Source organism: Wenjunlia tyrosinilytica (assembly GCF_014646055.1).
GTDB classification, from domain to species: Bacteria; Actinomycetota; Actinomycetes; order Streptomycetales; family Streptomycetaceae; genus Wenjunlia; species Wenjunlia tyrosinilytica.
Window position 1 is genome coordinate 57,672 of sequence record NZ_BMMS01000026.1, and the last position, 57,428, is coordinate 115,099.

General features: G+C 71.4%; 47 protein-coding genes. 29 read left to right on the forward strand and 18 right to left on the reverse strand.

Features of this window, described 5'->3' with window-relative positions:
- Window positions 1-538 precede the first annotated feature (538 nt).
- Window positions 539-1,000 carry an Lrp/AsnC family transcriptional regulator gene (locus IEY86_RS26295; RefSeq protein WP_229698770.1) on the forward strand — a complete coding sequence of 154 codons (462 nt, stop codon included), beginning with the start codon at window positions 539-541 and terminating at the stop codon, window positions 998-1,000.
- A 232-nt stretch (window positions 1,001-1,232) separates the two neighbouring features.
- Window positions 1,233-4,172, forward strand: a complete 2,940-nt coding sequence (locus tag IEY86_RS26300; RefSeq protein ID WP_189134340.1) for a helix-turn-helix transcriptional regulator — start codon at window positions 1,233-1,235, stop codon at window positions 4,170-4,172.
- A gap of 233 nt (window positions 4,173-4,405) precedes the next feature.
- Here IEY86_RS26300 and IEY86_RS26305 read toward each other — a convergent pair whose 3' ends face one another.
- Window positions 4,406-4,780 (reverse strand): TraR/DksA family transcriptional regulator, encoded by a 375-nt coding sequence (locus tag IEY86_RS26305; RefSeq protein ID WP_189134341.1) that lies wholly within the window; start codon window positions 4,778-4,780, stop codon window positions 4,406-4,408.
- On the opposite strand from IEY86_RS26305, the gene IEY86_RS26310 reads away from it, so the two are divergent.
- Window positions 4,779-4,970, forward strand: a complete 192-nt coding sequence (locus IEY86_RS26310; protein ID WP_189134342.1) for a hypothetical protein — start codon at window positions 4,779-4,781, stop codon at window positions 4,968-4,970. The two genes, IEY86_RS26305 and IEY86_RS26310, sit on opposite strands and share 2 nt — an antisense overlap.
- Window positions 4,971-5,112: 142 nt before the next feature.
- Here the strand turns inward: IEY86_RS26310 and IEY86_RS26315 are convergent, their stop codons facing one another.
- The 3 genes from IEY86_RS26315 to IEY86_RS26325 all read right to left on the reverse strand — a co-directional run bounded on the left by IEY86_RS26315 (window position 5,113) and on the right by IEY86_RS26325 (window position 7,771).
- Window positions 5,113-5,751 (reverse strand): choice-of-anchor C family protein, encoded by a 639-nt coding sequence (locus tag IEY86_RS26315; protein ID WP_189134343.1) that lies wholly within the window; start codon window positions 5,749-5,751, stop codon window positions 5,113-5,115.
- Window positions 5,752-6,300: 549 nt separating this feature from the next.
- Entirely contained in the window at window positions 6,301-6,981 is a 681-nt protein-coding gene (locus IEY86_RS26320) for a hypothetical protein (RefSeq protein ID WP_189134344.1), read from the reverse strand.
- Between the two features lie 70 nt (window positions 6,982-7,051).
- Window positions 7,052-7,771, reverse strand: a complete 720-nt coding sequence (locus tag IEY86_RS26325) for a GntR family transcriptional regulator (RefSeq protein ID WP_189134345.1) — start codon at window positions 7,769-7,771, stop codon at window positions 7,052-7,054.
- Window positions 7,772-7,943: 172 nt separating this feature from the next.
- Here IEY86_RS26325 and IEY86_RS26330 point away from each other — a divergent pair, with 172 nt between their 5' ends.
- The 4 genes from IEY86_RS26330 to IEY86_RS26345 are packed head-to-tail and all read left to right on the forward strand — an operon-like array spanning window position 7,944 to window position 11,113.
- On the forward strand, window positions 7,944-8,738 hold the full coding sequence (locus IEY86_RS26330) for a putative hydro-lyase (RefSeq protein WP_189134346.1): 795 nt from the start codon (window positions 7,944-7,946) through the stop codon (window positions 8,736-8,738).
- 52 nt (window positions 8,739-8,790) lie between these two features.
- Complete coding sequence (locus IEY86_RS26335) at window positions 8,791-9,555, forward strand: LamB/YcsF family protein (RefSeq protein WP_189134347.1); 765 nt, start codon at window positions 8,791-8,793, stop codon at window positions 9,553-9,555.
- Entirely contained in the window at window positions 9,552-10,235 is a 684-nt protein-coding gene (locus tag IEY86_RS26340; RefSeq protein ID WP_189134348.1) for a 5-oxoprolinase subunit B family protein, read from the forward strand. Before IEY86_RS26335 ends, IEY86_RS26340 begins: the two co-directional genes overlap by 4 nt.
- Entirely contained in the window at window positions 10,232-11,113 is an 882-nt protein-coding gene (locus IEY86_RS26345) for a 5-oxoprolinase subunit C family protein (protein ID WP_189134349.1), read from the forward strand. Before IEY86_RS26340 ends, IEY86_RS26345 begins: the two co-directional genes overlap by 4 nt.
- Before the next feature lie 155 nt (window positions 11,114-11,268).
- On the opposite strand, the gene IEY86_RS26350 is transcribed toward IEY86_RS26345, so the two are convergent.
- Window positions 11,269-12,543 (reverse strand): MFS transporter, encoded by a 1,275-nt coding sequence (locus IEY86_RS26350; protein ID WP_189134350.1) that lies wholly within the window; start codon window positions 12,541-12,543, stop codon window positions 11,269-11,271.
- A 426-nt stretch (window positions 12,544-12,969) separates the two neighbouring features.
- Window positions 12,970-14,085, reverse strand: a complete 1,116-nt coding sequence (locus IEY86_RS26355; RefSeq protein WP_189134351.1) for an isoafricanol synthase — start codon at window positions 14,083-14,085, stop codon at window positions 12,970-12,972.
- A 314-nt stretch (window positions 14,086-14,399) separates the two neighbouring features.
- Here IEY86_RS26355 and IEY86_RS26360 point away from each other — a divergent pair, with 314 nt between their 5' ends.
- The 5 genes from IEY86_RS26360 (at window position 14,400) to IEY86_RS26380 (ending at window position 22,932) form a co-directional block, all read left to right on the forward strand.
- Window positions 14,400-17,366, forward strand: coding sequence for an ATP-binding protein (locus IEY86_RS26360; RefSeq protein ID WP_189134352.1), 2,967 nt, complete (start codon window positions 14,400-14,402; stop codon window positions 17,364-17,366).
- A gap of 433 nt (window positions 17,367-17,799) precedes the next feature.
- On the forward strand, window positions 17,800-18,642 hold the full coding sequence (locus IEY86_RS26365; protein WP_189134353.1) for a nitrilase-related carbon-nitrogen hydrolase: 843 nt from the start codon (window positions 17,800-17,802) through the stop codon (window positions 18,640-18,642).
- A 108-nt stretch (window positions 18,643-18,750) separates the two neighbouring features.
- Window positions 18,751-20,151, forward strand: coding sequence for a dihydropyrimidinase (hydA, locus tag IEY86_RS26370; protein WP_189134354.1), 1,401 nt, complete (start codon window positions 18,751-18,753; stop codon window positions 20,149-20,151).
- A 22-nt stretch (window positions 20,152-20,173) separates the two neighbouring features.
- Window positions 20,174-21,190, forward strand: a complete 1,017-nt coding sequence (locus tag IEY86_RS26375; protein WP_189134355.1) for a TIGR03842 family LLM class F420-dependent oxidoreductase — start codon at window positions 20,174-20,176, stop codon at window positions 21,188-21,190.
- Between the two features lie 170 nt (window positions 21,191-21,360).
- Window positions 21,361-22,932 carry an NCS1 family nucleobase:cation symporter-1 gene (locus IEY86_RS26380; RefSeq protein WP_189134356.1) on the forward strand — a complete coding sequence of 524 codons (1,572 nt, stop codon included), beginning with the start codon at window positions 21,361-21,363 and terminating at the stop codon, window positions 22,930-22,932.
- 51 nt (window positions 22,933-22,983) lie between these two features.
- On the opposite strand, the gene IEY86_RS26385 is transcribed toward IEY86_RS26380, so the two are convergent.
- Window positions 22,984-24,678 carry a PucR family transcriptional regulator gene (locus IEY86_RS26385; protein ID WP_229698771.1) on the reverse strand — a complete coding sequence of 565 codons (1,695 nt, stop codon included), beginning with the start codon at window positions 24,676-24,678 and terminating at the stop codon, window positions 22,984-22,986.
- Window positions 24,679-24,896: 218 nt separating this feature from the next.
- On the opposite strand from IEY86_RS26385, the gene IEY86_RS26390 reads away from it, so the two are divergent.
- The 5 genes from IEY86_RS26390 (at window position 24,897) to IEY86_RS26410 (ending at window position 32,157) form a co-directional block, all read left to right on the forward strand.
- Window positions 24,897-27,356: a SpoIIE family protein phosphatase gene (locus tag IEY86_RS26390; protein ID WP_189134357.1), complete on the forward strand. Its 2,460-nt coding sequence runs from the start codon at window positions 24,897-24,899 to the stop codon at window positions 27,354-27,356.
- A 271-nt stretch (window positions 27,357-27,627) separates the two neighbouring features.
- Entirely contained in the window at window positions 27,628-28,281 is a 654-nt protein-coding gene (locus tag IEY86_RS26395; RefSeq protein ID WP_189134358.1) for an ArsR/SmtB family transcription factor, read from the forward strand.
- A 127-nt stretch (window positions 28,282-28,408) separates the two neighbouring features.
- A complete protein-coding gene (locus tag IEY86_RS26400) occupies window positions 28,409-29,137 on the forward strand; it encodes an SRPBCC family protein (protein ID WP_189134359.1) in 729 nt (242 codons plus the stop codon).
- Window positions 29,138-29,325: 188 nt separating this feature from the next.
- Window positions 29,326-30,063 carry a dienelactone hydrolase family protein gene (locus IEY86_RS26405; protein WP_189134360.1) on the forward strand — a complete coding sequence of 246 codons (738 nt, stop codon included), beginning with the start codon at window positions 29,326-29,328 and terminating at the stop codon, window positions 30,061-30,063.
- A gap of 216 nt (window positions 30,064-30,279) precedes the next feature.
- Entirely contained in the window at window positions 30,280-32,157 is a 1,878-nt protein-coding gene (locus tag IEY86_RS26410; protein WP_229698772.1) for a copper resistance CopC/CopD family protein, read from the forward strand.
- Between the two features lie 60 nt (window positions 32,158-32,217).
- On the opposite strand, the gene IEY86_RS26415 is transcribed toward IEY86_RS26410, so the two are convergent.
- The 4 genes from IEY86_RS26415 to IEY86_RS26430 form a co-directional block, all read right to left on the reverse strand.
- Window positions 32,218-33,444: a branched-chain amino acid ABC transporter substrate-binding protein gene (locus IEY86_RS26415; protein WP_189134362.1), complete on the reverse strand. Its 1,227-nt coding sequence runs from the start codon at window positions 33,442-33,444 to the stop codon at window positions 32,218-32,220.
- A gap of 392 nt (window positions 33,445-33,836) precedes the next feature.
- Entirely contained in the window at window positions 33,837-35,093 is a 1,257-nt protein-coding gene (locus IEY86_RS26420) for a sugar ABC transporter permease (RefSeq protein WP_189134363.1), read from the reverse strand.
- Window positions 35,094-35,098: 5 nt separating this feature from the next.
- Entirely contained in the window at window positions 35,099-35,920 is an 822-nt protein-coding gene (locus tag IEY86_RS26425; protein ID WP_189134364.1) for an ATP-binding cassette domain-containing protein, read from the reverse strand.
- A gap of 76 nt (window positions 35,921-35,996) precedes the next feature.
- Entirely contained in the window at window positions 35,997-37,073 is a 1,077-nt protein-coding gene (locus IEY86_RS26430) for an ABC transporter substrate-binding protein (RefSeq protein ID WP_189134365.1), read from the reverse strand.
- A 341-nt stretch (window positions 37,074-37,414) separates the two neighbouring features.
- Here IEY86_RS26430 and IEY86_RS26435 point away from each other — a divergent pair, with 341 nt between their 5' ends.
- From IEY86_RS26435 to IEY86_RS26445, 3 genes are all read left to right on the forward strand, one after another.
- Window positions 37,415-38,281, forward strand: coding sequence for a DeoR/GlpR family DNA-binding transcription regulator (locus tag IEY86_RS26435; protein ID WP_189134366.1), 867 nt, complete (start codon window positions 37,415-37,417; stop codon window positions 38,279-38,281).
- A gap of 180 nt (window positions 38,282-38,461) precedes the next feature.
- Window positions 38,462-39,031, forward strand: a complete 570-nt coding sequence (locus tag IEY86_RS26440) for a MarR family winged helix-turn-helix transcriptional regulator (RefSeq protein WP_189134367.1) — start codon at window positions 38,462-38,464, stop codon at window positions 39,029-39,031.
- A 638-nt stretch (window positions 39,032-39,669) separates the two neighbouring features.
- A complete protein-coding gene (locus IEY86_RS26445; protein ID WP_189134368.1) occupies window positions 39,670-41,034 on the forward strand; it encodes a pyridoxal phosphate-dependent decarboxylase family protein in 1,365 nt (454 codons plus the stop codon).
- Window positions 41,035-41,117: 83 nt separating this feature from the next.
- On the opposite strand, the gene IEY86_RS26450 is transcribed toward IEY86_RS26445, so the two are convergent.
- The 4 genes from IEY86_RS26450 to cobF all read right to left on the reverse strand — a co-directional run bounded on the left by IEY86_RS26450 (window position 41,118) and on the right by cobF (window position 44,498).
- Window positions 41,118-42,125: an ABC-2 membrane transporter-related protein gene (locus tag IEY86_RS26450; RefSeq protein ID WP_189134369.1), complete on the reverse strand. Its 1,008-nt coding sequence runs from the start codon at window positions 42,123-42,125 to the stop codon at window positions 41,118-41,120.
- The gene (locus IEY86_RS26455; protein WP_189134397.1) at window positions 42,122-43,060 is read right to left on the reverse strand and encodes an ABC transporter ATP-binding protein; all 939 of its coding nucleotides are present in this window, start codon (window positions 43,058-43,060) and stop codon (window positions 42,122-42,124) included. The genes IEY86_RS26450 and IEY86_RS26455 overlap by 4 nt, the downstream gene beginning before the upstream one ends.
- A 4-nt stretch (window positions 43,061-43,064) precedes the next feature.
- Window positions 43,065-43,508 (reverse strand): GntR family transcriptional regulator, encoded by a 444-nt coding sequence (locus tag IEY86_RS26460; protein WP_189134370.1) that lies wholly within the window; start codon window positions 43,506-43,508, stop codon window positions 43,065-43,067.
- A gap of 150 nt (window positions 43,509-43,658) precedes the next feature.
- A complete protein-coding gene (gene cobF / locus IEY86_RS26465; RefSeq protein ID WP_189134371.1) occupies window positions 43,659-44,498 on the reverse strand; it encodes a precorrin-6A synthase (deacetylating) in 840 nt (279 codons plus the stop codon).
- 239 nt (window positions 44,499-44,737) lie between these two features.
- On the opposite strand from cobF, the gene IEY86_RS26470 reads away from it, so the two are divergent.
- From IEY86_RS26470 to IEY86_RS26485, 4 genes are read left to right on the forward strand one after another with little or no spacing between them, the layout of a single operon-like run.
- Window positions 44,738-46,627 (forward strand): methylmalonyl-CoA mutase subunit beta, encoded by a 1,890-nt coding sequence (locus IEY86_RS26470; RefSeq protein WP_189134372.1) that lies wholly within the window; start codon window positions 44,738-44,740, stop codon window positions 46,625-46,627.
- Window positions 46,627-48,858, forward strand: coding sequence for a methylmalonyl-CoA mutase (gene scpA, locus IEY86_RS26475; protein WP_189134373.1), 2,232 nt, complete (start codon window positions 46,627-46,629; stop codon window positions 48,856-48,858). The genes IEY86_RS26470 and scpA overlap by 1 nt, the downstream gene beginning before the upstream one ends.
- A 4-nt stretch (window positions 48,859-48,862) precedes the next feature.
- On the forward strand, window positions 48,863-49,900 hold the full coding sequence (meaB, locus tag IEY86_RS26480; protein ID WP_189134374.1) for a methylmalonyl Co-A mutase-associated GTPase MeaB: 1,038 nt from the start codon (window positions 48,863-48,865) through the stop codon (window positions 49,898-49,900).
- Between the two features lie 13 nt (window positions 49,901-49,913).
- Window positions 49,914-50,873, forward strand: a complete 960-nt coding sequence (locus tag IEY86_RS26485) for an RluA family pseudouridine synthase (RefSeq protein WP_189134375.1) — start codon at window positions 49,914-49,916, stop codon at window positions 50,871-50,873.
- Here IEY86_RS26485 and IEY86_RS26490 read toward each other — a convergent pair.
- The 3 genes from IEY86_RS26490 to IEY86_RS26500 are packed head-to-tail and all read right to left on the reverse strand — an operon-like array spanning window position 50,868 to window position 53,643.
- Window positions 50,868-51,866, reverse strand: a complete 999-nt coding sequence (locus IEY86_RS26490) for a hypothetical protein (RefSeq protein WP_189134376.1) — start codon at window positions 51,864-51,866, stop codon at window positions 50,868-50,870. The genes IEY86_RS26485 and IEY86_RS26490 overlap by 6 nt on opposite strands.
- Window positions 51,863-52,486 (reverse strand): hypothetical protein, encoded by a 624-nt coding sequence (locus tag IEY86_RS26495; RefSeq protein ID WP_189134377.1) that lies wholly within the window; start codon window positions 52,484-52,486, stop codon window positions 51,863-51,865. The genes IEY86_RS26490 and IEY86_RS26495 overlap by 4 nt, the downstream gene beginning before the upstream one ends.
- Before the next feature lie 2 nt (window positions 52,487-52,488).
- Entirely contained in the window at window positions 52,489-53,643 is a 1,155-nt protein-coding gene (locus tag IEY86_RS26500; protein WP_229698773.1) for a peptidoglycan DD-metalloendopeptidase family protein, read from the reverse strand.
- A 205-nt stretch (window positions 53,644-53,848) separates the two neighbouring features.
- On the opposite strand from IEY86_RS26500, the gene IEY86_RS26505 reads away from it, so the two are divergent.
- Genes IEY86_RS26505 through IEY86_RS26525 form a run of 5 tightly spaced genes read left to right on the forward strand, consistent with a single transcriptional unit; the run spans window position 53,849 to window position 57,102 of the window.
- Window positions 53,849-54,502 (forward strand): DUF6668 family protein, encoded by a 654-nt coding sequence (locus tag IEY86_RS26505; protein WP_189134378.1) that lies wholly within the window; start codon window positions 53,849-53,851, stop codon window positions 54,500-54,502.
- On the forward strand, window positions 54,502-54,783 hold the full coding sequence (locus IEY86_RS26510) for a hypothetical protein (RefSeq protein WP_189134379.1): 282 nt from the start codon (window positions 54,502-54,504) through the stop codon (window positions 54,781-54,783). The genes IEY86_RS26505 and IEY86_RS26510 overlap by 1 nt, the downstream gene beginning before the upstream one ends.
- 40 nt (window positions 54,784-54,823) lie before the next feature.
- Window positions 54,824-55,090 (forward strand): hypothetical protein, encoded by a 267-nt coding sequence (locus IEY86_RS26515; protein ID WP_229698774.1) that lies wholly within the window; start codon window positions 54,824-54,826, stop codon window positions 55,088-55,090.
- A 31-nt stretch (window positions 55,091-55,121) separates the two neighbouring features.
- A complete protein-coding gene (locus IEY86_RS26520; RefSeq protein WP_189134381.1) occupies window positions 55,122-55,919 on the forward strand; it encodes a DUF8175 domain-containg protein in 798 nt (265 codons plus the stop codon).
- A gap of 1 nt (window position 55,920) precedes the next feature.
- On the forward strand, window positions 55,921-57,102 hold the full coding sequence (locus IEY86_RS26525; protein WP_189134382.1) for a TrbL/VirB6 family protein: 1,182 nt from the start codon (window positions 55,921-55,923) through the stop codon (window positions 57,100-57,102).
- Window positions 57,103-57,428: the final 326 nt, after the last annotated feature.

Below are 57,428 nucleotides of genomic sequence, written 5' to 3' on the forward strand. Positions count from 1 at the left end.
TCTCGTCGGACGGCATGGGAACTGCTCCTGTACGTCGTGTCGTTCGGTCTGGCGACCTGTGAAGGAGTCGCCCGCCGCCGCGGCGGGGACCGTGCGGCTCGGGCGTTCGGTACCAACTCCGTTCTGAGCAAGGGCATTTGAGTGTCCGAACTCGAACCACCCTGCAACACAACACCGGCGTAGGCATCGGTAGAACTACGTAATCGCTCGAGGCCGGAACTTGCCGCGCTCGACCGGACGGGTCCGTTCCGCCTGGTCATGGGCGTGACACCCGCGGATTCGAGGGACTTCCCCAGCGCAAGGCCCCTTGACAGGGCCGCAGGGCGGTGTCCTCCGAAGAAGCCGCGGTCGGCGCTCGTCGGCGCCCGTACGGCGAGTGGTCCGGTGCTCGGCGGAGCGCCGCCCGCGGTGCGCCCCGCCGCCGTAGTCGGGGCACCGCGGTCCGTCTATCCTCTGGGGGCCCTGACTCGCACATCCGAAGGAGCAGCCGAGTTGACCTGTAGCCTTTGCCGATTTCCCTCGGTCGTACGCTGATCGCGTGACGGACCTCATCGAATTGGACGCATCCGACAGGATCCTGATCCGCCGGCTTCAGGACGATGGCCGGGCCTCCTACACCGACCTCGGCCGTGAGGTGGGCATGTCGGCTCCGGCCGTCCGCGCCCGCGTCCGGCGGCTGGTGGACAGCGGAGTGCTGCAGATCGCGGCGGTGACCAACCCGCTCGCGCTCGGCCTGCCCGTCATGGCGCTGATCGGCATCAAGGTCGACCGGCACCCCAGAGAGATCACCGAGGCGCTCGGTGACATCGACAATGTGATCTACCTCGTCGCGACAGCAGGCTCGTTCGACCTGTTCGCCGAAGTGGTGTGCCGGTCGATGGACGAACTGTCGACCGTCATCAACGACGGTATCCGTGCCATCCCCGGCGTGAGGGAGGCCGAGTCGTTCCCGTACTTCGGCATCCATGTCCACCGCTTCGACTGGGATGTCCCGGACTGAAGCGTTTCCCGGCCGCGGCGCGCCGCCGTCCCAGCACAGCACAATCTGAAGCCCGGAAGGGATCTCTCTTCAAGTTCTGAAGTAGAGTCCCCCATCCCCCTTCAGTGTCGTACCATTCGAACCGTTGGCCGCCAACAGCCGCCAACGGAGGCGAACGTCTGCCACAGGGGTGCGCGTCCAACGGTCCCCCCAGGGGCAGAAAGCCTGGGGGATGCGACCGGGGGGAGCGCATATGTTCGCCGTGCCGAAGCGGGAGGCGCACGGCCTCTTGGCGGGGAGGGACACGGAGACGGCCCGGCTCGCCCGGCTCGTGGAGTCCCTCGGGCGCGGTCGGGGGGCTGTGCTGGAGATCGCCGGGGACCCGGGTGCCGGCAAGTCACGGCTGCTGTCCCTTCTGGCGCAGCTGGCCGAGCGGCGTGGTGCCCAGGTGGTCAGAGCGTGCGGCACACGCTGGGGCGTCGCCCCGTACCAGGCCCTGCGGCAGGCCTGGGGCGACCGGCCCGACATCTGCCCCCTTCCGGCCGACCCCGCCGACGACGACTCGCTCGAGCGCACGGTCCGCTCCCTGCTCGCGCAATGGGCGTCGCGGGACGGCGGAGGTGTGCTGCTCCTGGACGACTTCCATCTGTTCGACCGGGAGTCGGCGGCCCTCGCCGCCCAGCTCATCCGCACCCCCTTGGCGGGTCCCCTCGTCCTCGCCGTGGCACACCGCCCCCGGCAGACTCCCGCACCCTTGCGGGACGCGCTGGAGTGCGGCGCCAGGACCGGTTCCGTCATCCGTTTCGACCTCGAGCCGCTGGACCGCCGCGCCGTGGCCGCGCTGCTCGACGGCTGGCGCACGGATGCGGGCGTGCCCGCGTCGCCGGGCGCTTTCGCCGGTGGTGCCACGGCTTCGCGTACCGGCGCGGCGTGGCACCACGATCCCGCCCGGTACGCCGAGTCGCTGCACGACGCCTGCGCGGGCAACCCGCGGGATCTGCGGATCCTCGTGGCCGCGGGGTGGCGGCCGGACGGGTGGCCGCAGGTCCCCGGGGCCGACCGGGACGGACTGCTCGGCGAGGCGGCGGCGCTGACCGCGGAGCTGGACGCGCTCTTCCCGGACGCGGCGGCGGCTGCCGCGGCGGCGGCGGTTCTGGGGGACCGCTTCCGGCCCGAGGACGTCGCCAAGGTCTCCGGACTCGGGCCGAGGCGCACTTTGGACGCACTCGCCGAACTCGGCCGCGCCGACCTCGTACGACCGCTCGCCCACGGCGGGCAGTTCACATTCCGCTGCCGTGTGCTGCGGCATGTCGTCCATGAGCACGCGGAGCCGTCCTTCAGACTGGCCGCCCACCGCCGGGCGATGGAACTGCTGGCCGGGCGCGGTGCGTCCGCCGCCGCGCGGGCCCGGCACGCCGAGCACGTCCTGGGCATGGATGCCGCCTCGGCCCTCCAGGTGCTGGCCGAGGGCGCCATGGAGGTCATCGCCGAGGAACCCGGAACCGCGGCCCGTTGGCTGAACCTGGCGCTGCAGTGCCTGCCGGGGGCGGAGGGAGCGGAGGGAGCGGATACGGGGCGGCCGACCCGCGCCGCCTTGAGCATCGCCTGCTGCCGCGCCCTGACGGCCGCCGGGCGGCTCGAGGAGGCCCGCCGTCTCGCCCATGAACTGCTGGGCGCCGCCTCGGACTTGCCGCTGAACCTGCGGATGGGGGCGTACGCGGCCTGCGCCGATGTCGAGCGGCTGCTGGGCCGCTACGACGAGGCGCAAGCGGTGGCGCTCGCGGCTCTCGACCAGATGCCCAGGCCACTGCCCGCGCACGCGGCCGAACCGGCCTTCCGCTACGGGCTGGTGCACTTGCTGAGCGGCACCTACCAGCAGGCAAGGGCGCTGGTGCGCGAGGCGGCCTCGGCGTCGGCCGACGAGGCCGCCCACAGGCAGATCCGCGTCCTCGCGGCCTGCGGCGAGGCGGACCTCGGATTCGCGGACACGGCGGCCTGCGAACTCACCGAGTGCTCCCGTCTGATCGACGCCCTGCCGGACGCCGTGCTCGCGGGCTCCCCGGAACTGCTCGCGATGATCGGTCGCTCCGAGCTCTACATGGAGCGCTTCCCCGACGCGTGGCGCCACCTCAACCGGGGACTGGCGGTCAATGCCGAGCGCGCCGGGCAGGTCGTCGCCGCGCACCATCAGATGTTGCTCTCCGCCCTCGACCAGTGGACCGGACGGCTCGATCGGGCGGAGCACTGGGCACGGGAGTCGGAGCGGTATGCCCGCAGGGCCGGCCGGGACGACATGGCTGGGCACGCCATGACGATGCGCGCGGGCGCCCTGATGTGGGCCCGGGGGCGACGCGATGCCGCCGAGATCGTCGCGCTCGCCGAGCACGGCGCCGCCCGTGGCACCGGGCCCTGCCCGGACCGCCGCACCGGCCTGGCGACCGGCATGCTCGCCCAGATACGGCTCATGAACGGGGATGCTCCCGGCTGCACTCGGGCCCTGCTCCAGGGCGGGGGCGGCGAAGGACTGCCGCTGTTCGAACCGCCGCTGCGGCCCTGGCTGCTGGCCATGCTGGCGGTTGCGGCGCTGGACTGCGGAGATGTCGGCGCCGCTCACCGCTGGGCCATGGACGCGGACCTGGCGGCGGAGCAACTCGGCCTGCCCGTCCAGCAGGCCTACGCCCACAGGGCACGGGCCTCGCTCCACGCGGCGGACGGCGAACACGACGCCGCGGCCAAGCTGTTCGCGGAGTCGGCGGAAGTCCTCCGGCACGCCGGGATGCCGGTGCAGCACGCCTGGACCCTGGTGACCGGGGCCCGTTCGGCCAGTGAGGCGCTCGGCCCGTCGACCGCGTTGGACTGGCTGAACTCGGCGGTCGCGCTGTCCCGCGGCTGCGGGGCGTTGCGGGTGCGCGACGACGCGGCGCGGATCCAGAAGGACTTGGCCGCCAGGGGAGCGGTCCGGGCTGCGGGGGCGGCCGCGGGGCAGGAGGTGATGGTCCTGCTCACCGAACGGGAGCGCGAGATCGCCAAACTCGCGGCCGCGGGCAAGCGTTCACGGGAGATCGCCGTCCAGCTCTTCCTGAGCCCCAGGACGGTGGAGGCCCACCTGTCGCGGATCTACCGCAAACTCGACATCTCCTCCCGCGCCGCGCTGGCCAGCTGCTTCCTGCGCGCCGCCCCGAACGATCTGTGAGAGCCGGGCGAGCGGTGCGCCGCGCCGACGCGGACGGCGTCGCGGAGATCGTGGAGCGCGGTGACCAGGGGAATTGCACGCGCGCACGAACGCGGCAGCCGCTGAGGGGATTGTGGTGGCTCCGGCGAGGATGCCGATGATCCCGCCGATGGTCGCCAGAGCTGCGAGCATGCCGCCGAACCGCGCGGAGACGGCCAAGAGGAACCGACCGCTGCGGGGGACCGCCGCGGCGATCAGCGGATGCGGGCTTCTGCGCAGCGTACGCACGTGCGGGCGGCGGGGCGGACCTCCAGGCGTTCCGTCGGGATCGGTTCGCCGCACACCTCGCACCGTCCGTACTCGCCGTTCTCCAGCCGCTCCAGTGCCTGATCCAGATCGGCGAGGTGCTCGCGCGCCCGCGCCAGCAGGGAGGCGACATGGGCCCGCTCGAAGGCGGTGCTCGATCCCTCCGGATCGTGCTCGTCGTCGATCGCCACCAGGGCATTCGCCTCGACGATCGCCGTGAAGTCGCGACTCAGCGCGCCGATCTGCGCACTCGTGCTCGCGCGCTCGGCCTCCAGCCGCTCGCGGACGGCGCAGAAGTCCGCATCACGCGACGCATCGCTCATGACGTCGACAACACCGGCATCCACGGTCGGCATTCCAGGATTCCCGGCATCGCGCACCCGCGGCCGCCGCGGCGGTCACCCGTCCAGCCCCGGGGACCGGTCGGCACTGGCCGCGTCGGCAGCCGGTGCGGCGATCAGCGGCGCGACGCGCGCCGTGGTGGTGTGGCTGATCGACCAGTTGTCCGAGTGACCCCGGCGGTGGCAGCGGACGGCGGTTGCCCAGCCGCACGCGCGGGCTGGAGCGGACCGGTCGGCGCAATGCCGATCGGTCCGCCGTTCTGAGCCGCTGAACCGCGCTCGTCAGGGCGCCGCGGTGGCGCCCGCCGCTGCCGTCAGCAGGAGGGGCACGGTGGGCACGGCTGGACCAGGACATCGTCGATCACGGGTCCCCGAGCGCTGTTCGCGGTGGTGCTGGCGAACGTCAGGGTCGTGGTGGGGTTCCTGGCGACGAACGTCAGCTGCCGTGTCACGTATCCCATGTTCGTCGACGACTTGCCGGTGATGTCGAAGGAGAAGTCCTGGAAGTCCTGTCCGTCGACGAGCACCTTGCCGGTCTTGACCACCGGAGGCGTGCCCGGGTTGCCGGCCAGCGAGTACGTGACCGTGTACTTGGTGCCCGGGGTCGTGGTGAAGGTCTGTGCGACCGCCCCGGGGCTCGTGCCGTTGAGGTCGACGGACTGGTCGCCCTCCGCCGCCTGCCAGTACCCGGCGCCGATCAGGTCGACCGAGCCGGTGGTGACCCGCCATGGGCCGATGGACTGCGCCGCCGCGTACGTCTGGAAGCTGCCCGCCGGCGCTAAGGGGGTTTCGAAGCTGCCGTCGTCGAAGCGACTGGCAGCGGCGGCCGCCACCGAGAGGCGGTTCGCCTTGCCATTGCTGTGAGCCGTGGCGGCCACCGCGGTTCCGGTGCCGGCGTACAAGGCGGCCGCGGTGACAGCGGCGGCAGCGGCGATGGTGCGCGAAGCGAGCATGGAAGCCTCCTGGAGAAGAAATGCGCGAGAGGCGCAATCAGCTGTGACGCATTGAATTTCCCGCTTTCCGGCGCGGACGCCAAGACCGGGGCGAGGGCGCACAGTGGCGCGGCCTCATATTCTTCTGTTCCGCACGCCGCTTGTCGGCCGGTCTGCTTCCGCATTACCCATTCGAGTGATCGGCGGCTATTGGCCGACGCCTTTGCTCGCGGCGGCGCCAGTATTGCGTCGCAGTGGTCCAGAGCCCCGCCGCCTCGATCGGCGGAAGAAAATCGGTTCGTTCCCGACGAACATCCGACCCTGCTGGCGCCCGGAGCTCAGCCGACTGCCGCCGGGTGCGTCCGAATACGCTTGCACCGCGTTCAGGGGTTGCTCCATGGCCTGACTCCAGGCCGTTTCGTCCGGGAATCGCGCCGCCCTGTTGTGATTTCCTCCCGAAAGGCCTGGGCCGTGCGCACCGACCCGCACCGTCGTCCCACCGACGTCGCCCACGCGGTGCCGCCCCGGTGGAAAGCGACAACGGGCCCGCCCGCACCGCGGGCGGGATCCCTACCCTCGGCCCACCGCCGCCAGGCGCTCCGGGCGCGGCACATCGGGCCGCAGCACCGGCCGCCCCTCCCGCAGCGCCTCGCCGACCTTGCGAACGTCGATGCCTCCGTCCGCATCGAGGAGTTCCGCAAGCACGACGCCGGCCGACTCCTCCTCGGTGAAGTCGACGGGACATGTACTGCGGTGAGGGTTGGCGATCAGCACGGCCTCCGGCCGACGGGTCAGATCCAAGCCGAAGTACAGGGTGGCGACGACGACGCGAGCACGAGTGCGGCCCCTCACCGCCAGGTATCCGCCCCCCTCGCCGCAGCTGCCCTGGATGCCTCCGGCCACGGTCACATCGCCGCGCACCACGACATTGGGGCAGCCGGACAGCAGCACATTGCGCGCTCGCGCGTCCCCGGTGACCAACAGGAAGTTGCCACTGCCCTCGTCCCACCAGGTCATGTCACCGTCGACGGTGAGATCCCCGTCGACGATCACGTTGTAGGGCACCCGGTCGACATCGGACTCCGGCGCCAGGTCCCCCTCGATGCGCAGCCCGCTCTCGTAGAGGCGTATCTCCTGCTCGTCGGCGAAGTCCTGGTACGGATACCCGACGCCGTCGGAGACAGCGAACCTCTCCTCGGCCTCTTCCGCCGTGATGATCCGAAAGCCCGTCGGCGAGGTCACTGTGTTCATGACCGGACTGTAGGAGCCCCCACCGACAACCGTCGGCCTTCCCGGGCCGCCCTGCCTTGCGCCCGCGGTCTCAGCGGTTCGCTTCCAAGGGCTTGCCCTTGGCGATGCGGTCGGCGTAGGTCTGGACGAGCTGGGTTTCAGCGTCGTCCAGGTAGGCCGACAGGAGGAGTTCCGCCTTGACCGGGTTGGCCGCTTCCAGGGCGGCGAGGATTTCGCGGTTGCGGGCCAGATAGGGCTCGTGGAAGCTGCGGGGGTTGTCCATCACATGGAAGACCAGGCGGAGTTCGGCCAGGACTCCGCGCATCAACTCGTCCGTGCGGGGGCTGTTGGCGAGTGCGGTGACGGCGTGGTGGAAGTGGATGTTGGCGGTGCCCAGCTCCAGCCACGCGCCCTGCTCGGCGGCCCGTTCGCCCTCGGCCACCGCCGCCGCGGCCGTCTCCAGGGGGTACGGAGGTACGCCCAGGTTGCGTACCGCGGCGCACTCGATGAGCCTGCGCACGCGGTAGATGTCGACGACGTCCTCCACCGCGAGGACGCGGACGAAGACTCCCCGGTTGAGCTCATGGGTGAGCAACCGCTCATGGGTGAGCAGGCGGAAGGCCTCGCGAAGGGTGTTGCGGGAGATCCCCAGGGCGCTGCCGATGCTGTCCTCGGACAGCTTGCTCCCGGGGGGCAGGTGGCCCTCGGCGATGCGGGTCCGCAGGATGTCGGCGACCCGCTCCGCGGTGCTGGTGCGTCCCAGCAGTGCCCGGTCGCTCGCCAGTACGGCAGGGTCGACCTCGGCAGCCATGGTTCCCGTCCCTCGTTCCGGGCGGCCCGGTGGCCGCCTTGCCGCGCATTCCATTCCTTGCTGCCCCATTCAATCGAAAAACGGAGAGCGAAACAACACGGGGCTTGTCGGATCGTTGAACAATCCCCTATCTTTGGTCGCATAAGCCATCCCTGAGCCCGAGAGGACCGCGATGACGACATTCGCCGAGCCCGAGCTCCTGGTCCCAGGACAGGCGCGAGCCGGGTTCCGTGACGGTATCCGCTCGCCCACCGCCGGGTGGTGTGCCGGGTACACCCAGGCCAACCTCATCTCGGTACCCGAGGACTGGGCCGACGACGTCCTGCTGTTCTGCCGGCGCAACCCCAAGCCGTGTCCCGTGCTCGACGTGACCGAGCGCGGCTCGTCGTCCACATCGCTCGCTCCCGGCGCCGACCTGCGCACCGATGTGCCGCTGTACCGGGTGTGGGATTCGGGCGAGCTCGTCGACGAGCCGTCCGACGTCACGGCGGCCTGGCGCGACGACCTCGTCACCTTCGTCATCGGATGCAGCTTCACCTTCGAGACCGCGCTGGCCGAGGCGGGAGTTCCGCTGCGCCATGTCGCTCAGGGGCGCAACGTCGCGATGTACCGGACGAGCGTCGAGTGCCGCCCGGCCGGAAGGCTCCATGGGCCGATGGTCGTCTCCATGCGCCAGATCCCCGCGGGCCTGGTGGAGACGGCCACCCGCGTGAGCGCGCTCATGCCCGCCGTGCACGGCGCACCGGTGCACACGGGCGACCCCGCCGCCCTCGGTATCACCGACCTGGCGCGCCCCGACTTCGGCGATCCCGTGGACGCCGAGCCCGGGGACGTCCCGGTGTTCTGGGGCTGCGGAGTGACCCCCCAGGCGGCCCTGATGGCCTCGCGCCCGCCCTTCGCGATCACGCACGCGCCCGGGTACATGCTCATCACCGACGCTCGCGACGCGGACTACCGCATTGCGTGACCTCACCTCGCTCGGACCGGGAACCGCAGGCATTCGAGGAGACAGGGCGGCGATGGTACGGACAGTGATCGACCTCAACGCGGACCTCGGTGAGGGCTTCGGCCGCTGGACCCTCACCGACGACGCCGCGATGCTCTCGCTGGTCACCAGCGCCAACGTCGCCTGCGGCTTCCACGCCGGCGACCCCAGCACCCTGCGCCGCATCTGCGAGACCGCGGTGGACAGGGGTGTGCGCATCGGCGCGCATGTCTCCTACCGGGACCTGGCGGGCTTCGGCCGCCGCGCCATGGAGGTGCCCGGGGACGAACTGGCCGATGAGATCAGCTACCAGATCGGTGCCCTCCAGGTGTTCGCGCGCGCGGCCGGGTCAACGGTCGCCTATGTCAAGCCGCACGGGGCGCTGTACAACCGGGTGGTCTGCGACGAGGCCCAGGCTTTCGCCGTGGCCGCGGGCATTCGCCTGGCCCACCGGGAACTCCCGGTGCTCGGCCTGCCCGGCTCGGCCCTGCACACGGCGGCGCGCCGCGCGGGGCTCCCGGTCGTCAACGAGGCCTTCGTCGACCGCGCCTATACCGCCGCGGGGACACTCGTCCCACGTGGAGACCCGGGCGCCGTGGTCACCGACGCCGAGCGGATCGCCAGGACGGCCGTCTCCCTCGCCCGCGACGGAAGGACCACCGCGCTCGACGGCACGCCGGTACGGGTACGGGCCCGATCGCTGTGCCTGCACGGGGACACCCCCGGCGCGGTCGAGCTCGCCGGGCGTGTGCGGCGGGCACTGGAGGTGGCCGAGGTCACGGTGGAGGCATTCGTATGAAGGTGATGCCCGTCGGGGAGGACTCGCTGCTCGTGGGCCTCGACACCGCGCTGGAGGCACAGGCCCTGCACGCCGAGCTGCTGCGCCGGCTGGCCGCGGGCACCCTGCCGCCGGTGCGCGAGATCGTTCCGGCGGCGCAGACGGTCCTGCTGTACGGGGTGAGCGGTCCCGAAGCCCTCGCCGCCGAACTGCGGCGCTGGACCGTTCCGGAACCGGGGCCCTACAGCGGCCCGCTCGTCGAGATCCCCGTGCGCTACGACGGCGAAGACCTCCGGGAGGTGGCCGCGCTGTGGGGCGTCGGCCCGGCCGAGGTGGCGAGGGTGCACAGCGGTGCGGAGCACCGTGTGGCGTTCTGCGGTTTCGCTCCGGGCTTCGGCTACCTGACCGGAATGGGCGAGCGATACCACGTGCCACGCCGGGCCACTCCCCGCACACGCGTCCCCGCCGGATCCGTGGCGCTGGCGGGCCCCTACACGGGCATCTACCCTCGTTCCTCCCCGGGCGGCTGGCAGCTGATCGGGACCACCCGTGCGCGGTTGTGGGACATGGACCGGGAACCGGCTGCCCTGCTGGCTCCGGGCACCAGGGTGCGGTTCGTACCGGAGGAGACCGAGGACGGGTGCGGCGGCGGGGCGCGGACCGCCCCGGCGAGCGCCCCGAGTGTTCAGGGGGACGCGTGAGCGGGGCCAAGCTGGAGATCGTGCGCGCCGGTGCGCTCACGACGATCCAGGACCTGGGGCGCTTCGGCCACGCCGCCCTCGGGGTGCCGCGATCCGGTGCGCTGGACCAGCCCGCGCACCGGCTCGCCAACCGGTTGGTGGGCAATCCGGACAGCGCGGCGACACTCGAGACCACGGTCAACGGGGTGTCCGTGAGCGCCACCCGGACCGTCACCGTCGCCGTGACCGGCGCTCCGGCTCCGGTGCGCGTCGACGGCCGGCCGGTGGCTTGGGCAGGCGCCGTCCGCCTGCCGTCCGGCGCGGTGCTGGAGGTCGGCGGCGCGACCGCTGGCCTGCGCAGCTATGTGGCCGTCAGCGGTGGTGTGGCCGTCGCCCCCGTCCTCGGCAGCCGTTCCACGGACCTGCTCTCCGGCCTCGGCCCGCGTCCTCTCGCGAACGGGGACACCCTGCCGGTGGGCGAGGCACCCCAAGTCCTTCCGGCCGCAGCGGACATCGCGCTGTGGGAGGCACCGCCGAAGGAACTGGTGCTGCCGGTCCTGCTGGGTCCTCGTGACGACTGGTTCACCGCTGATGGGCTGCGGACCCTCGCCGCGGGGCGATTCTCGGTCTCTCCCAACAGCAACCGGATCGCCCTGCGGACCGAGGGGCCTTCCCTGGAGCGGGCGGTCCTGAGTGAACTGCCCAGCGAGGGAATGGTGCTGGGAGCGATCCAAGTGCCGCCCGACGGAAAGCCCGTGGTCTTTCTCGCCGACTGCCCGACAACCGGCGGCTACCCGGTGGCCGGTGTCGTGCCGCAGGCTCATCTGGCCGCGGCCGCGCAGGCGGTACCGGGTACCCCGGTGCGCTTTGTACCCGTCCGCCGCAGGCGGGCCCGGTAGCTGGCGGCGGCCCGCGGCGCCGGGCCGCCGCCAGCTGTCACCCGCGGCGGTTACCTCTCACCCGCGGCGGCCGCGGCGGCTCGTCGGCCACCGCGACCGCCGTGGGCCACGTCGTTGGCCGGTTGCCGCGACGGCCGGTTCGACGGTTCGACGGCTCAGACGATTTCCGTGCCGCGTGTCTCGGGCAGGCCGAGCAGGGCGACCAGGGCGATCGCGTAGCCGACGGCGCCGTAGACCAGCGCGCCGCCCACGCCTGACTGCCCCGCCTGGAAGCCCACCGCGGTCGGGAAGAACGCGCCCACCGCGCGGCCGACGTTGTAGGTGAAGCTCTGGCCGGTGCCGCGCACGCCGCTGGGGTACAGCTCGGCGAGGAAGGAGCCGAAGCCGGAGAAGATCGCGGAGGCGGAGAACCCCAGGGGGAAGCCGAGTACCAGCAGGAGGCTGTTGTTTCCCTCGGGGATGTTGATGTACGCCATCAAGAGCCCGGCGCTCAGCACGGCGAACACGGCGAACGACTTCTTGCGCCCGAGGAAGTCGGCGAGGTAGCCGCCCGTCAGGTAGCCGCAGAAGGCACCGGTGATGAGCAGGAACAGATAGCCGCCGGTACCGACGACGGTCAGCCCGCGCTCGGTCTTGAGGTAGGTGGGCAGCCAGGTGGCGATCGTGTAGTAGCCGCCCTGCACCCCGGTGGCCAGCAAGGACGCGAAGAGGGTCTTGCGGGCCAGGTCCCCCGTGAACACCGACGACAGGGGAACCCGTGCCTCCTTGCGCGAGAGCCGCTCGGCGACGGCGGGAGCGTCCTCGACATTGCGGCGCACGTACACGAGCAGGAGCGCGGGCAGGGCACCGGTCCAGAACATCACTCGCCAGGCGAGGCCGGGGTCGACGTTGTCCATCACCAGGGTGGACACGACGACGGCCAGGCCCCAGCCGACGGCCCAGGAGCTCTGGATGAAGGCGAGGACGCGGCCGCGGTAGCGGGTCCGGGCGTACTCGGCCACGAGGACGGCTCCGGCCGCCCACTCGCCGCCGAACCCCAGTCCCTGGAAGGCCCGGCATGTCAGCAGCATCGGATAGCTCGTGGCGAAGCCGCACAGGACGGTGAACACGGCATACGTGGCCACCGTGATCATCAGTGTTCTCACCCGGCCGACCCTGTCGATCAGGACACCGGCGAGGATCCCGCCGAAAGCCGACACCACGAGGGTGACGGTGGTCAGCAGCCCCGTCTCCGCCTTGCTGAGGCCGAAGTAGGCCGCGATGGCGACCATGCTCAGCGGGAGCACCTGGAAGTCGTAGGAGTCGAGAGCGAATCCGCCGAACGCCCCCTTGAAGGCGCGGCGGCCCTGGGGGGTGAACGACCGGTACCACGCGAGGGGGCCGGTCGCCTCGTCGCCGAGGGCGGGGGGTCGGGTGGGGGTGGATGTCACGGTGCACCTCACTGCGGGGAGGAGAGACGGACGTCGATGACGTCCTCAGTGCCGCCGCCTGCGGACTCGCCGTCGTGTCCCTGGCTCGCGTCGCTCCATGAGACACCTCCGGTCTGCCGCACACGAGAGACCTGTCGTGGCACGACAATCTAGGGATTGTTCTACGATCCATCAAGGGGTGTCGCGGAATTCACCCGTCCGAGCTCCGCCTTTCAGTCGGGAATCACCTCTGCGCACAGGGCGCGAGTCCTCCCTGTCGCGGCCGAGTCCCCTCGTGCGGCTGGTCGGCAGGGCACTCCCCGCCTGCTCTGCGGCGCCCGGTCCGGGTCGAGGTCACGGCCGCAGTGCATTTCGGATAGTGAAGGATCGTTCAACGATGCTAGAGGCTGCGGCAGCCCGCCAGGGCGCGCCCACCGCGGCACCCCGCTACGGGGTGGAGGCGTTTCGCGCACCGCCTTCGGCCGGGGAGCCGGTCGCCGCGGTGAGATGTGCCCAGGGGCGCTGCCGTCCGCCGCTGACGGCGGCGGTCCCGGTCTCGTCGTAGCGGGAGGTCGCGAGCGACCAGGCGAGGTTGCCCGCCATCAGATGGCCCATGCCCTCCACGTAGTGCTCGATGTGCCCGCGCACCTGCGGAAGCACGCGCCGTCCGCTCAGCATCCGGGGGAGGGCGGCGGCGAGTTCGGTGAATCGGACGGTCCGCGCGTTGGCGAGGTCGGCGATGTGCTCGACGGACTCCTCCAGAGTGCAGCCCTTCTCTTCGCGCAGCACGACGACGCTGTTGTTCACATCCCCGGACGCCAGTTCCTTGACGAGCGAGACGATGTCGTTCACGAAGATCACCACTTCTCCGGTGATCTCCCGCAACTCCCGGAGCGGGAAGGAGTCGTGCAGTTCGTCCGGCAGGGTGTAGCCGCCGCACCGCTCGGTGAAGTCGAGGCAGGGCTGCACTCCTATGGAGTTCCGCCGGACCTCGAGGAACTGCTCCAGGGACGGCAGGCGGTCCGCGTTGCGGTGATGCGCTTCCCCCTGGTGGGCGGCCATGTAGGCATGCCAGTGCGTACGGAACCGGCGGCGCCAGCCGTCCGGAGCGCCGACCGTGGCCCGGCGCCAGATGTCCCGGAACCCTTGAACGAGCGGCGGGCCGTACCGGTCGGGTGCCTGGGGAGCGTCGTCGGCCGTCATGGTCCGCACCAGGGTGTCCACCACGCGCTCGATCGCCTGGGGCTGCATCCCCAGCCGGCCGTCGAACTGGTCGTCGAAGATGAAGAACCACGCGTTGAAGTCGGACGCGAGCTCCAGGTCGCTGCCCGTGGCGTCGGGGTAGAAATACGCCATCAGCCGCTCGAGCCGCAGCGCGTCGTACTCCGCCGTCTCGGCTTCCCCCCTCAGTAGGCCTGTCTCCTGCAGCCACTGAAGGGTGTGCCGGCGCGCGCGCTCCGCATGGGGGCTGAACCGGGCGGGGAACGGAATCCGGACGGCTGCGGTGCGCCGGGTGGGATCCAGCGGGACCGGTTGAGGACCGGAAGCCATCGCGTTCGCCATGTGGAACCCCCTGGGCGTCGTCGCGCGTCCCCCGGCAGGGCGGAGCGGGTGTGGCGCGTTCTCGATGGCCCACGAGGCTAGGCGCCGCATCGCGCGAACGACTGTGCCAGGCGGGTGTTTTATGGCGTGAAGAACCGGCGTGCACTACCGCGTGCGCGCCCCCTGGGGAGGGCGCGGGGGAGAGGGCCGCCGCGGTCGCCGGTACTACCAGAACCACGCGCTTTCACGGGCAACACCTCCGCAAAGGACTACGGACCGTCGCCGCAGGCGTACGCTTCGCGTACTCGGATCGACGCACAGCCGAAGGGGCGGATGTGGCCTACACGGGAGACCGGCAGGGGCGGCCGCGCCGACCGCTGTTGGAACGAGACGCGGAACTCGCCGCACTGGACGCGATGCTGACGGAGCTGAGCGCCTCGTCCACGGGCTCGGCGACCCCCTGCGCGGGCGGCTTGGTGGCCTTCGCCGGGCCGGCCGGACTCGGCAAGACGACCCTCCTCACCGAGGTTCGCAGAAGGGCCGTGGCGCGCGGCTGCACGGTGCTTTTCGCTCGGGGCGGAGAGCAGGAGCAGGGCGTGGCGTTCCATGTCGTACGCCAGCTCGTCCAGCCCGTACTGGCGTCGGGTACCGAGGAGGGTCACCGCAAGATACTGGGCAGTTGGTACGACATCGTCGCCCCCGCGGTGGGCCTGGTGGCGGGCGGCAGCGAGGCCTCCCCCGATCCCCAGGGTGTGCGGGACGGCCTGGACTGGATCGCCACCCGCTTCGCCGTGCAGCAGGCGCCGCTGGTGGTGATGCTGGACGACGCCCACTGGGCTGACGCCGAGTCGCTGGCGTGGCTCACCGGCTTCGCGCCGCGGGTGACCGAACTGCCCATATTGCTGGTCGTGGCCTACCGCTCCGACGAACTGCCCCCCGACGCGCTACCGTTCGCCAAGCTCGCCGAACGCCATGGATCGCGTCCGTTCAACCTCGTGCCGCTCACTCCGAGCGCGGTCACCCGCATCGTCAGGGACGCCCTCGGTGAGGAGGCCGACGAGGCCTTCTGCCGTGAGACCTGGGCGGTCACCGGAGGCAATCCCTTCGAAATCGTCGAACTCGCCGCCAAGATCGCGGACCATGGGCTGAAGCCGCAGGCCGTGCACATTCCCGAACTGCGGGACCTCGCCTCCGCGGTCAAGGGCGGCGGGCTCGTCGAGCGGCTGGAGCGGCTCGGCACCTCCGCGGTCCGGTTCGCCTGGAGCGCCGCCGTGCTGGGCGCCGAGGCCTCCCGCAGCCTGGCCGCGAGCGTGGGCGGACTGGGCGAGGCCGAGTCCGCCGACGCCGTGGCCCGGCTGCGCGAGGCCCGCATACTCGCCGACGCCGCGCCGGAGGCTCCCGAGGACGACCGTCTGGAGTTCTTCCATCCGCTGGTCGCCACCGCCGTCTACCGGGCGATTCCCGCGGCGTTCCGCGTCGCCATGCACGGCCAGGCCGCGGCGGTCGTCTCGAACGCGGGCCTGGGGGCCACCACCGCTGCCCGGCACCTGCTGGAGATGCATCCCGAGAGCGACCCCTGGGCCGTGCGGCAGCTGCGCGAAGCCGCCCGCGAATACCTCAGGGCAGGTGCCCCCGAGGCCGCCCGCCGCTGCCTCGCCCGGGCGCTGCGCGAGCCACCCGCCCTGGAGGAGCGGGCCGACGTCCTGTTCGAACTCGGCTGCTCCGCCCTGCTGACCGAACCGGCGACCACGGTCAATCACCTGCGGGCGGCACTGGAGGAGCCGGTCCTCGACCCGGCCCTGCGCGAGGCGATCGTCTACCGGCTGGCACAGGCTCTCGGCCACTCGGACCGGATGGCGGAGGCCGCCGCGACGGTTGCCGAAGCCGCCCGCGGGGCCACGGACACCAGGACCCGGCTGCGCATGCAGGCGGAGCAGTTCATGTGGAACGCCTTCCGCGCCGACGAACAGGACTCGCCCGCCCGCTCACGGCGGCTGGCCCGGCTCGCCGATCACCTCACCGGCCGGGGCACCGCGGAGCGGTACATCCTGGGGCTGCGCGCCTGGGACGCGATGGTGCGCGGTGAGCCGGCGGCCACCGCGCTCCACTACGCGGAGGAAGCACTCGGCGAGGGCCTGACGTGGACCGACGAGCGGTGGGGATTCGAGGTCCCGGTCCTGGTGGCGCTCACCTTCATGTACTGCGACCAGCCCGGACGGGCGGAGGGGCTGTTCAACAGGGGAATCGCGGAGTGCGAGGGCAAGGGCTGGCGAGGGGCCCATCTCTCGTTCGGCTACACGCTCCTGGGCTATATCCGCTGTCGCCGAGGACGCCTCGGCGAGGCCGAGGCCCTGGTCCGCGGCGGACTGCGGATCGCGGACAGGGTGGGGCACCAGGTGCCCGCCCAGTACTTCGCCATCGGCATCCTCATCGAGATCCTGCTCGCCCGCGGCCGCACCGACGACGCCCAGGCGCTGGCCACCACCTACAGCTATGGCCAGGTCGTGCCCAGCGCCGTGGTGTACCCGGACTCGCAGACCGTCCACAGTGAGCTCCTGCTGGCCCTCGGCAAGCGGCAGGAGGCCGAACAGCAGCTCGTCCGGGTCGGTGAGCGGCTCGAACCTCGCGGTATGCGCAACCCCGCCTGGTGCCCCTGGCAGCTCCACCTCGCCCGCTCGCTGGAGGAGTCCGACCCGGAACGGGCCCTGGAGCTCGCCCGAGAAGGCGTGGACAGGGCCCGCCGGTTCGGTACCCGGTCCGCGATCGGACAGGCGTTGTGTGCCATGGCGTCGGTGACCCGCGGCGGGCAGCGGCTCACCCTGCTGGCCGAGGCCGTCGAGCACCTCGAGCGCTCCCCTGCCGGGTACGACCTGGCGTGTGCGCTGGTCGACCACGGTGTGGCTCTGCGTCGTGCGGGGCTGCCGCAGGACGCCGCCGAGCAGCTTCACCGCGGGCTGGAAGGCGCCGCGCAGTGCGGGGCCGATGCCCTCGCGGCGAGGGCCCGTGAGGAGTTGGACGCGGCGGGCCTGTGGCCGGTCCAACTGCGCACCGCGACGACGGAGTCGCTGACGGCGCGGGAGCGGACCGTTGCCGAATGGGCGGCTCATGGCTGGTCGAACGCCCGCATCGCCGAAGCGCTGGGTGCGCCGGACCCGGCGGTGACCCGGCTGCTGTCGGACATCTACCGCAAGGTCGGCTCCGATCACGAGGGACTGCCGCGGCTGCTGGGGATCCAGGAGGGTGCGACGCGACGTCGCACGACTGAGTCGTGCGCGCGCCCAGCCCCGATGTCGCACGACTGAGTCGTGCGCGACGCGCCCAGCCCCGGCACCGCATGACTGAGTCGTGCGCGGAGCCCCTTTGCCCCAGCGGCGTCATGGCCGACGCGGTCGCCGGCCGCGTGCCCGCCGCCTCGCGGGGGAGCGCCGCGCGTGCCGTGCGGTGCCGTGCGGTGCTGTAGCCGTGCGGTGCCGTGGGACAGCCGTGAGGCCGGCCGCGCCGGGATACATCCGCTCAACGGGACGGCCCGAGAAGAAACCGCGAATTCACCGCCCGCATCACCGCTCCTGACAATCGGCGGAACACCGTCCTCGCAGGTGACGCGGCGGAACGTGCCGGGCCCCATCGCGTTACAGCGTGGCACTACACCTCGTGCCGCCGAACTCCTAACGTCATCGGTCAGCAGGCAGAGTTCATCCCTGGGCCTGCCCTTGCCGTGAATCGGGAGGAAGACCGATGAGCCGAGTGGTGCGCGCAGCGCTCGTCCAGACCAAGTGGACGGGCGACAAGGAGTCGATGATCAAGCTGCACGAGAGCTACGCCCGAGAGGCGGCCGCTCGGGGCGCGAAGATCATCGGTTTCCAGGAGGTCTTCAACGCCCCGTACTTCTGCCAGGTGCAGGAGGCCGAGCACTACCAGTGGGCGGAGCCGGTGCCGGACGGCCCGACGGTCGTGCGGATGCGGGAGCTCGCCAAGGAACTCGGCATGGTGATCGTGGTGCCGGTGTACGAGATCGAGAAGGCGGGCTTCTACTACAACACCGCCGCGGTGATCGACGCGGACGGCTCTTTCCTCGGCAAGTACCGCAAGCACCACATCCCGCAGGTCAAGGGGTTCTGGGAGAAGTACTACTTCAAGCCGGGCAACCTGGGCTGGCCGGTGTTCGACACCGCGGTCGGCAAGGTCGGGGTCTACATCTGCTACGACCGCCACTTCCCCGAGGGCTGGCGGGCGCTGGGGCTGGCCGGCGCGGAGATCGTCTACAACCCCTCGGCGACGAGCCGGGGCCTGTCGGCGTACCTGTGGCAGCTCGAGCAGCCCGCGGCGGCGGTGGCGAACGAGTACTTCGTGGCCGCGATCAACCGCGTGGGCGTGGAGGAGTACGGGGACAACGACTTCTACGGCACCTCCTACTTCGTCGACCCGCGCGGCCAGTTCGTGGGGGATGTCGCCTCCGACACGGAGGAGGAACTGGTCGTCCGCGACCTCGACTTCGCGAAGATCGAGGAGGTCCGGCAGCAGTGGGCGTTCTACCGGGACCGGCGCCCGGACGCCTACGGCCCGCTCACCGAGGCCTGACAGGAACACCGCGGCCCGACAGGAACAAGGCCCGACAGGAACAAGGCCCGACAGGAAAAAGTCCCAGCAGCCCGGCAGGAAGAGCAATCCGAGAAAGAGGTCTTCCCAGTGAGCCGTACCCTGATCCGCGGCGGCCTGGTGATCACCGCCGCTGACGAGGTCCACGCGGATGTTCTGATCGACGGCGAGCAGGTCGTCGCCCTCGCGGCCGCGGGCAGCGCCGTCGCCGAGGGCTGGACGGCGGACACGGTCATCGACGCCGGGGGGAAGTACGTCATCCCGGGCGGGGTCGACGCCCACACGCACATGGAGCTGCCTTTCGGCGGCACCTTCGCCTCCGACACCTTCGAGACCGGCACCCGGGCCGCCGCGTGGGGAGGTACGACAACGGTCGTCGACTTCGCTGTCCAGTCCATGGGAGGCGCACTGCGCGAGGGACTGGACGCCTGGCACGCGAAGGCGGCGGGCAACTGCGCGATCGACTACGCCTTCCACATGATCCTCGCCGACGTCAATGAGAACAGCCTCAAGGAGATGGACCTCCTCGTTGACGAGGGGGTGACCTCGTTCAAGCTGTTCATGGCGTATCCCGGGGTCTTCTACAGCGACGACGGCAAGATCCTGCGCGCCATGCAGCGCGGGGCCGACAACGGCGGCCTGGTGATGATGCACGCCGAGAACGGCATCGCCATCGACGTCCTCGTCGGGCAGGCGCTGGCCGCGGGGAAGACCGATCCGCGCTATCACGGGGAAGTACGGCGGGAACTGCTCGAGGCCGAGGCCACCCACCGCGCCATCCAGCTCGCCCGGGTCGCGGGTTCCCCGCTCTACGTCGTCCATGTCTCGGCCCAGCAGGCGGTCGCCGAACTCGCCGCCGCCCGCGACATGGGGCTGAATGTCTTCGGCGAGACCTGCCCGCAGTACCTGTTCCTGTCCACCGACAACCTCGCCGAGCCCGACTTCGAAGGCGCCAAATACGTCTGCTCCACCCCGCTGCGCCCCAAGGAGCACCAGGCCGAGCTGTGGAAGGGGCTGCGCACCAACGACCTCCAGGTGGTCTCCACCGACCACTGCCCCTTCTGCTTCTCCGGCCAGAAGGAACTCGGCCGCGGCGACTTCTCCAAGATCCCCAATGGCCTTCCCGGCGTCGAGAACCGTATGGACCTGCTCCACCAGGCGGTCGTCGACGGCCATATCTCCCGCCGCCGCTGGATAGAGATCGCCGCCGCCTCACCGGCGCGGATGTTCGGGCTCTACCCGCGCAAGGGCACCATCGCTCCGGGCTCGGACGCCGACATCGTCATCTACGACCCCGACGCGGAACAGACGATCTCGGCCTCGACCCACCACATGAACGTCGACTACTCGGCGTACGAGGGAAGGCAGGTGCGGGGCAAGGCACGGACGGTGCTGTCGCGGGGCACCGTGGTCGTCGACGACGACCGCTACCTGGGAAGGGCCGGACACGGCCGCTACCAGACCCGCCAGACCTGCCAGTACCTCGTCTAGACCTCTCCCAGGGAGCAGCGCTATGGACTTCGGACTAGTCCTGCAGACGGACCCGCCCGCCTCGCGTGTGGTGGAACTGATGAAGCGTGCCGAGGACCGGGGCTTCACCTATGGGTGGACCTTCGACTCGGCCGTGCTGTGGCAGGAGCCGTTTGTCATCTACAGCCAGATCCTGGCGCGGACCGAGCGGTTGATCGTCGGTCCGATGGTGACCAATCCGGGCACGCGGACCTGGGAGGTCACCGCATCCACCTTCGCGACGCTGAACGACATGTTCGGCAACCGCACGGTGTGCGGCATCGGGCGCGGTGACTCCGCGATGCGCGTGGCCGGCCGCAAGCCCAACACCCTGGCGCGGATCCAGCAGGCGATGGAGGTCATCCGCGACCTGGCCGAGGGCCGCGAGGCCGACCTCGGCGAGAGCAGGATCCGCATCCCTTGGATCAAGGACGGGAGCCTGCCGGTCTGGATGGCCGCCTACGGCCCCAAGGCGCTGGCGATGACCGGCGCGAAGGCCGACGGCTTCATTCTTCAGCTCGCCGACCTGTATCTGACCGAATGGATGGTCAAAACCGTCAAGGACGCCGCCGTCGAGGCGGGCCGCGACCCGTCCGAGGTCACCATCTGCGTCGCCGCTCCCGCCTATGTCACCGAGGACGACTCCCCGGAAGCGCTGGCGCACGCGAGGGAGCAGTGCCGCTGGTTCGGCGGAATGGTCGGCAACCACGTGGCCGACCTCGTCTCCAAGTACGGCGAGAGCTCCGACGCCGTCCCGGAGGAGCTCACCGACTACATCAAGGCCAGGCAGGGCTACGACTACGCCCACCACGGCCGCTCCGGCAATCCCGACACCGCCTTCGTTCCCGACGAGATCGTGGACCGCTTCTGCCTGATCGGCCCGGCGCAGGCCCACATCGAGAAGCTGTCCAGGCTGCGCGACCTCGGCGTCGACCAGTTCGCGCTCTACGACATGCACGACGCCAAGGAGTCGACCATCGACGCCTACGGCAGCACCGTCATCCCCGCCGTCAACGCCTGACATCCGCACGCCCCCTCCCGCAACTCCCCAGCACCCGGCGCCCCAGCACCCGGCGCCCCAGCACCCGGCGCCGGACACCTGAACGCACCACCCACCCGCGATTGCCCCATCCCCATTCCGCACGGCCAGCAACGACCCACGTCCCCGCCTCGAACGAAGGGGCTGCCGCCATGACAGCAACCGTGCCACCGCCCGTCCAGAGAACCGACTCGGACGGCCGCGTCGAACTCCCCGCCGACGCGGCCGCCCCCACCGGCCCCTACGCCAACGAGGACCTTCTCCCGGTCCCCGTCGCCAACCGCCGCTGGACCACGTACAACTTCGCCGCCCTCTGGGTCGGCATGGCCCACAACATCGCCTCCTGGACGCTGGCCTCCAGCCTCGTCGCCCTCGGCATGGACTGGAAACAGGCCGTCTTCACCATTGCCCTGGCCAACGTCGTCGTCCTGGTTCCCATGCTGCTGACCGGCCACGCCGGACCGAAGTACGGCATCCCCTTCCCGGTCTTCGCCCGCGCCTCCTTCGGCATCCGCGGCGCCAACCTCCCCGCCCTGGTCCGCGCGGCCGTCGCCTGCGCGTGGTTCGGCATCCAGACCTGGATCGGCGGCTCCGGCATCTTCCTCCTCGCCGGAAAGCTGTTCGGCGACTGGTGGTCGGGCGCCGGGCAGTTCGGCGGCTACCCCTGGACGCAGTGGCTGTCGTTCGCCCTCTTCTGGGTGCTCCAGATCGCGATCATCGTGCGCGGCATGGAGACGCTGCGCCGCTTCGAGAACTGGGCCGCGCCGTTCGTCATCGTCGGCGCCATCGCCCTGCTGATCTGGATGAGCAGCAAGGCCGGAGGGTTCGGCACGCTGCTGGACCAGCCGTCCCAGCTCGGCTGGGGAGCCGACTTCTGGAAGGTGTTCTTCCCCTCCCTGATGGGCATGATCGGCTTCTGGTCCACCCTGTCGCTGAACATCCCCGACTTCACCCGCTACGGCGCCAACCAGCGGGCGCAGTTCTGGGGTCAGTCGCTCGGCCTGCCGACCACCATGACCGCCTTCGCCCTGCTGTCGGTCCTGGTCACCTCCGGCTCCCAGGCCGTCTACGGCAAGGCCATCTGGGACCCGGTGGCGCTCGCCGCCAAGCTGGACAACTGGGCCGGTGTGCTCTTCGCCCTGGTGACCGTCCTGGTGGCCACCCTGTCGGTGAACATCGCGGCCAATGTCGTCTCACCGGCGTTCGACCTGTCCAATATGGCTCCGCGCAGGATCACCTTCCGCACCGGCGCGCTGATCACCGCGGGCATCGGCGTCGTGATCTTCCCGTGGAAGCTGCTGGCCAGCCCCGAGGCGTACATCTTCACCTGGCTGGGCACCGTCGGCGGCCTGCTCGGCACGGTCGCGGGCATCCTCATCGCCGACTACTGGGTCATCCGGCGCACGCACCTCGACCTGGCCGACCTCTACAGGGCGGGCGGCCGCTACTGGTACGACGGCGGCTGGAACTGGCGCGCCCTCGCGGCCTTCGCGGTCGGCGGCATCCTCGCCGTCGGCGGCTCGCACTCGGCGCCCGGCACGGGCCCGTTCCCCCAGGACGGCCTGATCCCCTTCCTCAAGCCCCTCGCGGACTACGGCTGGGCCATCGGCCTCGGGGCCGCGCTCGTCCTCTACGTGGCGCTGACCCGCTTCGTTCCGGACACCCGCGCCGACTCGGTCCCGGAGCCGGCCGCCCCGGCCCTCGCCGGTGACGCGACGGCCTGAGCCCTGACCGCATCCCCGCAGCGCGGTCCGCGGGCACCCGGCCGACCGGCCTCACCGGTCGTGTCCGGGGCCCGCGGCTCGCTGCGCCTCATGGGCCAGCAGGGCGACATAGAGCGACGTCAGCTGTTCCCAGTCGTCCAGATCGATGCCCAGCAGGGACTCGATGCTCTGCAGCCGCCGGTAGAACGCGGGCCGGCTGACATGGTGGACATGGGCCGCCAGTGACTTGTTGCGGCCGGTCTCGAGATAGGTCCGCAGGACACCCAGCAGCGACCGGTTCTGCAGCAGCGGACCCAGCTCCCGTTCGATGAACGCCTGGAGCTCGGGCTCGTCGCGCAGCAGGCGCAGCAGCCCGCGCAGCCGTACATCGCGCAGCCGCGCCACCGGGGCCGCCGGAGGGCTGGCCACCGCGGCGTCGGCGACATGCACCGCCTCGACGAAGGAACGCCGTACCTCGTCCAGCACCGAGCAGCCGAAGCCCGCGCCGACCACCGCCGTGCGGCCGCGGGCCGCGAGTTCTTCGTGCACCTGCTCCGCGACCCGCTCCACGGCGGCGTCGGCGTCCTGGTCGTGCGGGATGCTCAGCAGCACCGCCGTCCCGTTCGCCCCGATCCGCGCCACCAGACCCACCACCGTGGGGTGGTCCGCCAGCACACGGGTGATCAGCTCCGGCATGTCGTCCCGAGCGGGTCCTGCGGCGGGGGCCGCCGTGCCGCGACGGGCACCCTCTCCGGGGTCGCTGTCGAGCGGCCTGACCACCAGGGGGACGAAGGTGCGCCGGTTCACCGGCAGCCCCGCGGCCCGCACCCGGGTGAGCAACTGCTCCGGACGGGCCGAGTCGGACGCCAGGTCGAGCAGGAGCGACTCCGCCGCCTGGTCCTCCCAGCCGCGGTCACGGTCGCCGAGCAGGCGGTGCATGGCCAGGGCCTCGGCCGCGCGCGCCCCCAGCACCAGGCCGAACTCCTCCGAGCCGTGGTAGCCGAAGAGCACCAGGCGGCCCCACTGCCGGCCGCGCGCCTCCAGCGCCGCCACCACCCAGCCGTCCGGTCCCACGGTGACCTGCCCGTTCCCCGCCGGCTCCGCCGCCTGCCGGGAGACCCGGTCCCAGTCGCGCAGCAGCTCGCTCAGCGACTCCTTGTCACCGGCCGAGGCGAGCACGCGCTGCGCCAGATTGACCACGACCGCCGGGCAGCCGCTGTACGAGGCGATCTCGTCGAGCAGCTGCTGGAGCGTGGCCCCGGAGAGGTTCAGCGCGGTCAGCGAGGACCGGATCCGCTCGGAGAGGTTCAGCGCGGCGAACCGTCCATGGACGAGCCGGGAGTGCACTTCCTCCGTGAGACGGGCGAACGGCGCCGGACGGTGCAGGACGATCATCGGCACCCCGCACCGCTCGGCGGCCCGGCGCATCGGCTCCGGGGTGGTCCGAAAGGCCCGGCCGAGGCCCAGCACCATCGCCGCCACGTCGGCCCGCTGCATCGACTCGACGTATTCGATCTGGGCCCGCTCGTCGCCGGCCAGCAGGATCCCGGTGGTGAGCACGATCTCCCCACCGGTCAGCATCACCCCGACATCGGCGGCCTCGGCCACATGGAGCCACCGCACCGGCCGGTCCAGGCCGGCCGCTCCGGCCACGACCTCGGCCCCCCACGGGGCCACCACGTCCAGGTCCAGCACCTCGCGCACGGTGAGCCGCCCTGCCGCAGCCTTCGGCCGGATGGCCGGTGTCCGGTCGCTCACAACGGTCACGCCTGTCGCTCGTACGCCTCAAGGGGTGGAGTCTATGCCTCGGAGGGCGCAACCCACGGGGCCCCGGCGGTTTCCGTGATCAAGGCGGAATGCGCTTCGGTCCGACGCGGCCCTCCGACGGGTCCGCCACGGTCCGTGTGAACAGTATGCTAATTTCACATTTTAGGCCCAAATTGTAGGGACTCCAGCACTGCCAGGTGAGACGCAGGAGTGACCGGATGCGCGACCTCAGCTTCCAGGGCGACTTCGGCGAGCTTCCCGAGCCCGGGGGCCAGGCCGAAGCACTCCTGGACGCGCGCGGTGTGGTCATCGGCTGGAGCCCCGGGGCCGCGCGCATGCTGGGCTGTCCCGCGCAGGAGATCCTCGGTCGGTCGGCCGCCGGCCTTCTCGACCGTCCCGAGGACGCCGAGGAGCTGGCGCGCCGGTGCGACACCCAGGGCTCCGTCAGGCTCGGACCGGTGGCACTGCGGTACCGCGGGGAGCCGGTCGAGGTCGAGGTGTGGGCGCGCCCGCTGGTGTCGGAGTCGGGGGAGCGCCAATGGATGCTCCAGGCCGCGGACATGCACGTGATACGGACCTATGAGTTCGGGCGCGCACTCCTGCAAGGACTCTTCACCGATTCCCCGTTCCGGATCGACGTCTTCGACACCCGGCTGCGTTTCATCGCGCGCAACGGCTCCTGGCGGGACGGGGAGGCCTTCCGCGCGGCCGTCTTCTCCGGGCGCACGATGCGCGAGGTCGCTCCGCCGGGTCTGCTGGACATGGACGCCTTCGAGGCCCGGCAGCGGCAGGTCCTCGAAAGCGGCGAGGCCCTGATCGACACGGAGGTCGTCACCCCTGGCCTGCCCGGTGGGCCGCCGCGCGAGTACGTGTGGTCCGAGTCCATCCTTCCGCTCAGGGACCGCTCCGGAAGGGTGATCGCGCTGGCCCACGCGGTGGCCGATGTGACCCAACGGGCGCGGTTGCGGGAACGGCTGGCGCTCGTCAACGACGCCAGCACACGGATCGGCAGCACGCTCGACCTGTCGCGGACCGCCTGGGAGCTCGCCGACGTCGTCGTGCCGCACTTCGCCGACTTCGCGTACGTGAACCTGCTGGACTCCGTCTTCAGCGGCCAGGAGCCGGTGAGCGGCCAGCGGCCCGAGGCCATGGTGATGCGCCGCGCCGCCCACCGCAGCGTGCGCGAGGGCGAGAGTGAGTACGTGGACGCGAGCGAACTCGGAGCGGTGGCGCTGGGGGAGGTCGACGCCTTCGCGACGCTGCCGGGCTCGCCGTTCACCGAGGCGCTGGCGCACGGCGAGCCGGTGCTGATGAGCGGGGACGAACTGCGGACCGCGCTCGCCGTGATCGACCCGGCGCGGGAAGCGCTGGGCCGCGATCTCGCGGTCCACTCCTGGCTGCTGGTGCCGATGTTCGCCCGCGGCACCGCGCTGGGCACGGCGGTGTTCATCCGCTTCCGCAACCCCCGGCGGTTCGAGGTCGACGATGTGCTGCTGGCCCAGGAGTTCGTGGCCCGCGCGGCGGTGTGCGTCGACAACGCGAGCCGGTACAGCCGGGAGCGCACCACGGCGCTGGCCCTGCAACGCAGCCTCCTGCCCCAGCGGCTGCCCTCGCCCTCGGCGGTGGACGCCGCGTGGCGGTACCTGCCGGCGAGCGGGCACTCGGGCCTGGGCGGGGACTGGTTCGATGTGATCCCCCTGTCGGGCGCGCGCGTGGCGCTGGTGGTGGGCGACGTGGTGGGCCACGACCTGCAGTCCGCGGTGACGATGGGCCGCCTGCGGACCGCCGTGCGCACCCTGGCCGACCTCGACCTGCCGCCCGACGAACTGCTGACCCATCTGGACGACCAGATGAACCGCTTCCTCGACGAGCGCGGCGACGAAGGGCTCGAGGCCGGTGAGGCCGCCGGGGCGACCTGCATCTACGCCGTCTACGACCCGGTCTCGCGCACATGCGTCATGGCACGGGCGGGCCACCCGCCGCCCGCAGTGCTGTCGGCGGACGGCAAGGTCGACTTCGTCGACCTGCCCGGCGGCCCTCCGCTGGGACTGGGCGGAGTTGTCTTCGAATCGGGCCGGATCGAACTCGCGGACGGCGACACCTTGGTGCTGTACACCGACGGGCTGGTCGAGTCGCGCGAGCAGGGCATCGACGCGGGACTCGAGCGGCTGCGGGAGACGCTCTCCCGGACGCCCGCGAGCGCCGGTCCGGACGGAGTGTGCGAGGCCGTGGTCCGGGAGCTGGCGCGCGGGCACCAGCAGGACGACATGGCGCTGCTGGTGGCGCGGACCCAGGGACTCCCGTCGCAGAGCCATGTCACCTGGGACATCGAGGTGGACGTGGAAGTGGTCTCCCGGGCCAGGGCCCTGACGACGGAGCAGATGGAGCGCTGGGGGCTGGGGGAGGAGGCGTTCATCATGGAGCTGGTCGTCAGTGAGCTGGTGACCAACGCCATCCGCTACGGCGGGGCGCCGATCACCCTGCGGCTGATCCGTGACCGGACCCTCATCTGCGAGGTCTCCGACGGCAGCAGCACCTCGCCGCATGTACGCAGGGCGCAGGAGACCGACGAGGGCGGGCGCGGCCTCTACCTCGTCACCCAGATGACGCAGAGCTGGGGCACCCGGTACGACGCGCGGGGCAAGACGATCTGGGCCGAGCGGGCCCTGGGCGGCTGACTGGCCGAACGGATGAGCGGCCGGAGCGACTGAACGCGCGCCGTCGTATCCGTTGTATCCGTCGTGTCCTCCGGGTCCCTCGTGTCCTTCGGATCCCTCGTATCCGCAGCCTCGGCGCGCTCGATGAGCGCCATGAGCCCCCGCTGAGCCCCTGATCTGCGCCCGGGCCGACACCGAAGCCCCTGTACGTCCCGTCCCGCGCGACGCGTCACTGCCGACCGACAATCAAATGAGTCTGGACAAAAAAAGTTTTCGGTGAGAGTGTGGAGCCATGTTGGACGTGACCGTGATCGAGGACTCGGCGGCGGCAGCCGTCTCACTGGACCCCGTGCGGGCCCGGCTGCTCGCCGAGCTCGCCGCGGGCCCCGCCTCGGCGACCATGCTCGCCGGCCGTGTCGGGCTGCCCCGGCAGAAGGTGAACTACCACCTCAAGGCGCTGGAGCGGCACGGCCTGGTAGAGCTGGCCGACGAGCGCAGGAAAGGCAATGTCACCGAGCGGATGATGCGGGCCACCGCGGCCTCGTACGTCATCTCCCCGCTCGCCCTGGCCGCCGTGCAGCCCGACCCGGACCGCTTCCGCGACCAGCTCTCCGCGCGCTGGCTGCTCGCGGTCGCCGCTCGGCTGGTGCGCGATGTCGGCACCCTGATCACCGGAGCGGCCAGGGCCCGCAAGCGGCTCGCGACCTACGCGCTCGACGGCGAGGTGCGCTTCGCCTCCGCCGCCGACCGGGCCGCGTTCGTCGAGGAGCTGACCCAGGGCGTCGGCGCGCTGATCGCCCGCTACCACGACGAGCACGCCGAGGGCGGCCGGGACCACCGGATCGTCGTGGCACTGCACCCCACCGTCAAGGCGGACAGCGCCGAGAAGGCCGGTGGCGCCCCAGCCGCGGACGGTGCGCTGGAAGCACCCGAGCCGCCCACCTGAAACCCCGCCCACCCGAAACCCCGGCGCCTGACGAGCCGCCCACCTGAACCGCCGACCGCCCGAAACCCGGTCACTTGAACCGCCGGCCGCCTGAAGTCCGGCCACCCGAACAACTTGAGGAGTCATCATGTCGAAGGAATTCGAGATCGTCCGTGAATTCGAGGTCGACGCGAGCCCTGAGCAGGTCTGGGACGCGATCACCACCGGCACGGGCGGCTGGCTGTGGCCCATGGAGTACGAGCCGAAGGAGGGCGGCGCCGCGCCCTTCGGCGGCACCGTCACCGTCTGGGACCCCCCGCACCGGATGACCGCCCGCGTCGAGGACGCGGAAGGCATCTCCCAGCAGACCCTCAACCAGCTCGAGCACGTCATCGAGGCCCGCGAGGGCGGTGGCTCCTGGGTGCGCTACGTGCACAGCGGCATCCTCGTCGACGACTGGGACAACCAGTACGACGGTGCCGACAAGCACACCGACTTCTACCTCCACACCCTGGGCCAGTACCTGCGGTACTTCTCGGGGCGGCCCGTCGCCTTCGCGACCCTGGACGGTCCCGACGCCTCCAACGCTCCGGGCGCGCTCGAGACGGTGAGCCGAGGGCTCGGCCTGCCGGACGACGCCGCGCAGGGGGCCACGGTGCGGGTGCGGGTGCCCGGCGGCGAGACGGTCGACGCCGTCGTCGACTACCGCAACGCGTACTTCATCGGGCTGCGCACGGACGACGCCATGTACCGCCTGTTCGGCAGGAACCACTTCGGTGCCCCGGTCGGCGTCAGCGTGCACGACTTCGCCCCCGGCGCCGACGGCAAGCGGATCGAGGACTCCTGGCGGAGCTGGATCAACGGCGTGTTCGCGTAGAGCCGGTGCTCCAGCCGGTGCTCCAGCCGGTCGGAAGCCGCATTCCTGACCGGCGTGGCATCCTCGTCCCTGCGACCACCACTTCATGCACCACTTCTTCATGCACCACTTCATGGCACATCGGCTTCACGGCACATCGGCCCCGCGGCGCCGCGAGGCCGATGTGCCGTCGGACGAGGGGAAAGCCCATGCAGCGTGTCGACCTCTCCGCACTGAGCACGGCTCGGGGCGGCTCGTCCCGGCTCCATGGCTACCTCGCCCGGCCCGACGGCAGCGGCCCCTGGCCGGGGGTGGTCGTCCTGCACGAGTCGTTCGGCGTGGACGAGGTCATGGAGCGCATGTGCTGGCGCCTGGCGAGGGCCGGGTACCTCACCCTGCTGCCGAACCTGTTCAGCGACGGAGGGGCCCTTCGCTGCCTGCTCGCCACCACGAGGGCCGCGCTCTCGGGGCGCGGCCGTGCCTACGCTGACATCGAGTCCGCCCGTCAGTGGCTGATCCGTCACGACGACTGCACCGGCAAGGTCGGAGCCGTCGGCTTCTGCATGGGCGGCGCGTTCGCCATCGTCGTGGCCGCGCGTGGATTCGACGCGGTCTCCACCAACTACGGGGTGCCTCCGAAGGATCTGGACGCCGCCCTGTCCGGCGCGTGCCCGGTCGTGGGCAGTTACGGCGGCCGTGACCCCGTCCTGCGGGGCGCCGCCGCCAAGGTGGACGCCGCCCTGGAGCGGGTCGGCGTTCCACGCGACGTCAAGGAGTACCCGCGGGCCGGGCACTCGTTCCTCAACGACGCTCCGGTCGGCCCCCTGGTCCTGCGTCCCCTGATGAAGGTGATGGGCATCGGCCCGCACCCGGAGTCGGCGGCGGACGCCTGGCAGCGCATCGAGGCCTTCCTCGGCGGCCACCTCGGCGACGACGCGCAGAGCTGACCACCGGCCTTCCAGGCGCCGCGTCACCTCTTCGCCCGCCGGTGATTCGCACGGCCGTGAATGATGCGGGCTCGCGAGACGTACTCCCGACCGTGAGCGATGGCGCCGTGTACGGCAGGGTGTGCCCGGGGAAACGGCGGGGGGAGCCGACTGTCGGCTTCGCCGTGCCCGCAACCATCGCGGCCGCGGCGATCGAACGGCCTGGGGAGGCACCGCATGTCCACCGCTACGCCACGACGTGGCCGCCGTCGGCGCACGCTGCTGAGCCTGATGGTTCTCCTCGTCTGCGCGGTGGGGCTCGTCCTCGGCGGAGCGGGCTCGGCGCTCGCGCATGCCCGGTTGAAGAGCGTCACCCCCGGGCAGGACACGGTGCTCAAGGCCGTTCCCAAGGAGGTGGCGCTCACCTTCACCGAGGCGGTGACCGTCTCGGACCGGGCGATCCGCGTCTTCGCGCCGGACGGCAGGCGGGTGGACACGGGCAAGGTCGGACGTGTCGGAGGGGACGGCGCCACCGTCCGGGTGAGCCTGCCGGCCGGCCTGCCCGACGGGACGTTCACGGTGTCGTGGAAGGCGGTGTCCGCCGACAGCCACCCGGTCTCCGGAGCGTTCGTCTTCTCCATCGGCAAGCCCTCCGGTTCCAAGGCCGTGCTGCCCAACGAGTCTCCGGGGGGCGGGGCGGCAGGCATGCTGTTCGGTGCTGCCCGCTTTGCCGCCTACACCGGCTACGCGCTCGTGATCGGCGCCGCGGCCTTCGTCCTGGTGTGCAGGCCGCGAGGCGTCGGCCTTCGCCCGCTCGGGCGGCTGCTGGCCGTCAGCTGGTCCGCGCTCCTGCTGTCCGCCCTCGCGCAACTGGTCCTTCGAGCGCCGTACGAATCGGGGGAGGGGCTGGGCCAGGCCGTGGAGCTTGCGGCGCTCCGGCACACTCTCGCCACCGATCCGGGGGTGGCGTTGTGGGTCCGCCTGGTGCTCGTCGCCGTGACGGCCGCGCTGTGGGGACCACTGACTCAGCCGGCCGGTGAACCCCTGAGCCCCAAGCGGCGCATCGGCCTGATCGCGGCAGCCTCGTCGCTCGCGATCGTGCTGGCGGGCACCTGGGCCCTGGCCGAGCACCCCTCGGCCGGGCCGCAGGTGATCGTGGCGGTGCCCATGGCGGTGGTCCACCTGGTGGCGATGGCGGTGTGGCTCGGCGGTCTGGCGGCGCTGCTCGTCACCCTGTTCCGTGAGCCCGAGGGGGAGGGCGTCGAGGCCGCGGTGGTCCGCTTCTCCCGGCTGGCGTTCTGCGCGGTGACGGTGCTCGTGGCCACCGGTGTCTACCAGTCCTGGCGGGAGGTCGGCTCGTGGGACGCCCTGGTCTCCACGCCGTACGGCAGGCTCCTGCTCGTCAAGGTGGGCGGTGTGGTGGGCATGCTCGTCGCGGCCTGGTTCTCCCGCCGCTGGGTGACGCGGCTGCGTGGTGGGGCAGTGGCCGAGGTGCCGTCGCCGGAGGAGGAGCGGGCGACCGCGGCCGCCAACGGGGCGGGATCGACGGCCGTACTCATCCGCCGCCGTGTCGCGGCCCTCGCGGCGCGCGCCGACGGCCGGGGCGGAGGCGACGGCGGGTGCCGTGACCTGCGCCGCTCCGTCTGCGCCGAGGCCGCTGTCGCCGTGCTCGTCCTGGCCGTCACCACGGTGCTCACCGGCACCTCGCCGGGGCGCGGTGATGCCCCGGCGCGGACGGCAGCGAACTCCTCGGCCGTCCCGAAGGGGCCGGGGGTGGCCTCCGTCAGCATCCCGTTCGACACCGGAGCGTCGGGGGGACTGGGCAAGGGGAAGGTCCAGATCGACTTGGAGCCCGGCACCACGGGCACCAACTCGCTCAACGCGGTCGCCTTCGGGCCCGACGGCGGGATCGCGAGTGTGACCGAGCTGAAGGTCGAGCTCAGCCTCCCCGGGCGGGGTCTGGGGCCCTTGCCGGTGAAGGTGAGGAACGTGGGCGGCTACTGGGCGGCGGAGGACTTCCGGATCCCCATGGCCGGGGACTGGAAGGTGTCCGTGACCGTGCGCACGGGCGACATCAGCGAGGACACGGGGTCCAGGACGGTGAGGATCGGCTGACACCGAGGGGGCGCCGGTGACCGGCGCCCCCTCGGTGCTGAGGCGGTGCTACGGGCTTGATCAGCCCTCGAAGGTGCCCGACGTCTCCGGCTTCCAGGCGCCGCCGGTGACCTTGTAGACGGTCAGCTGCTTGTTGGTGGCGTCGCCGTACTCGTCGAAGGAGACCTTGCCGGTGACTCCGTCGAAGGACACGCTCTGCATGGCCTCGGTGACCTTGGCGCGGGCGTCGGAGGGCAGCTTGCCGTCCTTCACCACGGCCTTGACCGCCTGGATGATCGCCCACGCGGAGTCGTAGGAGAAACCGCCGTAGGCCTCGTAGGCCTCCTTGTAACCGGCGGCCTTGTAGTTGTCTATGAAGGACTTGGCCGACGGGAGCTGCTCGACGGGAGCGCCGACGGAGGTGGCGAGGTCGCCCTCGGCGCTCTTGCCGGCCAGCTTGGTGAACTCGGCGCTGTAGATCGCGTCACCGCCCACCAGCGGGATCTTGGCCCCGGCCTTCTTGAGCTGGGCGCTCAGGGGACCGGCGACGGGGAACTCACCGCCGTAGTAGACGACGTCCGCGCCGGAGCTCTTGACCTTGGTCACGACCGCGCCGAAGTCCTTGGCGTCGGGGTTCACATGCTCGGTGCCGGCGACCTTGCCGCCGAGCTTGGTGAACTCCTTGGTGAAGGTGCCGGCCAGGCCCGCGCCGTAGGTCTTCTTGTCGTCGATGACGAAGACCTTCTTCTTCTTGGCGGTGTTGTAGAGGTACTGGGCGGCGAACGGGCCCTGGACGGCGTCCGTGGTCGCGGTGCGGAAGTACGACTTGAACGGCCGCTCCTTGGTGCCCGAGTCCCACTTCTCGCCCTGGGTCAGGGCGGGGTTGGTGTTGATCGACACCTCGACCAGGTGAGCGGTGTCGAAGACCTTCTGCATGGACTGCGCCACGGAGGAGTTCAGCGGGCCGACGACGCCGATGACGCTCTTGTCGGCCACGAGCTGGGTGGCGTTCTGCTGGCCGGAGGAGGGCTGGGCCTGGTCGTCGAGGGGCTTGACCTTGAACGTGACGCCCGGCACCTCCTTGTTCTTGTTGGCCTGCTTCACGGCGAGGTCGACCGAGTTCTTCATGCCGATACCCAGAGCGGACAGGTCACCGGTCAGGGGTGCGTCGAAGCCGATGGTGACAACGGTGGACCCCCCGTCGGAGGAGCCCTTGTCCTTGCCGTTGTCGCGGGAGCCGCACGCGGTGAGCGTGAGGGCTCCCGCGGCGAGCGCGGCGGTGATGGCGATCAGGGAACGGTTACGCACGATCGGTCCTTTCCTCTGGCGAGGCGCTGAACCGCGTTTATGGGGCCGACTTTTCGATCCGGTGGCGCGGTGACTGGCCGTGACTCTAGAGGGCGTTCGCCGGATCGGGCAGAGGGGAGAGGGGGATGTGCTTCAGTTGTTATGACCGGCCGACCGGTCGGGAGGAAGCGCGGGCACATGTGCCGTCCGGCATGGCCGCGGAAGGCGATTTTGCGGAGGAATCGCAGCTTGAGGCTCCCTTGAGGTTCGCGCGGGCAGCGACGACCGAATGGGCCTTAAGGGCGCTCTGCGTACTTTCCATCGAATTGACCGCCGTGTGGCCGACGTACCGCTGTCCCGATCTCCCCCGCGACCCCGGGTCGATCGCCATCACACAGCGTGACGACGTTCGCTTACGCGCGACCGTGGGAGGTGCGGGAGCGGCGGGAGACGGAGTCGAGGGCGACGGCCAGGAGGAGGACGGCGCCGGTGACGGAGAAGCGGAAGGAGGAGTTGAGGCTCAGCAGGGTCAGCCCGCTGGAGATCGACTGGATCACCATGATGCCCAGGAGCGCCGAGAAGGCCGATCCCCGGCCTCCGAACAGGCTCGTCCCACCGATCACGGCCGCGGCGATGGCGTTGAGGTTGACATCGCCCCCTCCGCTGCTCTGGTTCGCCGAGGCGAGGCGTGCCGCGGCCAGGACACCGCCCAGGGCGGCCAGGGTGGTGCAGGCGACGAGGGCGCAAGTGTGGACGCGGTCGACATTGATACCGGCGCGACGGGCCGCTTCCGCGTTCCCGCCCACCGCGTACAGCGCGCGGCCCCACTTCGTGCGTGTCAGCGAGTAGTTGGCGGTGACGACGAGTGCGACGAAGAAGACGGACATCCAGCCGATGCCCCTGCCGCGGTTGAGGTACCAGGCGGCGAACTCCAGCAGCGCCAGCAGAGCGAGGGCCCGGACGGCGAGCGTGCGCGGTGATCGGGAGGGCAGTTCGGCCCGCGCGCGCTCGCGGGAGAGGAAGTAGCCTCCGGCGAAGTAGCCCGCCGCGGCGGTCAGGGCGAGGAGGTACGAGAGCCAGTCGGGCACGAAGTCCACCTGCGCGAAGCGCACCAGGGCCGAGTCGAAGGGCACATTGATCGAGCCCCGGGCGTCCAGCACACCGAGTTGGATGCCCAGGAAGCCCAGGAGGCCGGCCAGGGTGATGACGAACGTCGGCACGCCCAGCCGGTTGAACGCCTGCCCGTAGAACCAGCCGATCGCCGCTCCTGCGGCCAGGGAGGCGAGGACGGCGAGGGCGCACGGCCAGCCCTTGTTGACGAACAGGACCGCCATGGAGGCGGCGGACAGTCCGCTCACCGAGCCCACGGACAGGTCTATCTGCCCGACCAGGAGCACACACACCACACCCAGGGCGATGACCCCGACGGGTACGCACTCCATGGCGAGGTTGCTCAGGTTGGCGCTGGACAGGAAGATCGGGTTCGCGGCCTGGAGCACGGTCCAGATGACGGCCAGGCCCGCGACCACGGGCAGCGCCCCCAGGTCGCCGGAGCGGACGCGGTCGAGGAACCGCCGGACGGCCGCGCGCACTCCCGAGCCCGCGCCGGGCGTCTTGTCCTGTGCGTCCAGGGCCGCGGGTCCGCCGAGGTCGGTGGTGGTGTGGTTCATCCGGCTCACATCTCTCGCTCGACGGGGGACTGGGGGCCGACCCGGCTCGCCCGGCGAGCCACCGCGTTGTCCCTGGCACCCGTGATGGCCGCGACGATGCCCTCGGCCGAGACGGTGTCCAGGTCGAATACACCGTTGTTGCGGCCGAGTCTGAGGACTGCCACGCGGTCCGCGACCGCCCGCACATCGGCCATGTTGTGACTGACCATGATCACGCCGAGGCCGCGTTCGCGGAGCCGCTCGATGAGGTCGAGGACCTCGGCCGTCTGCGCCACGCCGAGCGCCGCCGTCGGCTCGTCGAGGACGATGATCCTGGGACCGCCCAGCAGCGAGCGGGCGATGGCGATCGTCTGCCGCTGCCCGCCCGACAGGGAGGCGACGGGGATGCGCAGCGAGGGGAGCCTCGCCGAGAGCAGCCGCAGCAGTTCCCAGGAACGGGTCTCCATTTCCACCTCGTTGAGCCGTAAGGGGCGCAACTCCCTGCCGAGGAAGAGGTTTTCGATGACATTGAGGTTCTCGCACAGCGCCAGGTCCTGGTGGACGGTGGCGATGCCGAGCCTCTGCGCGGCGGCCGGGGTCGGGAGGGTGACCTCCTCTCCCCGGAAGGTGATGGCTCCCGCGTCGGGCGGGTGGACTCCCGACAGGACCTTGACCAGCGTCGACTTGCCGGCCCCGTTGTCCCCGACGATCGCGACGACCTCGCCCGCCGCCACGTCGAGGTCGATGTCGGTGAGCGCCGCCACCGCGCCGAAGTTCTTCTGGATGCCGCGCAGGGACAGGACACCCACGGGGCTGTCCTCCGCTTCGGCTGCCGCCGTTGCTGCCATGCGTGTACCTCACTGGGGTGGTGGCCGAAGCCGGCCCCGGCAATGGAGCCGCCCTGCTGAGGCCCTGGGGGAGCGGCTACTTGATGCCGGCCTTGGCGCAGGCGGCGGCGTAGGCCGAGGTGCAGATCTGCGACACCTTCAGGGGGCCGTTCTTGATCAGGGCGTCGGCGAGGTTGTCGATGGTGACGACGGTCGGGACGAAGAGCTGGGAAGGGGTGTCGAAGAGCGTGGTCCTGCCCGCCGGGTGCTTGCCCCGGGCGAACCGGTAGGCGATCTCGGCGGTGGCCTCGGCAACGGTCTTGATGGGCTTGGAGATGGTGTTGTACTGGTCTCCGGCCACGATGCGCTGGGCGGCGGCGAGTTCGGAGTCATTGCCGGTCACGGGCGGCACGCGGTTCATCCCGGCCGCCTTGAACGCCGCGACGGCTCCGCCCGCCGTACCGTCGTTCGCGGCGGCGACGCCCGCGATCCGGCCCTTGAACTGCGTGATCTTCCCGCTGACCCAGTTCTGCGCCTTCGTGGGGTCCCAGCCGGGGGTGTCGTACTCCGCCAGCAGTTCGCGGCCGCTGGAGTCGATGGCGCTGTGGATGCCCTTCTTGATCAGCCCCGCGGCGGCGTCGGTGGGGGAGCCGTTCACCTCGAGCAGGCCGCCCTTGGCCTTCGTCCGCTTGAGGTGGTCCACCAGGGACTTGGCGATGAGGGCGCCGATCTGCTCGTTGTCGAACGACACGTAGTAGTCGGCCTTCGCCTTGGGGATGGGGCGGTCGTAGGCGATGACGGGCACCCGCTGGGAACGAGCGCTGGAGACGATGCTCGCGGCGGCCTCGGAGTCGACCGGGTCGATGACCAGTGCCTTGACGCCCTGGGCCAGTGCTGAACTGGCCTGCTCCTGCTGGGTGGCGGGGTCCGCCTTCGCGTTGGCGTAGACGACCGAGCAGCCGGAGCACAGGGCCTTGAGCCTCGCCTCGAACAGCGGCTTGTCGAAGAGTTCGTACCGGGTCGAGGCGATGTCGGGCATCAGGAAGGCGATCTTCACTCCGCCCGAGCCGGAGCCGCCGTCGCTGTCGGATCCCGACGAGCACCCCGCCAGCGAGGCGAGCGCGAGGAGCACGGTCACTGCGGCCGTGGGCTTCAGGATGCGGGGCTTCGTCATCGAGTCCTCCTGGTGACGGCCACCGGTCGGCGGCGCGTGTTGGCCTGCGGTGCGGGGCCGTGCGGCGGACGCGGGAGTGCGCCCGTCGGCACGTGGAACGGGAGCGCTGACGTGCGGGCGAAGCCGCGGGAGGCGAGACCGGACCAAGGCTGGAGGTGGTGCGAGGTCGTGCGGCGTGCGGGTCTGGATCAGACGGATGGCCGAGCTACGACTGCTGTTTGATATCACGTCAGTTCTGTGAAGTCTGACAAGGAGTCGGTAACGACCGTTACCCCATCGTGACTTGAGGGGTCGGGTGCAGCCCGGAGGCGCCGGCCGGGGCTGCGGGTACCTTGAGCTGCATGGGTGAGCTGGGGGCTCCTGCGGCGGGGGACGTCGAGCTGTCCGGAGAGGCGGCCGCAGGGGTGTCCCGCGAGCCGTCGGGTGAGCTGGTCGGACTCGGCCTCGGCGAGCGCCGGGAGTTCATCCGGCGTGAGGTCGTCAAGCGTGGATTCGCCCGTATCGACGACCTGGCCCGGGCGCTGGGTGTGAGCGCCATGACGGTGCACCGCGACCTCGACGCCCTGGCCGAGGAGGGGTGGCTCACCAAGATCAGGGGCGGTGCCACGGCGAACCCGTCCGCGCTGCTGGAGGCCGGGGTCCGGGAGCGGTCCGCCGCGCTGAGCGCGGAGAAGGAGGCGATAGCCGCGCGCGCGGCGCGGTCGCTGAGCCGTGGGCAGACCGTGTTCGTGGACGACAGCACGACGGCGCTGGCGCTGCATCCCCATCTGACCGCGGCGGCGCCGCTGACCGTGGTGACGAACTTCTTCCCTCTGGTGCGCGCTCTCGGGGCGACGAAGGGGATCGAGACGCTGGTGCTCGGGGGGCGGTACCACCCGTTGCAGGAGGCGTGTTCCGGCCTCCAGACCACGGACGCCATCCGGCGCCTGCACGCGGATGTGCTGTTCATGTCCACGACGGCGGTGAGCGGGGGTGCCTGCTACCACCGCTCGGAGGAGACGGTCGCGGTGAAACGGGCGTTCATGGAATGCGCGAGCCGGTCGGTCCTTCTCGTGGACCATGCGAAGTTCGGGCGCAGAGCGCCGCATCTGCTGGCCTCGGTGGAGGCCTTCGACCAGGTGATCACGGACGAGGGGGTGGACGAGGAGGAACTGGCGACTCTGCGGGAGCGGGGAGCCGGGGTGGAGATAGCGCCGATGAGTCGCTAGGGGCGGGTGCGGGTGCGGTGGGGATGAGTGGTGGGAATGAGCGGTGGGCTGATCGGGGGATTTGCGGAGGATTTGCGGCCACTCGATTCGTACGGGTGCAAATGGAATACTGGGGTTGTTGGACCTCCGTGAATTCCGCGCCCGCGCGACGGCGCGACCTCGCTGACCTGAGGGGGCGGCTTGACCGGGTACCACACGCTCGCCGAGACCGAGAAGGCCGTCCAGGCCAAGCTCGGAGACATTCCCCTGCAGTGGGAGAGGATGCAGGCTGCCGCCAACCTCCACCGCGCGGCCGCGGCCGTGCGCCTGCACTTCGAGAACTCGGTTCTGCGCAAGTCGGACCTCACGTGGACGGCCTTCGTGGTGCTGTGGGTGGTGTGGATCTGGGGTGAGAAGGAGACCCGCCACGTGGCGGAGGAGGCGGGCATTACCAAGGGGACGCTGACGGGGGTGGCCAAGACGCTGGAGTCGCGGGGCCTGATCTCGCGCGTGAAGCACCCAACGGACGGGCGCCTGGTGCTGCTGGACCTCACTCCGGAGGGAGAGAGGCTGATGCGGGAGCTGTTCCCGGCGTTCAACGGGGAGGAGGTCTTCGTGACCGACCGCCTGAGCCCGCAGGAGTGCACACAGCTCGCGGACTCGCTGCGCCGGATCGTGTCGCAGCTCGAGGAGAAGGGCGAAGCCCGCCGCACCGAACTCCACGCCGACGGCCCTCCGCCCCGCCGCGGCGGCCGCCGCCCGCGAAGCTGATCGGGGACCTCGGGGCGCCAATGTACCCGGACGCGCGGACGAGGGCGCGGACCCGCTTGACCCGGTGCTGAGACCCAGCCCGGGATGACTCCCGCCCGGGGCGACTTCGGCCTGGGATGACTTCGGTCTCAGCCACTGAGCTTCGGCCCGGGTCCGGGTTCCGGTCGTGCCGAGCGGTGGTGCGGCTTGGTGCGAGCGGTGCTGCGCAGGGTTCGGGCGAGGAGTCGTGGGGTGCCGCGCACGCGCCGGATGCGCGGTTGGGCGGTGCTGCGCACGGTTCACTTCGGGTCGGCTCCCCGCGCATACGTTTCGGCCCCCGGCCGGGTCCGTGTCCGCGCCGGGGCTCCTGCGGCGTCGGCCCGGCCGCCCCCGCCTCCTCCGGGCCTGATCGCCTCTCGGCCCCGGCTCTCAGTGCCTGGACTCGCGCTCCCGGCGTGCGCCGGATACCCGACCCGGCCGCGAGGGTCCGCCGGTCCGCCGGTCCGCCGGTCCGGCCGTTTCGCTCCCCCTGGCTCCCGCCGTTCCGAAGTAGCGGGGAAAGGCGTTGACCCCTCGGAGGTCCGGCGGTAGCTTGTTTGGGATCAAACGAATCACCTCGCTGCGGCCCCGCATCAGCCGCACTGACAGGAGCGCATCCCGTGGACCTTCTCCGCTGGCTCGAAGAGGCCGTGACATCGAATCGGGACTGGTCGAACGGGTTCGGTCCCTTTGACGAGCATCCTGCGCTCTCCGTCGACGACACCCGGTTCGCCACGGCCTTCGGGGCCCTCACCGAGCGGCTGAAGGACAACTATCCGTTCTTCCACCCCCGCTACGCGGGACAGATGCTCAAGCCCCCGCACCCCGCCGCCGTGGTCGGATATCTGGCCGCCATGCTCGTCAACCCCAACAACCACGCCCTCGACGGCGGTCCCGCCACCGCTCGGATGGAGCGCGAGGTCGTCCAGCAGCTTGCCGAGATGTTCGGCTACGGCACCCATCTGGGGCATCTCACCACCAGCGGGACCATCGCCAATCTCGAGGCGCTGTTCGTCGCTCGCGAGCTCCACCCCGGCAAGGGGGTCGCCTACAGTACCGAGGCCCACTACACCCACGGCCGCATGTGCGGCGTCCTCGGCATCGAGGGCCACCCCGTGCCCGTCGACAGCCTCGGCCGCATGGACCTCGATGCCCTGGAACGGCTGCTGCGCACCGGCCGGGTCGGCACCGTCGTGCTCACCGCGGGCACCACCGGCCTCGGCGTCGTCGAGCCGGTACACGAGGCGTCGGCCCTGCGCGAGCGGTACGGCGTGCGGATCCATGTGGACGCCGCCTACGGCGGGTTCTTCACGCTGCTCGCCGGAGCGGAGGGCCCCGAGGGGCTGCCCGAGGCCCCTTGGCGGGCGATCGCCGAGTGCGACTCCATCGTCGTCGACCCCCACAAGCACGGGCTCCAGCCCTACGGGTGCGGGGCCGTGCTCTTCCGCGACCCCACCGTCGGCCGCTTCTATCTGCACGACTCCCCGTACACCTACTTCACCTCCGAGGAGCTCCACCTCGGCGAGATCAGCCTTGAGTGCTCGCGCGCGGGCGCTGCCGCCGCCGCTCTCTGGCTCACCTTCCAGCTCCTGCCGCCCACCCGTGAAGGTCTGGGACAGGGGCTGGCCGCCGGGCGCCGGGCGGCACTGCGCTGGGCGGCGCTGATCGAGCAGTCGGAGCACCTCGAGCTCCACCAGCCCCCGGAACTCGACATCGTCACGTACTTCCCCGTGACCCGTCCCAGCAGCCTGTCCCGCATCGACGCCGCCAGCGCCCGCATCCTCCAGGAAGGCATGACGGACCCCGAGGACCCCGTCTTCCTGAGCACATTGAGGGTCGGCGCCGACAGGCTGACCTCGCGTCACCCCGACCTCGCCGCCGACGCCGAGGGCGCCCGGATCCTGCGCAGCGTCCTGATGAAGCCCGAGTCCGAGACCTACGTGGACCACCTGCACGCCCGTCTGGAACAGCTCTCCCGCTCCTGACCGGCACGCAGGCAGCGGCTCACCCCGCGAAGCGGCGGCTCACCCCGCGAACACGGTGCCTCGCGGCCGCCCCCACGTCCCGCTCACACCAGGCGCTTGCGGCCCCATACGAAGATGAACGCCGTCACACCCGCGGTCAGCGCCAGCAGGATCCCCGCTCCCAGCCACTGCATGGAGGACATCTGCGAGAGCGGGAGGTAGTCCACGGACCAGCCGACGACGTCCTTGCTGTGCAGGCAGGCCTGGCGCGCCTTGTCGGTCTGCTCGTCGGCGCAGGTGCTCCAGCTTAGCAGTTTCCCGGAGCCGGTGATGAACCACTGGTCCACCTGGTAGGCCGCGTCGGGCAGCTTCGGGAAGCTGCTGTCGGCCACACCGTGGTGGGTGGTGACCGTGATGGTGTTGCCCAGATCCATCCGGAAGTAGCCCCAGACCACCTGCACCAAGGTGGCGAAGCCGAAGGTGACCACCATCGCCACCAGCGTGCGGCGCAGGAGCATGCCGATCGCCACGCCCCCGATCACGGTGAACAGGGTGAGCGCCACCGGCACGGGGCCGGTGACGTCGAAGGCACTCCCGGAGGTCCAGTCGATGACGGAGTTCTCCTTCTTGACCGGCTCCCACCACCAGGCGAACAGAAGGGACAGGGCCACCGTCGACACGGTGACCACCAGCGCGGTGATGCCGAGCTTTGTCGTGAGCCACCGCACGCGGCTCACGGACTGCGAGGTGACCAGCTTGGCGGTGCCGTTCTCCAGGTCGCTCGCCAGCAGCGGCGCGCCGAGGAAGACACCGAGCAGGACGGGGATCAGGCCCAGACCGTACGAGGCGCTGGTGAGCCGGCTGCTGTACTTGTGGAAGTCCTGGCTCCAGTTCTCGTCCTTCGGGTGGGGCCAGCCGATGCCGTTGAGGTAGTCCGTCATCTGCGCGCGCTGGTACACGATCCACACCGTGCACAAGGCCGTGGCCGCCAGGATCGTCCAGAAGCCGGCCCGGTGCTGGCGCCAGACCAGCCAGTTCAGACCGCTCAGCCGGAGACCGCGGGTGGTCCCGGTGGCGGTGGTGGCAGCGGGGCTGCTGGTCAGGGTGCTCATGCGGCCACCGCCTTTCCGGCCCGGTCTGTCACCTGGGCGCTGGGGCTGATCAGGGGAGGTGCGTCCGGCACGCGCAGATACGCCAGCAGGAGCTCCTCGAGGTTCGGGGTGTCCGTCTGCCACGCGCCGTCTATCGGTCCGTCGGGGCGGACGAGGGCGTTGACCTGGCGTCCGCTGACGCGGGATTCGACAACGGTGTGCCGGGTGATGTCCCGGGGGAGTCCCTCGCCGGCCTTCGCGCCGGTGAGGAGGGTGTGGGCGGCGAGGAGTTCGTCCACCTCACCCGCGAGGCGCAGTCCGCCCGCGGCGATGACGACGAGGTAGTCGCAGACGTTCTCCAGCTCGGTGAGCATGTGCGAGGACATCAGCACGGTCGTGCCGTGCTCGGCGGCCTCGGCCATGAGGGTGCCCATCAGCTCATGGCGCACCAGCGGGTCGAGGTCGGACATCGGCTCGTCGAGCAGGAGCAGGTCGGGGCGCTTGCCGAAGGCCAGGGCGAACGCCACTCGTGTGCGCTGCCCGCCCGAGAGGGTGCCGATCTTCGCCCCGAGCGGCACATTGCCCGCGCGGACGATGTCCTCGGCCGCCTTCTGGTCCCACCCCGGGTTCAGCTCGCGTCCCATGCGCAGGGTCTCCTCCACCGTGAAGCGGCGGAAGAGCGGCTTCTCCTGGGCGAGGAACGCGCCGCGGCGGTTGGCCTCAGCGGATTCCGGGGCCGCGCCGAAGACCCGCAGGGTGCCCTCGGTGGGCTCCAGGAGATTCGCCGCTATGCCCAGCAGCGTCGTCTTTCCCGCCCCGTTGGGGCCGACGAGCCCGCATATCCGGCCGGTCGGCAGCCGGAACGAGCAGTCCTTGAGGGCCCAGCCCCGCCGGTACCTCTTGCCCAGGCCGTGTGCCTCGATGGCGGATTCGACCGCCGGGCCGCCGAGGCCCATCCCGTTACTCACCTGTGCTCCTTGCTCCCGGGGTTCCCAGGGCTTCTGCGTTCGCGGCGGCCACCGTGCTCCCGGCGTACCGCTCCTCCAGCACCGACGCGACCAGCGCGGTCACGTCCTCCCGCTCCAGACCGGCTTCACGAGCCCGGTCCATCCATCCGGCCAGCTCCGTGCGCAGCGGGGAGTCCGCTCCCGCCTGCGGGCGGGCCAGCGACCGGCGGACGAAGGTCCCGAGTCCCGGCCGCGGCTCGACAAGCCCCTCACGTTCCAGCTCGCGGTAGGCCTTCAGCGTCGTGTTCGGGTTGACCGCGCAGGTCTGCGAGACCTCCTTGGCGGTCGGCAGCCGATCGCCCGGCAGCAGGACGCCCAGCCGCAGGGCCTGCTTGGTCTGCTGGACGATCTGCTGGTAGGCGGCGACTCCGCTCCGTCTGTCGATGCGGAACTCCAACCCCTGTCACCACCCTTTAGCTAGTTAGTTAGTGGAATGATGGTGAAGGTCGGAGCGCGCTCATGTCAAACACGGATGTCAGGCGCCTTGCGGCGGCCACCGTGACCAGATCGACCGACAGGCGGACGGCCGCGCTCACTCTCCGCGTGCCTACTCCCCGGGGTCGGGGCTCCCGCGACGAGGGCTCCAGCGACGAGGGCTCCAGCGACGAGGGCTCCGGGCACGGGAGCGGAGCAGGTAGGTGTCCATGATCCAGCCCTTGCGCTCGCGGGCCTCGGCGCGAGCCTCCAGGATCCGTTCGGCGACCTCCCGCACCGGCCCGGCGATCAGGATCTCGTCCGGTGTTCCCAGGTAGGCGCCCCAGAAGATGTCGAGGTCGTTGTCCTTCTCGTCCTTCTCCCGCGCCGCCCGCATGAAGGCGCCCTGTGCGTCGAGCATGACCACGACATCCTCGGCCCCCTCGGGGAGCCTCTCGGCGAGACGGCGGCCGGTCGTGATCCGCAGTGGGCGGCCGACGCGGGTCAGCCCCGTGCGGTGCCTGGCGGCCAGCGCGCTGACGCTGCTGATGCCGGGCACCACCTCGTACTCGAAGCGCACCGTCCCCCGGCCGAGGATCTCCTCGAGAACGGGCAAGGTGCTGTCGTAGAGCCCCGGGTCACCCCAGACCAGGAAGGCGCCCGTCTCGCTGTCGCCGAGTTCGTCGCGGACGAGCGCCTCGACGACGTCCGCCCGCCGCCCGCGCCAGTCGTCCACCGCCTCGGTGTACGCGGGCGCGGTGCGGTCGCGGTCCGGGTCCCTCGCCTCGATGACGCGGTACGGGCCGCGGGCGTGCTCTTCGAGGATCCGCCGCCGGAGCCGGACGAGGTCCCTCTTCTCCTCGCCCTTGTCCAGGAGGAAGAAGGCGTCGGCCCGGTTGAGGGCCTTGACCGCCTGAAGGGTGAGGTGGTCGGGGTCGCCTGCCCCGATGCCGATGACAAGCAGCCTCTTCATGCTCCCGAGTCTGCCCTGCCGCGGACGTGCGCTCCTCGGCCGTGGTGCCGGCCCCTTCGTCCGCGTTTCGCCGAAAAGTGCGGCGCCGACCGTGATCAAGGGCTGATGCCCGTCGCCGGGCGGGCCGCCGCCGAACGGCACGGCACCCGCCGTTCGGTTGAACAACCATTCCTGAAGAGGCAAAGGTCACAGCCGTGCGCCCTGCTGCCGACCACACCGGTCCCCCTAGCCTTTGCTCCATGACGGTCCTGCCTGATGACGGGCTCTCCCTGGCCGACGACTTCCCCGACGCGACCCGCGAGCAGTGGCAGCGTCTGGTCGAAGGCGTACTCCGCAAGGCGGGTACCGCCGACGCCGAGGGCGACGCCGCCGAGGAGTGGCTCTCCACCGAGCTCGAGGACGGGCTCACCGCCCGTCCGCTGTACACAGCGCGCGACGGCGCCGAGGCCCCGGGCTTCCCCGGCTTCGCGCCGTATCTGCGCGGCGGCCGGCCCGAGGGCGGAGCGGTCCGCGGGTGGGACGTGCGCCAGCGCCATGCCGAGCCCGATCCCCGACGGCTGAACGAGGCCGTGCTCGCGGACCTGGAGAACGGCGTCACGTCGCTGTGGCTCCCTGCCGGCGGCGCCGGGCTGCCCGTCTCCGGACTCGCCCAGGCCCTGAACGGGGTCTACCTCGACCTGGCTCCGGTCGTGCTCGACGCCGGAGCCGACACCGCGGCCGCCGCACACGAGCTGCTGCGGCTCCTCGACGAGCGCGAGGTGCCCCCGCGCGCGGCCCTCGGCAACCTCGGCGCCGACCCCCTGGGTCTGCTCGCCCGGACCGGCGAGGACGCCGCCACCGAGGAGCTGACGGCGGCCGCGGCCGAGCTGGCCGCGCTGTGCGAGCGCACCCGCCCCGGACTGCGGGCGCTCACGGTGGACGCCCTGCCCTACCACGAGGCCGGAGGCTCGACCGCCCAGGAACTCGGCTGCTCGCTGGCCACCGGGGTCGCCCATCTACGCGCTCTGACCGCGGCCGGACTGTCCGTCGACGCGGCCTGCGCCCAACTGGAGTTCCGCTACGCGGCCACCGCCGACCAGTTCCTGACCATCGCCAAACTGCGCGCCGCCCGGCGGCTGTGGGCCCGTGTCACCGAGGTGTGCGGGGCCTCCTCCCCGGCGGCGGCGCAGCGCCAGCACGCCGTCACCTCCCCGGTGATGATGACCCGCCGCGACCCGTGGGTGAACATGCTGCGCACCACCGTGGCCTGCCTGGGCGCAGGAGTGGGCGGCGCCGACTCCGTCACCGTGCTGCCCTTCGACAGCGCGCTCGGGATGCCCGACGCCTTCGCCCGGCGGATCGCGCGCAACACCTCCTCCATCCTGCTGGAGGAGTCCCACCTGGCGCGGGTCATCGATCCCGCCGGCGGCTCCTGGTACGTGGAGCGGCTGACGGCCGAGCTGGCGGAGGCGGCCTGGACCTGGTTCCAGGAGATCGAGCGGGCCGGGGGACAGCGGTCGGCGCTGCGCTCGGGTCTGGTGGCCGAGCGGCTGTCGGCCACCTGGGAGCGCCGCCGCGCCGAGCTGGCGCGCCGCCGCGAGCCCATCACCGGAGTCAGCGAGTTCCCTGATCTGGCCGAGCGGCCGGTGGAGCGGGACACCGCTCCCGTGGAGCCGGTCGGCGGGCTGCCGAGGGTCCGGCGCGACGAGGCGTTCGAAGCGCTGCGGGCCCGTTCCGACGCCCATCTGGCGGCCACGGGGGCGCGCCCCCGGGTGTTCCTGGCCGCGCTCGGTCCCGCCTCGGCGCACACGGCCCGGGTGACCTTCGCGGCCAACCTGTTCCAGGCGGGCGGCGTGGAGCCCGTGCACGACCCGGTGACGGTGGACGCGGAGTCGGCCGCCGAGGCGTTCGCCCGCAGCGGCGCCGGCGCGGCGTGCCTGTGCTCGAGCGACAAGGTCTACTCCGAGCAGGCCCAGGCGGTCGCCAAGGCCCTCGGATCGGCGGGCGCGCGGCGGGTGTTCCTCGCCGGACGTCCGCAGGAGCAGCAGCGGGAAGCGTATTCAGGGGCCGGGGTGGACGGGTTCGTCTTCGCGGGCTGCGACGCGGTCGCGGTCCTGTCCTCGCTCCTCGACGACATGGGAGTGGCGTGATGCGGGGCAGCGACGAGCAGAAGGGGCTGATCCCGAGCTTCGCCGGTGTGGGCCTGGGGCCGGCGGACGGGGAGGGGGCCACCGCCGACGAGTGGCGCTCCTCACTGAAGCAGGCCACCGGCAAGGACGAGGCCGACCTGCTCTGGGAGACGCCGGAGGGCATCGGCGTCAAGCCGCTCTACACGGCCGAGGACCTGGACGGCCTGGACTTCCTCTCGACGTACCCGGGCATCGCCCCGTATCTGCGGGGCCCCTACCCCACGATGTACGTCAACCAGCCCTGGACGATCCGGCAGTACGCGGGCTTCTCCACGGCCGAGGAGTCCAACGCCTTCTACCGCCGCAACCTCGCCGCGGGCCAGAAGGGCCTGTCGGTCGCCTTCGACCTGCCGACCCACCGCGGCTACGACAGCGACCACCCGCGGGTGACCGGTGACGTCGGCATGGCGGGCGTGGCCATCGACTCCATCTACGACATGCGGCAGCTCTTCGACGGCATCCCGCTGGACCGCATGAGTGTCTCGATGACGATGAACGGCGCCGTGCTGCCCGTTCTCGCGCTCTACATCGTGGCCGCCGAGGAGCAGGGGGTGCCGCCGGAGAAGCTGGCGGGGACCATCCAGAACGACATCCTCAAGGAGTTCATGGTCCGCAACACCTACATCTATCCGCCGCAGCCGTCGATGCGGATCATCTCCGACATCTTCGCGTACACCTCGCAGAAGATGCCGCGCTACAACTCCATCTCCATCTCCGGCTACCACATCCAGGAGGCCGGGGCCACGGCCGACCTGGAACTGGCCTACACCCTCGCCGACGGTGTGGAGTACCTGAGGGCAGGACTGGGCGCCGGGCTGGACGTCGACGCGTTCGCGCCCCGGCTGTCGTTCTTCTGGGCCATCGGCATGAACTTCTTCATGGAGATCGCCAAGCTGCGCGCCGCCCGCCTGCTGTGGGCCAAGCTGGTCAGGAGGTTCGAGCCGAAGAACGCCAAGTCGCTGTCGCTGCGCACCCATTGCCAGACGTCCGGCTGGTCGCTGACGGCGCAGGACGTGTTCAACAACGTGGCGCGCACCTGTGTCGAGGCGATGGCCGCCACCCAGGGCCACACCCAGTCGCTGCACACCAACGCCCTCGACGAGGCGCTGGCCCTGCCCACCGACTTCTCGGCCCGTATCGCGCGCAACACCCAGCTCCTGCTCCAGCAGGAGTCGGGGACCTGCCGGGTGATCGACCCCTGGGGCGGCAGCGCCTACGTCGAGAAGCTCACCTACGACCTCGCGCGCCGCGCCTGGCAGCACATCGAGGAGGTCGAGGCGGCGGGCGGCATGGCCAAGGCCATCGACGCGGGTATTCCGAAGCTCCGGGTGGAGGAGGCCGCCGCCCGTACGCAGGCGCGCATCGACTCGGGCCGCCAGCCGGTGATCGGGGTCAACAAGTACCGCGTCGGCGGGGACGAGCAGATCGACGTCCTCAAGGTCGACAACTCCTCCGTGCGCGCCCAGCAGATCGACAAGCTGCGGCGCCTGCGGGAGGAGCGGGACGAGGCGGCGTGCCAGGACGCGCTGCGGGCGCTCACCGCGGCCGCCCGCGACGGAGCCTCCAGCGGCGGCGGCATGGAGGGCAATCTGCTGGCCCTGGCCGTCGACGCGGCCCGCGCGTACGCGACCGTGGGCGAGATCTCCGACGCCCTGGAGAAGGTGTACGGACGCCACTCAGGCCAGATCCGTACTATTTCGGGGGTGTACCGAGAAGAGGCCGGACCCTCGTCCGGAGTGGAACGCACCCGGGCGCTGGTGGAGGAGTTCGAGCGCGCGGAGGGCCGCCGTCCCCGCATCCTGGTCGCCAAGATGGGGCAGGACGGGCACGACCGCGGCCAGAAGGTGATCGCCACGGCCTTCGCCGACCTCGGTTTCGACGTCGACGTCGGCCCGCTGTTCCAGACGCCGGCCGAGGTGGCCCGCCAGGCGGTGGAGGCGGACGTCCACATCATCGGGGTGTCCTCGCTCGCCGCGGGGCATCTGACGCTGGTGCCCGCGCTGCGCGAGCAGCTGGCCGAGCAGGGCCGCGAGGACATCACCGTCGTGGTCGGCGGTGTCATCCCGCCGCAGGACGTCGAGACCCTGTACCAGATGGGCGCGGCCGCGGTCTTCCCGCCCGGCACGGTCATCCCGGACGCGGCCCGCGACCTGCTGAAGACCCTCGCCGGGGCCCTCGGCCACGAGCTGTGATCGCATGCCGCGGACGATCGACATCGACGCGTACGCCAAGGGGGTCCTCGACGGCTCCCGAGCCCATGTCGCCCGGGCCATCACCCTGGTGGAGTCCACCCGCCCCGACCACCGGGAGCTCGCCCAGCGGCTGCTGATCGAGCTGCTGCCGCACACCGGGGCCGCCCGGAGGGTGGGCATCAGCGGCGTCCCCGGCGTGGGCAAGTCGACGTTCATCGACTCCCTGGGCACCATGCTCACCGGGCTCGGGCACCGGGTCGCCGTCCTGGCCGTGGACCCCTCCTCCACCCGCACGGGCGGGAGCATCCTCGGTGACAAGACGAGGATGGAACGCCTGGCGGTGGACCCCGCCGCGTTCGTCCGCCCCTCTCCCAGCGCGGGCACGCTCGGGGGAGTGGCCAGGGCGACCCGCGAGACCATGGTCGTGATGGAGGCCGCGGGCCACGACGTCGTGCTCGTGGAAACCGTCGGGGTGGGGCAGTCCGAGACGGCCGTCGCGAACATGGTGGACTCGTTCCTCCTGCTCACGCTCGCCCGCACCGGGGACCAGCTCCAGGGCATCAAGAAGGGCGTGCTGGAACTGGCCGACGTGGTCGCGGTCAACAAGGCCGACGGGCCCCATGAACGCGATGCCGCCGCGGCGGCGCGGGAACTGGCCGGCGCCCTGCGGCTCATGCAGCCACCGGAGACGGTGTGGACCCCTCCGGTCCTGACGTGCAGCGCCCGGGAGAACACCGGGCTGGACACCGTCTGGGAGCGCCTGGAGCGGCACCGCGGGATCCTGGACGCGACCGGCCGCCTCGCGGCCAAGCGCCGGGACCAGCAGGTCGACTGGACCTGGTCGATGGTCCGCGACCAGCTCCTCACCCGGTTGCGGGAGCACCCCGAGGTCCGGCGGCTCACCCCTGCCCTGGAAGAGCAGGTCAGGGACGGCACCATGACCGCCACTCTGGCCGCCGACCGTATTCTGACCGCCTTCCGCTCCGCGGCCGAGCCCCTCGACTCGTGGACGGGGAGGGCTGAGGGGGCGGCCCGGCCGTAGGGTGGGCAGCGAGATGAGACGCAAGGCCGCGGTTCCCCCCTCCCCCCTGCCGCAACGGCGCGGGATCGATCCCGTGCGGCTGCGGATGCCGTCGCCCGGGTCCTGGGCGACGGTCCGTGACTACCTGGTGGAGCGGCTGCCCGCGCTGGGGGCCTCGGGCATCGACGACATGCTGCGTGAGCGGCGCGTCTTCGGGGCGGACGGGCCGCTGGAGCCCGATGCCCCGTTCGTTCCGGGTGCGTTCCTGTGGTTCGACCGCGAGCTGCCCGAGGAAGCGCCGGTGCCGTTCGCGCTGGAGATCATCCATCGCGACGATGTCCTCCTCGTGGTGGACAAGCCGCACTTCCTGCCCACCACTCCCCGCGGCCGCCATGTGACCGAGACCGCGCTGGCGCGGCTGCGCAGGGAGCTGGACCTGCCCTCGCTCAGCCCCGCGCACCGGCTGGACCGGCTGACCGCCGGAGTGGTCATGTTCGTCGTCCGGCCCGAGCACCGGGGCGCCTACCAGGGACTCTTCCAGCACCGGCTGGTGCGCAAGGAGTACGAGGCCGTCGCCCCCGTGCGGGCGGATCTCGCCCTGCCGCTCGCGGTGCGCAGCCGTATCGTCAAGGAACGCGGTGTCATCGCCGCGTACGAGGTCCCCGGGCCGCCCAACAGCGAGACACGGATCGAACTGGCCGAGAGCCGCGGTGGGCTGGGCCGCTACCGGCTGGTGCCGCTCACCGGCCGCACCCACCAACTGCGGGTCCACATGAACAGCTCGGGCATCCCCATCCTCGGCGACCCGGTCTACCCGGTGGTCACCGACCCGGCCCCCGACGACTTCGGCAGCCCCCTCCAACTCCTCGCCAGGCTTGTGGAGTTCACCGATCCGGTCACCGGGCGGGCCAGGCGGTTCACCAGCGGCCGCACCCTTGAAGCGTGGACCTCCTACGACAGCTGGGCGCGGGGGCCGGGCGGCCCGCCGTCATGAGGGGACATGGGCAAGGCCGGCGTGGGAGGTGTCCGAGGCACCGGGGCCGGTGACCTGGGCGAGGAGGTCGTCCAGATGGCGCCGGGCCGGCTCCGGACCGGGGCCTGCCCCTGTGGCGGGACCGAGCGCCGCCTCGGTACGGGTCCACACCTCGACCAGGTGCCGACCGGTCTCCACGGCGGCGACCGGATCCTCCATCAGCCACCATGACGACGCCGCCCGGACGAGGTCCTGGTGCACGCGCGGGTCGCCCTGCTGGAGGCGGATCCTGGCCAGATGGAGGCAGGTCGCGGCGGCGAACTGGTGGTCGCCCCTCAAGTGCGAGACGTAGGAGCGCAGTTCGAGGAGGTTGAGGACGTACTCGTGCTCGGCTCCATGGGCCTGGCTCGTCCGGGCGACGAGGTGGGAGACGAGCGAGGCGGCGAAGTCCAGGCGTCCGTTGGCGACGGCCTCGTTGACGCGGGCGACCGGCTGGAGGAGCTCGTCGGGAATGGACGCCGTCCGGCGGGGCGGGCGACCGTTCGCCGGGTCCGCGGAGACCGGCTCCGCATGGCTGGGTCCGATGGGCGCCGCAGGCGGTTCGGGTGCGGGCGCCGGTGCGGGCCCCGGTGCCGGTGGCGGGCTCGAGGTGTCGGGCGGCGGGTTGACGGCGTGGCGCGGCGCGGGCCGCACTGCCGGCAGGGGGATGTGCTCCAGGAGCCGACTGGAGCCGTCCGGGGCGACCTCGATACGCGTGGTGGATCCCTCTCTTCCGTCGTGCACCGCGGCCTCGACCGGAGCATTCCTCTCGATCGCACGGCGGTGCAGTGTGTTCAATACCGCGTCCTCCAGTGATTCCCCTTCGTCCGGGCGCAGCGGAGTTCCGTCAAGGGTGCTCCTGCCGTCGGCGGTGATGAGAACCTGTGCGTCGCTGCGCTGTTCGGGACCGATCGACGACTCGTCGGTCGGCTGGGAATCGCTGCGGCGTTCTCGTTTTCTGCGCATGGTGTTCACCGGGATTCCTTCGTGGGTGGCTGGGCGGCGAAGATGGAATCGACTCGGGAAATGCGCCACGGGCCCTTGGCGCCGGAGCGGTCCAGGCGTACCTGGGCCGTCAGCCGCGGCCCGTCGCCCTTCCACCCGTCGCGGCCCGTCACGATTCCCTTGACGGAGATTTCGCGGTAAGCGGTCGTGGGCGTGTCGGGTGCCTCGAGTTCGTCGCCCAAGCGGGCCCTCGCCGTTGTCCAGGCCCGGTGCCGGGCCCAGGTGTTCCACTCGAGCCCGGGCCCGGAGGCGGAACGGTACCGCCGCTCCCTCGCCGCCAGGGCCCTCGTCAGGTAGCGGGTCGCGCGCAGGACGGCGTCATGGGGACCGGCGTCGTACGCGGTGTCGTGGCCGAAGGCCACCCGGGCCCAGGCCAGGGCCACACGCGAGGGGTCGGAGGTGTCCACGCGCGGCGGTGGGGCCACGGGGGAGTCCGGGCCCAGCGGTGTGCCCTTCGGCGCCGGGACCTTGGCGGACACGGCGGGGCTCTTGTACGGGGCGGGCCTGGACGGGGCGCCCACGGAGCCGCATCCGGCAACGAGGGCGCAGGCGGCCACGGCCGCCGCGGTGATGGTCATCGGCTTGCGCATGGTCACTCCACTCCCAGCCAGGGGGCCGGATCCACGTACTGGCCGTCGGCGCGCACCTCGAAGTGCAGATGGGGGCCGGTGGACAGGCCGGTCGTGCCCACGGCGCCCACGACCGTTCCGGCGCTCACGCGCTCGCCCTGGCGTACCTTCAGCGCGGACATGTGGTTGTAGGTGGTCTCGATGTGCCGGCCGTCGATCGTTCCGTGGTCGATCACCACACGGTTGCCGTAGGCGTCGTTCCACCCGGCGGAGACGACCGTGCCCTCCCGGGCGGCCAGGACCGAGGAGCCCTCGACGGCCCCGAAGTCGGTCCCGGTGTGCAGCTTGAGCTTCCCGGTGACAGGGTGCACACGGTTGCCGAAGGGAGAGGTCACCTGGGGATGGCCGGGCAGCGGGATGGCCATCTTCTTCCCCTTGGGCACCTCACCGTGCCCTTGGTCCACGGCCTCGTACTTGGCGATCAGCGAATGGATGCGGGCCACGTACCCGGTGGTCTCCGGGTAGGACGGCATACCCCCGGCCTCGAGGATGGCGCCGGGTCCCGCGTTGTACGCCGCCAGCGTCAGATCCAGGGGCCGACCGGTGGCCTTGCCCGAGGCCAGATAGCCGCCGACCTGGTCGGCGAGCGCGCAGTCGTAGCGCGCCTGCGCCATGATCGCGTCGCCCGGATCGAAGGGCGAGGCCCGGCCGTTGCCGTCGTCGTCCCGGCCCCAGGTCTGCCACGTACCGGGCATGAACTGCGAGATGCCCTGGGCCCCGACCGGCGAGACCGCCTTGGGATTCCATCCCGACTCCTGCTCGATCTGGGCGGCGATGACGGCCGGGCCCACCAGCGCGCAGGTCGAACCCGCCTTGAGCACCCAGGGGACATGCTGCGTCGGCACCTCGGTGGTGTTCAGCGGCGCCCCGCCCCCGTTCAGGGAGAAGTTGGCGCTCTTGTTGACGCCGCCCCCACCGCCCCCGGAGCCGCCGAAGAGACCACCGAAAATCCCTCCGAGAACGCTGCCCAGGATGCCGCCCCCGAAAATGCTGCCGAAAACGGCTCCGGCGGCCACCAGGGCGCACAGGATCAGCGCCAGGGGCGCCAGGAATATCGCGAGCGCGCATCCCCCTCCCGCCCACAGTGCCATGTTCGCCTTTCCCTCGTCCGCGCTCATGCGCGCACCCCACCCCTCTTCGTGAAGTCTTGTCGGAGGCCATTCCTGAAGGGCCCTGAGAAATCGGGTCCGGACGGTTGAACCCTTTCCGGCGCGATTGCCGTAGTGACTCTCCGACGGACCAACCGACTCGGCCACACACACGGGCCGGATCGGCCGAAGAGTTCAATCCGCCGCTGTGTCAGCAGGGTGAGAAGGAGGGCAGATGCGCCTGAACGTGCAGTCGACGCCGCATGTCGGCGCGGAGATCTGGGTGCGTGGCCCCGTGGCGCCGCGTCCCCCGGTACCGGACACGGTGCGGCCGGGTCGGCCGACCCCGCAGGTCACCTCGCTGTCCGCGGCAACGGCGGCCGAGTCGGCGCCCGTCGCGCCGGACGAACGGGTGGAGCCGGTCGCGCCGGTCGCATCGGTCGCACCGAAGTCCGATGGCATCGCCGTGAGTTGGGTCACTGCCCACGGGGGCGCCGGGGCGAGCACACTCGCCGCGGCGCTCGGCGGGGCGGACCTGGGAGGCCGTTGGCCCGATGTGGCCCGCGGGGAGCCCGCCCGAGTGGTGCTGGTCGCCCGCACCCATGCCGCCGGCATGGAGGCGGCGTCCCGCCTGCTCGGGGACCTGCGCACCGGCAGGACGCCCGCGGGTCTCGACCTGCTGGCACTGGCCCTGGTCGCGGACGCCCCGGGACGGCTGCCCCGGCAACTGGCCCGCCGCATCAAGGTGCTGCGCTCCGCGGCGCGCGTCCACACCGTCCCCTGGATTCCCTCCTGGCGGCTGGGCGGGAGCGTCGGCAGCCTGCCCCGCGAAGTCGCCGCCCTGGCCGCGCTGGTGGGAACCGGCACCGACGACCCCGAAGGGGCCTGATGTCCTCCGCACCGTTCACCCAAGTCCCGCTGGCCGCCGCCGGAGACGGCGCCTTCGACCCCGGCGCCGACGCCAACACCCTGCTCGACCTGCTGGCGTGGCTCGCCACGGCAGCGGGGGTGGCCGGAGTGCTCACCGTGGGCACGCTCATGACCCTCGCGCTGCGCAGGGGCGAAGGAGCCGAAAACCTCAAACAGTTCGGTTTCGTCCTGGGCGCCTGCGTCCTCGCGGCCACGGCCGGCCCCCTCGTCACCGCGCTGGGCACTTTGAAGATCGCCTGACCGACCGCCCCTTGATCAACCACACCTCATGGAGATCCCGATGAAGCTCACGTCCTACCTGGCCGCGCCCAACCCGAAGCCCGCCGCGCCGCCGGAGCTCAGCAGCAAGGTCGACATCGTCCTCAACTTCGCCGCCTGGGTCGGCACGGCCGCCGGAGTGGCCGGTGTGCTGGTCACCGGCGCCATGATGGCGGTCTCGCTGCGCCGGGGCGAGAGCTCCGAGCACGCCAGCCGCCTGGGCGTGGTGCTGTGCGGCTGCGTCCTCGTGGCCACCGCCGGACCCCTGGTCAACTTCGTCTTCAACTGACCGCCGACGCCTCAAGGAAGGGGTAGCAGCAGTGTCCAGGCGCAGCAAAGAGACCGGCGAGTGGCACAAGCCGTTCTGGCGACAGCGTGGCTGGATGGTCTCGGCCGTGTTCCTCGCCGTGGTCGCCGCCTTCGCCGCCGTGTCGCTCGTCGTCGGCGGGGGCGGGAAGGCCGAGGCGGGGAGCAAGGACGCGGCCGCCGGGGACCGGGGTGCGAAGCGCGCCAACGGCGCCGCCCGAACTCCCTCGGCCGCTCCGGCCGGAACCGACGCGGGGCGCGACGAGCCCAGACCGGCCGGGTGCAGCACCGACGACAGCGACAAGGCCGTGCCGCAGGGCCCTCCGAAGGACCTGCGGTGGAAGAAGATCGGCACCTCGAGCGTGCCCACGTCGAAGGCCGCGGGCCCCCTCACCGTCGAGGGTCCCCTGTGGTCGTGCTTCGCCCGCACCCCCATGGGGGCGGTGCTGGCCGCGCATGTCATCCCCGCCCACATGAGCGGCGACGACTGGAAGGAAGTGACGGAGCATCAGGTACTCGCGGGCCCGTCCCGTGACGCCTTCGTCGCGCACCGCTCCGATGTGACTGCGAGCACCGCGCCGCCGCAGCAGGGCCCGGCGACCTATGCGGGGTTCTCGGTGCTGTCCTGGTCACCGGACCGCGCGACCGTTCAACTGCTGGTCAGGGGCCCGCAGGGCGGGTACGGGGCGACCTCGGTGTCGCTGCGCTGGAGCGGCGGCGACTGGAAGGTCGCGCCCGCGGCCGACGGTTCGCTGCACTCGCCCTTCGCCCCCGCCTCGGGCACCAACGGCTTTGTGACATGGGGGGTCTGACATGGCTGACACGGGTGACGTCCTCGGAGACGGCGGCGGCAGTTCCCTGTTCGACGGCATCGGCGGCATCTTCGACTTCCTGTCGGACCCCGTCGGGTTCATCATCACCGGCATCGCCAAGGCCATCCTCGCGGCGGCGATCGATGTGATGGGCGAGCTGACCAAGCTCGTTCCCACGGACGCCACCGGCGAGGCGACCCGGGCCATCAGCGGTCAGACCGAATGGGTGGTGGTGTACACCGCGGTGGCCTCACTGCTCGTGGCCGCGATCCGGGTGGCCCTGGACCGGCGCGGGCAGCCCGCCCGGCAGGCACTGATGGGCATCCTGCGGGTGGTGCTGGTGGCCGGTGGCACCACCACGGTGGTGGGAGCGGCGAGCAGGCTCTCCGACAACTTCGCCGACCATCTGTTCCACGCGGGTGCCACGGCGCAGCTGAAAAGCATCTCCAGCGGCGGGGGGGCCGGTAAGGGCTTCCTGCTGCTCGTCCTGGCGCTCCTTCTGCTGCTGTCGGCGATCATCCAGGTCATCGTGATGTACATCCGCCTGGGTGTGCTGGTGATCCTCATCGGCACCCTGCCGATGGCGGCCGCGGCGTCGATGACCGGCTGGGGCGGCGGCTGGTGGAAGCGCCACATCGGCTGGATGACCGCGTGGCTGCTGTACAAACCGGCCGCCGCCCTGATCATCTACTCCGGTTCGGTGATGACGGCGTCCGGTGGAAAGCTGGGCCAGAACATCGCCGGAATCGGTGTGCTGTTCCTGGCGGTCTTCGCCCTCCCCGCCCTGCTGAGGCTGGTGGTCCCGGCCACGGCGGCGCTCGGCGAGGCGTCGGGCGGCCAGATCATGCTGAACGGGGCCAGTTCGGCGGCATCGTCCCTCTCCGGGACGGGAGGCCAGGGCGGCAACAGCGGTGGCTCCGGCTCACAGCCCACCGGAAGTGTTTCCGCGATGCCTTCCGGATCCCCGTCCAACGGCGCGGCGGGCCTCGGCGGCGGCGGAGGCAAGGGATCGGGTGGAGGCGCGGCCTCCGGTGCCGCGAAGAGCGGAGGCACCACGGCCGCCGCAGCGGCGGCGGGCCCGGCGGCGGTCGCCGCGATGGCGGTCAAGACCTTCGCCCACATGGCCAACGCGGCCACCTCGACGGTGTCGGACAACGACGGCAGCAGAGGCCACAACGAGTAGCCGGCCGCTCGGCGACGGTCGCCCACCGCGGATCGCGGGGCGCGAGGCGTCGGCGACCGCCGGCCACGGACGGACTCCCGATCCGGATGCGATGGGGCGACCCGCGGATGGCTGCCGCTCACCGGTAGGTGACCGATGAGCCCCGACCGGCGGTCATGAACCGCCGGTCGGGGGCCACCACGGACCACCGTCCAACGGTCGTCGGCACCCGACGGCGTTGACGGACTCCCCGGCAGCGGACGACTCCCGCCGCAGGCCGCCGACAGCGATCGCGGACGCCCGGTCGGCAGTCGCCAACCGCTGATCGGGGGCCGTCGGGCAGAGGA

Excerpts from the sequence above, each read along its gene's own strand:
- IEY86_RS26435 (WP_189134366.1), top strand. The coding sequence starts at position 37,415 with ATGGGTGAGCTGGGGGCTCCTGCGGCGGGGGACGTCGAGCTGTCCGGA.
- IEY86_RS26355 (WP_189134351.1), bottom strand. The coding sequence starts at position 14,085 with ATGGCGAACGCGATGGCTTCCGGTCCTCAACCGGTCCCGCTGGATCCC.
- IEY86_RS26375 (WP_189134355.1), top strand. The coding sequence starts at position 20,174 with ATGGACTTCGGACTAGTCCTGCAGACGGACCCGCCCGCCTCGCGTGTG.
- IEY86_RS26455 (WP_189134397.1), bottom strand. The coding sequence starts at position 43,060 with ATGGGCCTCGGCGGCCCGGCGGTCGAATCCGCCATCGAGGCACACGGC.
- IEY86_RS26390 (WP_189134357.1), top strand. The coding sequence starts at position 24,897 with ATGCGCGACCTCAGCTTCCAGGGCGACTTCGGCGAGCTTCCCGAGCCC.
- cobF (WP_189134371.1), bottom strand. The coding sequence starts at position 44,498 with ATGAAGAGGCTGCTTGTCATCGGCATCGGGGCAGGCGACCCCGACCAC.
- IEY86_RS26425 (WP_189134364.1), bottom strand. The coding sequence starts at position 35,920 with ATGGCAGCAACGGCGGCAGCCGAAGCGGAGGACAGCCCCGTGGGTGTC.
- IEY86_RS26405 (WP_189134360.1), top strand. The coding sequence starts at position 29,326 with ATGCAGCGTGTCGACCTCTCCGCACTGAGCACGGCTCGGGGCGGCTCG.
- IEY86_RS26470 (WP_189134372.1), top strand. The coding sequence starts at position 44,738 with ATGACGGTCCTGCCTGATGACGGGCTCTCCCTGGCCGACGACTTCCCC.
- IEY86_RS26325 (WP_189134345.1), bottom strand. The coding sequence starts at position 7,771 with ATGGCTGCCGAGGTCGACCCTGCCGTACTGGCGAGCGACCGGGCACTG.
- IEY86_RS26340 (WP_189134348.1), top strand. The coding sequence starts at position 9,552 with ATGAAGGTGATGCCCGTCGGGGAGGACTCGCTGCTCGTGGGCCTCGAC.
- IEY86_RS26305 (WP_189134341.1), bottom strand. The coding sequence starts at position 4,780 with ATGAGCGATGCGTCGCGTGATGCGGACTTCTGCGCCGTCCGCGAGCGG.
- IEY86_RS26410 (WP_229698772.1), top strand. The coding sequence starts at position 30,280 with ATGTCCACCGCTACGCCACGACGTGGCCGCCGTCGGCGCACGCTGCTG.
- IEY86_RS26315 (WP_189134343.1), bottom strand. The coding sequence starts at position 5,751 with ATGCTCGCTTCGCGCACCATCGCCGCTGCCGCCGCTGTCACCGCGGCC.
- IEY86_RS26395 (WP_189134358.1), top strand. The coding sequence starts at position 27,628 with ATGTTGGACGTGACCGTGATCGAGGACTCGGCGGCGGCAGCCGTCTCA.
- IEY86_RS26510 (WP_189134379.1), top strand. The coding sequence starts at position 54,502 with ATGTCCTCCGCACCGTTCACCCAAGTCCCGCTGGCCGCCGCCGGAGAC.
- meaB (WP_189134374.1), top strand. The coding sequence starts at position 48,863 with ATGCCGCGGACGATCGACATCGACGCGTACGCCAAGGGGGTCCTCGAC.
- IEY86_RS26485 (WP_189134375.1), top strand. The coding sequence starts at position 49,914 with ATGAGACGCAAGGCCGCGGTTCCCCCCTCCCCCCTGCCGCAACGGCGC.
- scpA (WP_189134373.1), top strand. The coding sequence starts at position 46,627 with ATGCGGGGCAGCGACGAGCAGAAGGGGCTGATCCCGAGCTTCGCCGGT.
- IEY86_RS26365 (WP_189134353.1), top strand. The coding sequence starts at position 17,800 with ATGAGCCGAGTGGTGCGCGCAGCGCTCGTCCAGACCAAGTGGACGGGC.
- IEY86_RS26380 (WP_189134356.1), top strand. The coding sequence starts at position 21,361 with ATGACAGCAACCGTGCCACCGCCCGTCCAGAGAACCGACTCGGACGGC.
- IEY86_RS26430 (WP_189134365.1), bottom strand. The coding sequence starts at position 37,073 with ATGACGAAGCCCCGCATCCTGAAGCCCACGGCCGCAGTGACCGTGCTC.
- IEY86_RS26500 (WP_229698773.1), bottom strand. The coding sequence starts at position 53,643 with ATGAGCGCGGACGAGGGAAAGGCGAACATGGCACTGTGGGCGGGAGGG.
- IEY86_RS26515 (WP_229698774.1), top strand. The coding sequence starts at position 54,824 with ATGAAGCTCACGTCCTACCTGGCCGCGCCCAACCCGAAGCCCGCCGCG.
- IEY86_RS26320 (WP_189134344.1), bottom strand. The coding sequence starts at position 6,981 with ATGAACACAGTGACCTCGCCGACGGGCTTTCGGATCATCACGGCGGAA.
- IEY86_RS26310 (WP_189134342.1), top strand. The coding sequence starts at position 4,779 with ATGACGTCGACAACACCGGCATCCACGGTCGGCATTCCAGGATTCCCG.
- IEY86_RS26400 (WP_189134359.1), top strand. The coding sequence starts at position 28,409 with ATGTCGAAGGAATTCGAGATCGTCCGTGAATTCGAGGTCGACGCGAGC.
- IEY86_RS26300 (WP_189134340.1), top strand. The coding sequence starts at position 1,233 with ATGTTCGCCGTGCCGAAGCGGGAGGCGCACGGCCTCTTGGCGGGGAGG.
- IEY86_RS26335 (WP_189134347.1), top strand. The coding sequence starts at position 8,791 with ATGGTACGGACAGTGATCGACCTCAACGCGGACCTCGGTGAGGGCTTC.
- IEY86_RS26525 (WP_189134382.1), top strand. The coding sequence starts at position 55,921 with ATGGCTGACACGGGTGACGTCCTCGGAGACGGCGGCGGCAGTTCCCTG.
- IEY86_RS26450 (WP_189134369.1), bottom strand. The coding sequence starts at position 42,125 with ATGAGCACCCTGACCAGCAGCCCCGCTGCCACCACCGCCACCGGGACC.
- IEY86_RS26330 (WP_189134346.1), top strand. The coding sequence starts at position 7,944 with ATGACGACATTCGCCGAGCCCGAGCTCCTGGTCCCAGGACAGGCGCGA.
- IEY86_RS26505 (WP_189134378.1), top strand. The coding sequence starts at position 53,849 with ATGCGCCTGAACGTGCAGTCGACGCCGCATGTCGGCGCGGAGATCTGG.
- IEY86_RS26420 (WP_189134363.1), bottom strand. The coding sequence starts at position 35,093 with ATGAACCACACCACCACCGACCTCGGCGGACCCGCGGCCCTGGACGCA.
- IEY86_RS26495 (WP_189134377.1), bottom strand. The coding sequence starts at position 52,486 with ATGCGCAAGCCGATGACCATCACCGCGGCGGCCGTGGCCGCCTGCGCC.